Raw genomic sequence first — 56,114 nt, forward strand, 5'->3', positions numbered from 1 at the left:
GACCCACGCCGTCATGAGAACGTGCGGATTGCGCACGCGAAACACGGTGAGACCGAACCAGACGACGCCTCCCAGCACAAGGGAGCGCAGCGCCGCCTCCGCCAGAGTTGCGATCATTCTTTCTTCACTCCCCTCGCCTTCTTCGCTTTGGCCACCTGGTCGGCCAGCGTGCGCAATTGCTGCTGGTCGAGCATCGCATTGTCCACCATGCCGACAAGGACTTCTTCCATCGAGCCGTTGCAGAACCAGTCGACGATGCGCTGCACCGCCTTGGCCGCAACCCGTGAGCGCTCTTCGGCCGCATGGTAGACATAGGTGCGTCCGTCCACCGTGTGGTGAGCATAACCCTTTTCCTCGAGCCGGCGCAGCACCGTGCGGACGGTCGATTCCTTCAGACGACGCGACAGCCGCTCGCGCACGATTTCGGCCGTGACAGGACCATGAGCCCAAACCAATTGCATGACCTCGTGCTCGAGGTCGCCCAGTTCGGGCAAACGATCGTCCATGGCGGCTTACCTTGCAGATTGAGTTTCTTGTAACGCTACGGATCGTCGCATATAGGACCGCGCCGCGCAACGGCGATTCCAGCGGAAATGGCGGGTTGAGACTGACCTAATCGGGCTCGGGTTATCGCAAAAGGTCGTCATTCCCGGGCTTGTCCCGGGCATCCACGTTCTTCGTGCTGCTAGGCAAAACGTGGATGGCCGGGACAAGCCCGGCCATGACGGTGTGGGAGCAGTCAGTACTTCGGCTCGTACATCTGCGACTGGATCAGGCTCTTCACGTCGTTGGGCGCCGGGCCGTCGGCAAGCCCGCGCTGATAGGCGACGTCGGCCACCGCAACCGCGATGCGGGCCGAGACCTCGCGAATGCGAGGGAGCGCCGGATAGAGGCTGCCCTGCGCGAGGTCGTCCTTGCCGACGCAATCGGCCAGGGTGTGAGCTGCCGCCATGAACATCTCGTCCGTCACCAGCCGCGAACGGCTGGCGATGACGCCGAGGCCGACGCCGGGGAAGATGTAGGAGTTGTTGCCCTGGCGCGGCACGAAAGTGCGGCCGTTGAGTTTTACGGGATCATAGGGACTGCCGCAGGCGAACAGTGCGCGGCCCTCGGTGTAACGGTAGGCATCCTCGGCCGAACATTCGGCCTTCGAGGTCGGGTTCGACAGTGCGAACACGATCGGCTGCTCGTTGAGCTCGGCCATCGCCTTCAGCACCTCGGGCGTGAAGGCGCCGCCGACCGCGGCGACGCCGATGATCGCCGTCGGCTTCAGCGTCCTGATCGCGGTGAGGAAGTCCGAGATTGGCGCCTGATCCCTGTGCGCATAGCGCAGCTTGTGGCCGTGAAGGCCGTCGCGGCTGCCGACGACGAGGCCGCGGGAATCCACCAGCCAATTGCGGCGGAGTGCTTCGGCTTCCGACGCGCCCTCAGCCATCATGGCGGAGACCACGAGATCGGCGATGCCGGTCGCCGCCTCGCCTGCGCCGAGGAACAGGATTCTCTGATCTTTCAATTTGCCGCCGTTGACGCGGAGCGCCGAGAACAGGCCGGCGAGCGCCACCGCCGCGGTACCCTGGATATCGTCGTTGAAGACACAGGCCTCGTCGCGGTATTTATGCAGCAGCTTGAATGCCGAGTGATTGGCAAAGTCCTCGAACTGGATCAGTACGCCGGGAAAAGTCTTTCGCGCGGCAACCATGAACTCGTCGACGAAGCTGTCATAGGCCTCGCCCGTGAGACGCCGCTCGCGCAGGCCGAGATAATAGGGATCGTTCAAAAGCTCCTCGTTGTTGGTGCCGACGTCGAGCACAACAGGCAGGCAATGCTCGGGATGCACGCCGGCGCATGCCGAATAGAGCGAGAGCTTTCCGACCGGAATGCCCATGCCATTGGCGCCGAGATCGCCCAGGCCAAGAATGCGCTCGCCGTCGGTGACGACGATGAGCTTTGCGGGATTGGGCCAGTTCTTCAGGATGTCCGCGATCTGGCCGCGATCGCGCGAGGAGATGAACATGCCGCGCGGCCGCTGGTAGATCAGGCCGTATTTCTGGCAGGCGAGCCCGACGGTCGGCGTGTAGATGATCGGCTGGATCTCGTCGATATTGTCGACGACGACGCGGAAGAACAGCGCCTCGTTACGGTCATGCAGCGCGTTCAACGCGACGAATTTTTCCAGGTCGGTCGGTAGCGTGCGCAGATTGACGAGCACGCGCTCGACCTGCGTCTCCATCGTCAGCACGCAAGGCGGCAACAGGCCGCGCAGGCCGAGCGCGGTGCGCTCCGCTTCGGTGAAGGCGGTGCCCTTGTTGAGCAAGGGATCGCGCAGCAGCGTCATGCCATGCGAATGATCGGACGATGTCGGCTGGGCCACGACCCGGGCAGGTCTATTCACGAATTCCCCCAAGGAGTTTCTTATTGAACCACAGGCATTGTCGGCCACCACTCCCCCGAGATCAAGGACGTAGCACCCCGCGCATCGATTGTGATCTCGCACCGCAGCGAGGTTTTCGGTGCGCACGACAAAAGGTTAACGCTGCGAGGCTACTCGGGCTTGATATCGGCGGCCTTCACGATCGGCCACCACTTTTCAGTCTCCACCTTCTGGAAGGCGCCGAGCGCCGCGGGCGTCTGCTGATCGGGTGGTGGAATCTCCTGCCCCAATTCGGCAAAGCGCTGCTTCACCGACGGATCGGCAAGCGCGGCTGTGATCGCGGCATTCAGCTTTGTGACGATGTCCTTCGGCGTGTTCTTCGGTGCCCAGATGCCGTGCCAGTAGGAGATGTAGAGGCCGGGCAAGCCCGCTTCGTCGACGGTCGGAATGTCAGGCGCGGATGCAAGCCTTGTCGGCGAGGTCACGGCGAACGCCTTGATCGCACCGTTCTTGTAATGCGGCAGCGAGTTCGAGGCCTGGTCGAACATGATGTCGATCTGGCCGGCCACGAGATCGATCATGGCGGGCCCTGCGCCGCGATAGGGCACGAACTGGAAGTCGGTGCCGGTCTTCTCCTTGAAGAAGACGCCGGCGACATGGGCGCCGGTGCCGGCGCCAGCCGTCCCGGCTGTGGCCTTGCCCGGATTGGACTTCAGCCAGGCGATCATCTCTTTCAGATTGTTGGCCTCGAGCGACTTCCGGCCGACGATCAGTTGCGTCCCCATTGCGATGGTCGCGACCGGCTCGAAATCGGCGATCACGTCATAGGGCAGCTTGAAGATCGCGCCGTTGAGCACATGGGTGCCCCAATGGCCGATCGTGATCGTCGTGCCGTCAGGCGTCGCGCGTGCGACGCGGGCACCGGCAATGCTGCCGGAGGCGCCCGCCACGTTCTCGACCACGATTGTCGTGTGCAATTCGGCTGCGATCCGCTCGGACAGGATTCGCGCAAGCGTGTCAGTCGGGCCGCCCGCCGCGAACGGCACCACGAGAGTAATGGGGCGGGACGGAAACGGCTGGGCGCTTCCCGGCGCAGTCCAAGCCGCACATCCAATCAACGCGCATGCGACAATCAGATGACCGCGCAATCCGGCCCACAGCCCCCGCATCAGTCTCTCCCACCCTTTTTGCCGCCGCGTGTTGTCAGCGGGCTGGAACCGGAGTGAACGCTGCCGGGTGAGCAGAGGCAAGTCGGAATTTTTGCGGAGCGCCTATCCGGCCGCCCGCCTTGGCGTCAAATGGGCCGCGTTGTCCGCTGGCGGCGCAACGTGCATCAGAATGGTCTGGGTGGCGGATGCGACCTCGATGCCGTTCTGCTGGAAGCGCTGCTTCATGCGGCGGTTGAATTCGCGCTGGACGGGCCAGCGCCCTGCCTCGGTGCAGCGGATCTGGCCGACGATCGACACCATGGCGCCATCGACCTTGTCGATGCCCCACAGCTCGAGGTCGCCGCGGATTGCCGCGCGAAACTCCGGCTCGCGGCGCATCTCGTCGACGATGTCCTTGAGGATCTGGCCGGCGCGATCGGTATCCTCCTTGTAGGCGACATTGACGCTGACGGACGCATTGCCGGCGCCGCGGCTGGCATTGGTGATGGTCGTGACCGCGCTGAACGGCACGATATGCACGGCGCCGTCGCCGGCGCGCAGGCGGATGGTGCGGATCGAGACGTTCTCGACCACGCCCGACAGCCCGGACACGCTGACGGTGTCGCCGACCTGCACCGTGTTCTCCAGCAGCAAAAACAGGCCGGTGATGAGATCCTGCACCAGCTTCTGCGAACCGAAGCCGATCGCGATGCCGACGATGCCGGCGCCCGCGAGCAGCGGCGCGACATTGACGCCGATCTCGCTGAGCGTTGTGAGGCCGACGACGGTCGCGATCAGGCAGAGCAGCGCAGTGCGCAGCATCGGCTGGAAGGTGCGCAGCCGTGCAGCGCGGGCGTAGTGCCCATCGCGCGATAGCGTGTTGATCTGGCGGTCCAGCAACGCGTTGCTGGCTTCCCAGATCGCAGCAGCAATGCCTGCGGCGAGAGCGATCGTGACCACGGCCGAGATCAGCCGGCTGCCGATCTGGCCGCCATAGAACCAGACGATGGCGTCCACGCCCCAGACTTCGAGCATGGCCACGAAGCCGATGAAGGCGATCACGCCGGACACGACCTTGCGCAGCAGCGGCAGATAGCGGTTGGCCCGGACTTCGAGACCCGGAAAGCGCTGGAGGATCTCCGGCTTGATGCGGAAGCCGCGGTCGATCAGGCCCAGCGTCAGCATGATGGCGACGCGCGTGATCAGCGCCACCACGACGGTGCCGACGAAATATTGCAGCAGCAGCGAATAGCCGTTGCGGATGTTGAGCGCCCACACCGCCCACAGCGCAAGGTCCAGCGCGATGGCAAGATAATGCCAGCCACCGGCGATGCGGTTGCGCAGGCGCGCTGCGATGCCCTGGCGTTCGGCCGGCGCACGAATGGCCTCGGCGACCTGGCGACGGCATTGCAGGATGATGACGACGATGAAGAGATGCACGACCAGCATCACCATGCGGAGCAGCGCGGCGTAGCCGGCACGATGCAGGCCGAGCAGCAGCGCCACATTGGCAAAGGCGATGCCGGAGACGCCGACGCCGACGATGCGGCGCGCCCAGATCTCGATATAGGCCGCCGTCTCGGCGCGAACCGGAAACAGGCCGAACGGTCCCGCCAGCGCACGGACCACGCAGATGAGCCCACGTGAGAACGCATAGGCGTTGGCGACCGCGAGGATCACGAGGCGGACGGTGGTGGGCTCACCGATCTCCGTTCCGAGCAGCGCGGTGGCGACGCCCACGAAGACGAACACCGGAAGCAGCTCGAGCACGAAGCGCCCGAGCACGAAAGGCAGCCGCAGCATGACCTGCCAGATCCGCAGCAGATTGTGGTGGCGCCTGTGCAGTTCGGGCGCGGGGGTGACATCGGCCACCGAGGACGGCGGATCGGCGATCGGCAGCGCCTGGGCCGGCAGACGCGCGGTTTGCGGCACGCGCCCTTCCAGAAACGCGACCGGACGCCTGATCATGCGGAAGAGCACCCATTCCGCCGCGAGCGCGCAGCCGAGCACCAGCGCGAGCTTCCAGGCGATCTCGATCAGCAGATTGTAGGCCGCGGGATCGTTCGCGGTGCGCACGATCCAGTAATAGAAGGCCGGGAAATGCGTGAGCGTCCGCGCCATGTCGGCGACATCGCGCGAGATCTCGCCGATCTCCTCGGACACCGTGAGCAGAAGCTGCGCGCCGAGGCCGTCAGCCGACAGCGGGATTGGCGACTTCTGCTCGGGCGCGGGCTGTTGCGGGCCTGAAGCATTCGCGATTGCGCGCAACGTGTCGATCATCTGCGCGCGCTTCTTGTCGTCCTGAAGCGTTTCCAGTGCGCGTTTCGCCTCGTCCGGCGACAGCGCAGCAGCGTTGCTGGCAGCCGGCGCCTGCGGCTCGGCGCGGACACTGGAGAGAGAGGAGATGACGAGGAAGATGATGGCGAGGAGCGCCGGGGCAAGCTTATGCGACACGCGGATTCCTTGAAAAAATGAAAATGCGCCGGCGGCGGTCGAATCGTCACCGCACCAAGCGCATGCGTCATGTCGGATGCCGCTATTCGCCCCGATCGTGTGTCGGAAGTTTGCCTAAACCGCGATGAGATTGGGATGAATCGTCATCTCGCTTTAGGTTGTTGTTTTCGCATGATCTTTTCGGAAAACCGCTTCACACTTTTCCGGATCATGCTTGATGAGGCGACAATCTCTTGGCATTTCCTACGATGCAGTGAATGCGCCCAAAACGCACAGCGCCGGGCAGGTAGGGGCTTTGCCTCACTGATGCAGCCCTCTAAACCTGTACCCGGCGTGCCGTTCGCGGTTTCCGCCGCTATGCGATAGTCCGAACGAGCTCCATCGCACTTAACGCGGCTGGATTTGCGGAGGTGGTGTCATAGACCTCCCCTTGCTCATGAGGTGGACGTTACGCGTCGCGTATCCGCGCGACCATCGGCATGGTCCTCCCGTGACATAAAACTGTCAAGCGGGATCGAGGGCTGTCAAATCACATTTGAGGCCTGTTCCATGCCGTCGCCGCGACAGATTGGCCGCACGAAACAGCGGAATAAATCCCTCACAGCAGCGTTTGTGTCGAAGAGAACATCCGCCTCTCCCGCCCCATCCTATTTCTAGAAAGCCAGAGATGAAGACATCATTTTGCATCGCCGTTCTCGCTGCCCTCGTAACCGGATCAGCGTTCGCGCAAAGCCCGCCGCAGACCTCCACAAGGAAGGTCGACGGCACCGACAATGTCTACATCTTCCGCAATGGCGGCCATCAGTCGATGTTCGTGGTGACGCCGAAGGGCGTGATCGCGACCGATCCGATCTCCTATTTGCGGCCCGCGAAACCCTATATCGACGCGATCAAGGCCGTCACCGACCAGCCGATCAAATACGTCGTCTACAGCCATCATCACTACGACCACATCGCCGGCGGCCAACCTTTCAAGGATCTCGGCGCCACCTTCGTCGCGCACCGGCGCACCAAGGAACGCCTGCTCGAGCTGAAGAAGCAGAATTCACTGCTCGCAGACGTCGTGATGCCGGACCAGGTGGTTGACGACAAGAAGAGCATCACGCTCGGCGGCACCACGCTGGAGCTGGACTATGTCGGCCGCAACCATTCCGACAATTCGCTGGTGATGCGGCTGCCGAAGGAGAAGATCGTCTTCGTGGTCGATTTCGCGCCGATCGAGTCCGTCCAGTTCCGCAACATTCCTGACAACGCCTCGCCGCTTGAATATATCGCCTCCCTGAAGAAGCTGGCGTCGCTCGACTGGGAACGGATGATCCCCGGCCATCCCTATGCCGGCGGGCGCTTCGGCACCAAGAAGGACGTCGAGGACGACATCGCCTACATGGAAGATTTGTCCGCCGAGGTGAAGAAGGCGGCCGATGCCGGCAAATGCTTCGACACCGCGATGAAGGAAGTGAAGCTGCCGAAATACGAGAAATGGGCGAATTACGAGGCGAGCCTTCCCGCGAATGTCGAGCGCTTCTGCTACTGGTGGGGCCGGGGTTACTAACGGCCGGCTCAGAAGCCGTAGGGTGGGCAAAGGCGCCCTTGCGCCGTGCCCACCACCTCTCACGTCATGAAGATTGGTGGGCACGCTTGCGCTTTGCCCACCCTACGAGAGCGGAGATTGGGGCGACGGACAGGTCACTTTGTCCACCCCTGCCGGTCTTCGGCGATGATGGCATTATGCCCCTGTTTTGCCCGACGCGTCAACCGAAATTCATAAAATCCGAATGGCAGCACCAAGCCGTTGATTTCACCATCACCGGCTACTGTGCATGGGGTTGTTTTCGCATTTTTCATTTCGCACGCTTCTTCCCCTCCTGTTCGAGCGCCTTGCGCACCGCGTCGAACTCCGCCACCGAGGCCTTGTCGGCGCGGGGAAAGCGCAGGTCGAGCTTTTCGAGCGCGGCATTGATCACCGAGCCGATCACGACACGGGCGAACCATTTGTGGTCGGCGGGCACCACGTACCACGGCGCGTGAGAGGTTGCCGTGTGGCGGACGATGTCCTGATAGACTGCCTGGTAGCGCGGCCACAGCGCGCGTTCCTTGATGTCGTCCATCGAGAACTTCCACTGTTTTGACGGATCCTCCAGCCGGTCGAGGAAGCGTTCGCGCTGCTCGTCCTTCGACACGTTGAGAAAGAATTTCAGCACCACCGTGCCGTTGCGGCAGAGATAGCGCTCCCAGGCGGAGATATCCTCGAACCGCTCCGTCCAGATGTTCTTGGTCACGAGCTTTTGCGGCAGCTTCTCCTTGGCGAGGATCTCCGGGTGCACCCGCGTCACCAGGCACTCCTCGTAATGCGAGCGGTTGAAGATGCCGATATGGCCGCGCTCGGGCAGCGCCACCGCGTGGCGCCAGAGGAAGTCGTGGTTGAGCTCCTTGCTGCTCGGTGCCTTGAAGGCGGAAACCTCACAGCCCTGCGGATTGATGCCTTCGAAGATCGCCTTGATGGCGGAATCCTTGCCGCCGGCGTCCATGGCCTGGAACACGATCAGCAGCGACCAGCGATCCTGGGCGTAGAGCTTCTCCTGAAACTCGATCAGCCGCTTCTTGTTGGCGTCGAGAAGCTCCTGCGCCTTCTCCTTGTCGAGATCGCCCTTCTCGTCGGTCTTGTGGTCCTTGAGATGAAACTTGCCCGAACCATCGTGGCGGAACGGCGTGATGTAGCGGTCAAGTTCCTGGGCGAGCGATTTGGACGGCTTCTTGCTCATGAGCGCGGGGCACCTTGCGTTGCGGCTTCAGTCGGTCGAGCACGCTACCAAGGATACCCTTGGGAAGGAATATGATGAAAAGCACGAGCAGCACGCCGTAGACGAGGTTGTCCCAGCCGACCGCCTTGGTGCCGAAGCCGATGCGCAGGGTCTCGGCCAGCAGAATCGTGATGACGGCGCCGACGGTCGGGCCGAGCGAGACGAACAGGCCGCCGACGATGGCCGCGAACACCATCTGGAGCGACACCGCGATGCCGCTGACGGTGTCGGGGGTGATGAACATCTGGTACTGGCAGTAAACCGCGCCCGCGAGCGCCGTCATCACCGCGCTGAGCAGCGTGATCTTCAGCTTCTCCGCAGTGACGTCGACGCCGGCGGCCGCCGCAGCGTCCTCGTCCTCCGAGATCGCCTCCAGCGCATAGCGGGCCATGCTGCGGTCGACCCAGTGCCAGACCACGATGCCGAACAGCCAGACCCCGAGCGCGATCAGGTACCAAGTGATCTTGTCGTCGAATTGCAGCGCCAGCAGCTTGTTGGTCGAGGCGCGGTTCGGCGTATAGCCGAGCGAGCCGCCGGTGTAGTCGCGCGTCGCGGTGATGACCTGGAGCACGATGCCTGACAGCGCCAGCGTCACCAGCACGAAATAGTGCCCGGTGATGCGGAAGCGGAAGCAGGGATAGCCGACGATCAGCGCCAGCGCGCCGGCCGCGACCATGCCGATGGGGATGCCGATCCAGGGCGACCAGCCGAGGTGATTCCACAGCAGCGCGGTGACGTAGGCGCCGATCCCCATAAAGCCGCCATGACCGAGCGAGACCAGGCCGAACCGCCCCATCATCGACCACGACGTATAGGCGAACGACCAGATCAGGATCAGCACCAGGATGTGCAGATGATAGGGATCGCGATAGACGAAAGGCAGCGCAACGAGCACCGCCAATCCTATCCCCCATGCTGCAAGACGCCCCTGCCCCATCATCGGCGCCTCGCAAGCAGGCCCGCGGGCCGGATGAACATCATGACGATGAAGAACGCGAAAGCGAGCACGTAGCCCCATTCGAGATCGGAGAACAGTCCGCCGAGCGAGATGATCTCGGCGAACACGAAGGCGGCGATGAAGCCGCCGATAAAATTGCCTAAGCCCCCGAGCACGCAGATCAGGAAGGTGATTGGCCCGAAGGACAGGCCGACGAAGGGATGCACATCATATTGCAGCGCCAGCAGGCAGGCGGCGAGCCCGGCGAGCCCGCCGCCGATCGCGGAGGTGATGAGATAGATCCGCTGGGTATCGACTCCCATCAGCGCCATGATCTGCCGGTCCTGCGAGATCGCGCGGATCGCGGTACCGGTGAAGGTGCGCGTCATGAACAGGTAAACTGCGACCATGCCGACCAGCGCGGCCAGAAAGGACAGCAGCCGGGCATAGCTGAAATTCATATCGCCGAAGGCGAGCACCGGCAGGCGGATGCCGAGGTTGCGAAAGTCAATGCCGAAGGTGACGGTGGCAAAGCTCTGGAGCACGAACAGCACGCCGCCAGTCGCGAGCAGCTGGTTGATCGGTGGCGCGGTGAGCAGCGGCGCGATCACGAGGTAATGCAGCGCTGCGCCGAGCACCGCGACCAGCAGGATCGTGAGCGGCGCGGCGACGAAATAGCTGATGCCGTAGTACTGGACCATGAAATACATGGCGTACATGCCGATCATCACCAGCTCGGCGTAGCAGATCCAGGTGACGTCGATGACGCCGAAGATCAGATTGAGCCCGAGCGCGAGCAGCGCCAGCACGCCGCCGAGCAGGATGCCGTTGATCACGGCCTCCAGCAGATAGATGTCGAAAATATCCAGGAACGCCTGCATGAACATCACACCCCGAGATACGCTTCCTTGACCGTGTCGCTCGCGAGCATCTCGGCCGACGTGCCTGATGCCCTGATCGTGCCCGCCTCGATCAGATAGGCGCGATCGACCACTTTCAGCACCTGCTGCACGTTCTGCTCGACGATCAGCACCGTCAGACCGCTGGCGCGGATCCGCTTCACCAGCTCGAACACCTGCTGCACCACGACCGGCGCCAGCCCCGCCGAGGGCTCGTCGAGCAGCAACAGCTTTGGATTCGACATCAGCGCGCGGCCGATCGCGCACATCTGCTGCTCGCCGCCGGACATGGTACCGGCCATCTGGTGGCGGCGCTCCTTCAGCCGCGGAAACAGGTCGAACACGACCTCCAGCCGCTCGGCATAATGGCCGCGCGCCTCCTTCATGAAGGCGCCCATCTTGAGGTTGTCGTCGACCGAGAGCTGCGGAAACAGCCGCCGGTTCTCCGGCACATGCGCGATCCCGAGGCTGACGATCTTGTGCGGCGGCGTCGCCAGGACATCGACGCCCTCCGTGCTGATTAACCCGCGCGAGGGACGGATCAGGCCGGAGATGACGCGCATCAAGGTGGTCTTGCCGGCGCCGTTGGGGCCGATGACGCCGACGGCTTCGCCCGCCTTGACGTCGAGATTGACGTCGAACAGCGCCTGGAAGGTGCCGTAGCCGGCATTGACGCCGCGAAGCTCCAGCATCACTGCCCTCCCGCGCGGCGGCGCGCTTCGGCGGCCGCGGCCTGCGTGGTCTCGGCATCGGTGCCGAGATAGACCTCGATGACGCGCGGGTCGCCCGCAACTGCGCTCGGCAGGCCCTCCGAAATTTTTTCGCCGTGATCAAGCACCATGACGCGGTCGACGACGCGCATCAGCACGCCCATGATGTGCTCGACCCAGATGATGGTGATGCCGAGCTCGTCCCGGATGTTGCGCAGCATGTCGGCGGCCTGGTCCATCTCGGTCTCGTCGAGGCCACCGAGGCTCTCGTCGGCAAGCAGCAGCTTTGGCGCGGTGGCGAGCGCTTTCGCGAGTTCGAGCTTCTTCAGGCCGGCGGCGCCGAGACCATCGACGCTGGCATGGCGGTCGGTCGGCAGGCCGACCATCGCCAGTGCTCGCTCGGCCGCCTCCTCGGCCTTGATGCGACTGTGGCGGCCCTGCCCATAAAAGCCTGCGAGTGCGACGTTCTCGAAAATGGTCAGGCGGCGGAACGGCCGCGGAATCTGGAAGGTGCGGCCGATGCCGCGGTTGATGATCCGGTGTGGCGCAAGGCCCGCGATCTCGTGCCCGGCGAACAGGATCGAGCCTGATGTCGGCGCAAGCGTGCCCGAGAGCATGTTGAAGATCGTGCTCTTGCCCGAGCCGTTGGGGCCGATCAGGCCGAGGATCTCGCCCTGGTCAACCCTGAACGACACACTGTTGACGGCGGTAAAGCCACCGAAGCGTTTCACCAGTCCGCTGACTTCCAGCACCGCCCCGCTCCGCTACTGGTTGCTGTAGGTGGTGCCTTTCGGCAGCGGCAGCACGGCCTCGCGCTGCGCCTGGCTCTTCGGCCACACCACCGAGGACTTGTCGTCGATATACTGGATCACGACCGGGAATGACCGCTCGTTCTGGCCGGCCATCGGCGTGCCCTCGCCGTAGAACTTGACGCCGAAGCCGAGCATGGTGCCGCCCTCGGGGATATCAGTGTCGAGCGCCGCCTTGCGCAGCGCGTCGGGATCGACACCGCCATACTTCTTGATCGCGCGCGGCAATACATCGGACATGAAGACAAAGGTGTTGGAGGCACCGATGCCGACATGGGCCGAGCGGATCGCAACGCCGGGCCTGATCTTGTCGAATTCCTCGCCGACCATCTTGATGACGGGCGAAAGCTTCGGATCCATCGTCTTCTGGTTGGCGAGCCAGATCGAAATCGGATCGGTGTTGAAGATGTAGGCGGCATCCGCCCCCATGCCCTCCTTCAGCTTCTCATAGACGCCGTAGCCCGCACCATGCCCCATCAGCGCGCCGAACTTCAGCCCCTGCTCGCGCGCCTGCCGCAGCAGCAGCGTGATGTCAGGGTTGTAGCCGGTGTGGAAGATCACGTCAGGCTTGGCGCGCTTCAGCTTGGTCACCAGCGCGGAGAGATCAGGCGCGGTCGCCGAATAGCCTTCCTTCATCACGACGTTGAAGCCCGCCTTCTTCGCGCCGACCTCGTTGCCCCTGGAGACGTCGACGCCATAAGCGCCGTCCTCGTGGATGATGGCGACGCGGAGGTCCTTCGGCTCCTTGTCGAACTTCGCCTTGGTGTTCTGCGCGATGAAATCCATCGTCATCATGCCGAACTGGTCACCGCTCGCCTGCGGGCGGAACACGTATTTGTAGCCCTTCTCGTTGAACACGGCCGACGAGATGCAGGTCGTCATCCACATGAACTTCTTGAGCTGCTCGACGCGTGCGGCGACCGGCACGCATTGCGCCGAGGAGAAGAAGCCGAGCACCATGTCGACCTTCTCCTGCTCCAGCAGGCGGACGGATTCGTTGATGGCGATGTCGGGCTTGCTCTGCGCGTCGGCATAGACTGCCTCGATCTTGTAACCCTCGACGCCGGTCTTGGCGAAATGGTCGAGGATGATCTTGGCGCCGACATAGTTAAGCTCGGACCCGCCGCCTGCGAGCGGTCCGGTCAAATCGAAAACGACGCCGATCTTGATCTTCTTATCTTCAGCCCAGGCCGAAGCCATCAAGCCCGTCGCTGCTATCGTGACCAACAGCCCACGTACCAAGCGGACAGCCATGCGCAGGCGCATCTAAACCTCCCTGGACGATTGTGCATTGCATTCTTGTTGCTTTTGCTTTTTGGCCCATCACATGGGCTGCGCGTAGCGATGTCAAGCCTCGCGCGTCAGCGCGACGCGAACTGCTGCTCGACGAAGGCCGTGACAAATCGCGGCATGGACGCCGTGAGATCACTCATCCCGCGCACGAGATGAATGGCGGACAATTCCGGCTCGTCCTCACGCGCGAGATTGGCTTCGATCCGGGAGCGGGCCACGTCGCCCGGCACATTCAGGTTGAGCACCTGAATCATTGCAATCGAAGGACCGGTGACAACGCAGTGCCAGTCCGGCTCGGCCCGGTAGTCGGCTGTGGTCAGCCCGGTCTCTTCACCGAGCTCGCGGACGACGCTGCCGGGAATGTCGAGCACCCCGTCCCTGACGTCGTCGAGATCAGGCGTGCCGGACGGGAAATAGATGCGGCCCGCATTGGCGGTGTGATGCGCCATCTCGCCCATGACAAAGGCGCCGTCGGCGGCAAGCAGCGCGCCCATGCCAAAACCGTTGAACACCGCCTTGTCGGGATAGCCCCAGTCGCGCCAGGCGAGGAAGCTCGCGAAATCTGTCTCGAAATAGGTCGCGGAAAGATGGCCGTCGGTGAAAACGGCATCGCGCCCGAGCAGGACGCGGCCGTTCCATATCTTGGGCCGCTCGCGTTGCTTCTCGGCGAAATGCGCCGCGATCTCGGTGCGGCGCTCCTCGGCGAACGGCCAGACGATCGGCCGCACGGCAAGATCAAGCGTCGTGACGCGATGGATGATCAGCGAAGTCATGACGCCTGATTACACTGCCTTCGCGTCAGTTATTTGGCGCTCCCCGTGGTCTTCTTGGCCTGCTCGACATATTTGTTGGTGAAGGTCTTGCTGACGTCGATCTTGGCATTCGCGACCTCGGGCGAGCCGACGCTGAACACGGCGAGCACGGCGTCCGCGCCCTTCGGGTCCATCTTGCCGGTCTCGGAGAACATCGGGATCGTGTTCTTGAGCGCGGCGAGATAGAGGTCCTTGTTCTTGCCGACCATCTCCTCCGGCATCTTCGCCATGATTTCCTCGGGCGAATGCGAATGGATCCAGGCGATCGTGGCGAGCATGGCATTGGTGAGCGCCTGCGTTTCCTTCTCGTGGCCGTTGATCCAGGCCACGGTCGAGTACAGCGCGCCACCCGGATATTCGCCGCCGAACGTCTCGAGCGTGTCCTTTTGCGTGCGGGTGTCGCTGAGGATGCGCAGATCCTTGTGACTGCCCTGAAGCACGGTGACGGAGGGATCGAGCATCACGGCTGCATCGAGCTGGCCCTGCTCCATCGCGGCGACCGCGGTCGCGCCGAGGCCGACGCCGATCACCGCGGTGCCGGCGGGGTCGAGGCCGTTCTTCTTCAGCAGATATTTCAGGAAGAAGTCGGTGGAGGAGCCGGGTGCGCTGACGCCGACCTTCTTGCCGGCGAGATCCTTGACCGACTTGATGTCGTTGGTGCGCGAGGGCGCGACCACCAGAACGAGGCCGGGATAGCGGTCATAGACCACGAAAGCCTGAAGCTCCTGCTTCTTCGCGGCGAGGTTGACGCAATGGTCGAAATAGCCGGAGACCACATCGGCGCTGCCGCCGAGCACGGCTTTCAGCGCGTCCGAGCCGCCCTTGAGGTCGACCAGCTCGACATTGAGGCCAGCCTTCTCGTATTCGCCGAGCTGCTTGGCCAGCACCGTGGGCAGATAGCACAGGCAGGCTCCGCCGCCGATCGCGATCGTGACCTTGCTTTGCGCCGCGGCAAGGCCGGTGGTGAGCGTCAGCGCCAGCAGCGCTCCGGCAAGCCTGGCAATCGTGTTCTTCATTGGTTTCCTCCGTTCGGCTGGCGGCACCATAGAGCAGCGGGATGGGCTTGAGAAGCACCGCTTAAGTGGCACTGGCCATTGGCCTTTCGCCGCAATAGCATGGTCGCACAACAACAATCTTTGATGGGGAGGATCATCCATGAATCACCTTGCTGCCGGACTGTCGATCGCCGCCGCCTTTGTCGCCGGATGCGGCGCGAACCAGCTGCTCCGGCCGGCGCTCGCCGCCGAGAACGTCACTGCGCAGATCATCCACACCGGCGAGATGGAGGGCGATGCGCTCGGGCCCGCCAACAATGTCGGCTACCGCTCAAAAATGTTCGCGGGCGCCGACGGCGCCACCGTCTCGATCCAGGTCGGCAATGTGCCCAAGCACATGCATCCCAACACCAACGAGATCCAGTACATCCTGGACGGAACCGGGACGATCTGGCTCGGCGACAAGGAAGTGACGGTGAAGCCCGGCGACCTCGTCATCATTCCCAAGGGCACGCCGCATGGCGGCACCAAGCCGATCAGCGGACAGGTCAAGGCGATCGCGATCAAGACCCCGCCGCAGGCACCTGATGACACCAAGCTGCTGGATTGAGGCTTTACGCTATCGGGGCTCGCGCCGACGCGCGGGCCCCATTGCTTTCAGCCGCGCCCGTCCGACGCGGTCGGCCGCCAGACCAACAGCCTGCGTTCCACCAGCGTCACGCCAAAATCGATCAGGATGACGAAGGCCGAGAGCACGAACATGCCGGCGAATACGCCGGCGACGTCGAAGATGCCCTCGGCCTGCTGAATGAGATAACCGAGCCCTGCCGCCGATCCCAGATATTCGCCGACGACTGCACCGACCACGGCGAAGCCGACCGAGGTGTGCAGCGACGAGAACATCCACGACAGCGCCGACGGCCAATAGACGTGCCGCATCAATTGCCGCTCGCTCATGCCGAGCATGCGGCCGTTGTCGAGCACGGTGCGGCTGACTTCTTTCACGCCCTGATAGACGTTGAAGAAGACGATGAAGAACACCAGCGTCACGCCGAGCGCGACCTTGGACCAGATGCCGAGGCCGAGCCACAGCGCGAAGATCGGCGCGAGCACGACGCGCGGCAGCGCATTGACCATCTTCACGTAGGGATCAAACACGGCAGCGACCAACGGCTGGCGCGCGAACCAGAAGCCGATCAACACACCGCCGGCCGATCCGATCACGAAGGCGAGGATCGATTCCGTCAGCGTGATGCCGAGATGCTTCCAGATCACGCCCGACGAGAACCACTTCACGATCTGGGCGAACACGTCGACCGGATTGGAGAAGAAGAACGGCGGCAGCAGGATTTTTCCAAACACCGGGACGCTCGCAAAGAACTGCCAAAGCACAAGGCAGACAACGGCGACCAGGACTTGCAGCGCGAGCAGCGTCACGCGCGACATCAGACCGCCTCCGCCGCTTGCGTGGATTGCGCGTAACCCTTCATGACCTCGTCCTTGAGCACGCTCCAGATCTCGCGATGGAGCGCGTGGAACTCCTTGTCGAGCCGCACCTCAAAGATGTCGCGCGGACGCGGCAGCGTGACGCGCCAGTCGCCGATGATACGCGAGGACGGTCCGGCCGACATGATCACGACACGGTCGGCCAGCGCGATCGCTTCTTCGAGATCGTGGGTCACGAACAGCACGGCCTTGCGGTCGGCATTCCACAAGTCGAGCAGCAGATTGCCCATCACCTGGCGGGTCTGCGCATCGAGCGGCCCGAACGGCTCGTCCATCAGCAGGATTTTTGGATCGCGGATCAGCACCTGCGCCAGCGCCACGCGCTTGCGCTGGCCGCCGGAGAGCATATGCGGATAGCGACCCGCGAAGGCGCCCAGGCCCACCGACGTCAACCATTTCTGGGCTCGCGGCAGCGCCTCGGCACGTGGCGTGCCCTTGATCTCGAGCCCGATCGCGACATTGTCGAGCGCGGTCTTCCAGGGAAACAGCGCATCGGCCTGGAACAAATAGCCGGCGTCCGGGTTCAGCCCCGCGAGCGGCTGATCAAAAATCTTGACGCTGCCGGCGGCGGGCTTGAGCAGGCCGGCCGCGACGTTGAGTAGCGTCGATTTCCCGCAGCCGGTCGGCCCGACAATGGCGACGAACTCGCCCTGCGCCACCGAAAGATGCGCCTTCTCCACCGCCGTATAGACCCGGTCGTCCCCCAAACGGAACGCAACCTTGGCATCTTCCAGCGCCACTGCCGTGGGCGTTGTCATGTGTTCCCTCCGAACTTGGCCCGATCCCTTAGCCGCTCGCGCGGCCAAGTTCAATCAAGCCGCCAAGCGTGCTAGGCATGGGCCTCGTCACCCCCACCCTCCACGGGCGGGTCAACGAAGCGAGCCCCCGCCCGATGCCGCCCAGGCCGATGATTGGCTATGACCACGTCACTAAAAACTTCGGCCTGCTCAAGGCCGTGGACGATGTGTCGCTCGACATCGCCGAGGGCGAGTTTGTGGCCATCGTCGGCGGCTCGGGCTCGGGCAAGACCACGCTGCTGCGGCTGGCCAACCGGCTGATCGAGGCCGATGGCGGCAGCATCACGGTCGAAGGCGAGGACGTCCGAAGCGTCGACCCGGTCGCGCTGCGGCGGCGGATCGGCTACGTCTTCCAGAGCGGCGGGCTGTTTCCACATCTGAGCGTCGCCGACAATATCGGGATCACGCCAAAGCTGCTGGGCGAGCCGGCGGGAGCCATCACAACACGCGTCGACGAGTTGCTGGAGCTGGTGCAGCTCGACCGTGGCGCGCATCGCGATCGGTTGCCGGAAGCGCTCTCCGGCGGCCAGCGCCAACGCGTCGGCGTGGCGCGGGCGCTGGCGGCAAAACCCCGCATCGTGTTGATGGACGAGCCCTTTGGCGCGCTCGATCCGCTCACCCGCGATGCGCTTGGCGATGACTATCGTTCGCTGCACCGCAGCCTGGGTCTGACCACGGTCATGATCACGCATGACATGACGGAGGCGATCCTGCTCGCCGACCGCATCGCGGTGATGCGCGCTGGACAGCTGCTCGCGCAGGGCACGCCGGCGGAGCTTTCGAAGAGCAGCGACAGCTACGTACTCGAGCTGTTGCGCACGCCGCGGCGCCAGGTCGAGCGGCTGAACGCGCTGCTGCCGCAGAGCGGTGCGGCATGAGCTTTTTCGCCGATCCGCGCTGGGGCGAGGCGCTGTCGCATTTGCCCGATTATCTCGGCAACCATGTGCGGGTGAGTCTTGCCGCACTCGCGCTTGGCCTCGCCATCAGCCTGCCGCTCGCGATCCTGACACGCAACCGCCCGGCGCCGCGCGCAGTCCTGCTCGCACTCGCCAGCATCGTGCAGACTGTGCCTGGGCTGGCGCTGCTCGCGCTGTTCTATCCGCTGCTGCTCGCGGCGGCCTCGGTGACACTCGCCTGGTTCGGCGTGTCCTTCTCCGCCTTCGGCTTCCTGCCGGCGATGCTGGCGCTGGCGCTCTATTCGATGCTGCCGGTGCTGCGCAACGGCATCACCGGGCTCAACGGCATCGATCCCGCTCTGATCGAGGCCGCCAAGGGCGTCGGCATGACCGCGCTGCAGTCGCTGATGATGGTCGAGCTGCCACTGGCGCTGCCGGTGATGATGGCGGGCATCCGCACCGCCGCGGTGTGGGTGATCGGCACCGCCACGTTGTCGACCCCGATCGGGCAGACCAGCCTCGGCAATTACATTTTTGCGGGGCTTCAGACCCAGAACTGGGTGTTCGTGCTGTTCGGCTGCTTTGCCTCGGCCCTGCTGGCCCTCGCCGTCGATCAGCTGCTCGGCTTGATCGAGAGCGGGCTGCGTCACCGCAGCCGCACGCGCACCGCGCTCGGCGCGATCGGCATCGCGGCGCTGGTCGCGGCAACGCTGGTACCGACGATGGGCCGTTCGTCGCAGAGCTATGTCGTCGGCGCCAAGACGTTTGCCGAGCAATATGTGCTGTCGGCGCTGCTGAGGGACCGCCTCCAGGCAGCCGGTCTCTCCGCCACGGCCAGATCGGGCCTCGGCTCCAGCGTGATCTTCGAGGCGCTGAAGGCCGGCGATGTCGATCTCTATGTCGATTATTCCGGCACGCTCTGGGCCAACCAGCTGCACCGCAGCGACATCAAGCCGCGCGCCGAGCTGCTCACGGGTCTGAAGACGACGCTCGCCAGGGACAACATCACGATGCTCGGCGAGCTCGGCTTCGAGAACGCCTATGCGCTGGTGATGCCGAGGAAGCGCGCCGAGGCACTCGGCATCCGCAGCATCGCCGATCTCGCCGCACACACCTCAACGATGTCGATCGCCGGCGACTACGAGTTCTTCTCCCGGCCGGAATGGGCGGCGCTGCAAAAGGCCTATGGCCTGCAGTTCCGCGGCCAGCGCCAGATGCAGCCGGATTTCATGTATGCGGCGGTCGCCAGCGGCGAGGTCGACGTCATCGCCGGCTACACCAGCGACGGCCTGATCGCGAAATACGACCTCGTCGCGCTCGACGATCCCAGGCACGCAATCCCGCCCTATGACGCGATCCTGCTGCTTGCGCCGAAGCGCGGCGGCGACGAGCGATTGCAGGCCGCGCTCAAGCCGCTGCTCGGCAAGATCGACATCGCCACGATGCGCGAGGCAAACCTGCGCGCTGCAAGCAATGATGCGAATTCGTCACCGGATGCGGTGGCGAAGTGGCTGTGGGAGAAGGTGGGTAAGTAACGGGACCACTGCGCGACCCGTCATCCTGAGGTGCGAGGCGTGCGCTGCGAAGCAGCGCGTGCGGAGCCTCGAAGGATGAACGGCCTCGATGCAGCCGGGCCGTGCATCCTTCGAGGCCTCCGCTTCGCTCCGGCGCCTCAGGATGACGGTGATAGAAACTACAGCCCCCGGATCATCCCGGCATTGATCAGCAGCCGATTCAGCCGCCGCGCCTCCGCGCCGTCCTTGCAGCCGTAGAAGATGCCCTTGCAGCGAAGCATGATCTCCTTCTGCTCGGCGAAGGACGGGTCGAGCGGAATGCCGGCGGCTTCCTGGATCACCAGCGGCAGGTACGGACCGTCGACGGTGTCCATCACGGCATCGCTCTTCACCGGCTCGAAATTGACGGCGTCGATCGCATAATAGGTGGCGTAGAGACGCGGGTCGTAGGCGTCGAGCTTCTTGCCGATCGCGCCTTCGTCGAGCCCGGGCTCGAGGATAGCAGGCGCGAACTCGGGCTGATGGTCGCCGTAGCGCACGATCAGGAAGGGCTCGCCCGGAAAACTCTTCTTCAGGCCCGCAATGAACGCCTTGTACTGCTCGGCGCTCATTGCTTGCCGGCGCAGATATTCGTCGATGGACGCCACGTTGCCCGGTGCGCGCCAGTTCGGCATCAGGTCCGGGCGGAAGCGTGTCTCCCAAGGGAAATGATTGGCGCCGAGATAGATGAAGGTGAACAGCGGCTTGTTCGGCGGCTGCTGACCCATCAGCTGGAGCGCCTTGTCGTAGAAGAAAGAGTCCGGCTCGACATCCTTGGCGCCGAGGTCTTTCGAGTCGAGGAAGCGTTCGACGCCGGTCGTCAGCTGGAAGCTGCGCGCAGCCATAAAGCCGCCATAAGCGGGATAGAGCGACATCGTATCATAACCGCAGCGGCGTAGCGCCAGCGGCAGGCCGCGCTCGACGCGGCCCGTTGCGATGCGCGTCACGAAATAGGCGAAACGCCCGAACGACCGCGAGGAGAGGCCGGCGAGCACGTTGTATTCGGTGAACCAGCTCGGCCCGCCATTGCTCTCGGCGAGGAATGTGCGCTGCTTGCCGTCCCAGGATTTGAAGTGGCTGCCATAGCCCTGGGGCACCTTGATGCCCTGCGCGGCGCGGATATCAAAACTCGATTCATCATGGATCATGATGATGTTCGGCCGACGGCCCGCGGGATGGCAGGCATCGACCAGCGGCATGTTGAGCCGCTCGTTGGTTGCGGCCGCCGATTCCATGAAGCCGTATTGCGCGAAATCGGACACCGAGCTGACGCCGGAGCGGAAGAATTTTGAGAGATAGCCGTCGTCGTAATAGCCGCGCCAGGCCTCATCGGGATGATAGAGCGAATATCCGACGAGTGCGGCGACACAGGCGAGCATGGAGGCAAGCGCCGGCAGGCGGCGGATGCGAAACGGATCGAGCCACCATAGCGCATACATCAGCGGCAGCGTGACGAAGCCGGCTCCTATCACCGACCAGCGCAAATTCGGGAAGATCGTGAACAGGAACGCGACGGTGTCGCGGTCGATCATCATCAGGTCGATGAAGTTGACCGTCATCTGCACGACGTCGTGCTTGAGCCGCGACAGCAGCACCAGCACGACCACCAAGGTCAGCGACAGCGCGCCCGACAATGCCGGCCGCCGCAGCAGCGCGATCCAGAAGAAATTGACGATGCCCCAGGCGAGTACGAAGGCGAGGCGCGAGCCAAAGTCGGTCTCGGTCTCGTACATCAGCGCAAGCGCTGCCAGATGCGGTGCGGCAACCGCGAGCAGCCGCCAGATGCCGAGCGCAGCAACGCTCGCCAGAACGGCGGTGGTGGCAGAAGGACCTGGATTAGGCGCGGACGCCATCGACGACACGCAACAGCTGGTCCGGCGCGGAAAATGCCAAGCCGCGGCCGGCCTGCGGCGTTCGGCGCAGCCGGAAAGCCTGCACCGTGTCATAAAACTGTAATTGAATGGTCACGGACAAGCAACGCGTGTCCCGGTCCGACCTTCGCATAATGTTAGTACGCGGCGAACGGGTCGTACGGCCGGCGACACTAGCGTTTGGCGATCCCGGCGATGAACAGGTCGATCACCCCTTCGGCCATCCGCTCAATCTCCGCCTCCTCCACGCCCCAGCGCGGAAAGTGGCCGTCCAGATTCATCCGGGCAAAACCATAGACCAGGGCACGGCCGGCGATCTGGATGCGCTTGAGGTCGGTCGAGCGCAGCAGGCCCTGCTCGGCCGCGTCAGTGAGCATTTGCTCGGTCATCGCAGCCAGCTCTGCGTTGTCGCGCGTCAGCTCGGCGGAGCTGCCATGGGCGAAGTAGCGGCCCGTGGAGATGATCTCGAAATGGGCGGGGTTGCGCATCGCCCAGCGCAGGTAAGCAAGGCCAAACGCGCGGAAGCGAGCCAGAGCGTTGGTGGCGGGAGCATCGCCCAGCGTCGCATCAATCTCGGCACGAAAGCGCCGTTGCGCCTCCTCGGCCGCCGCCGCGATCAGGGCATCGCGGTTGGGAAAGTGCCGGAACGGTGCCCCCGGCGAAACCGCGGCCCGGCGTGCGGCCTCGCGCACCGAGATTTCGGCCCCCTCCGCCGCCAGTTGCAGCGCAGCATCGATCAACACGCGGCGGAGGTCGCCGTGGTGATAGGGCCGCGCTTCAGAGGTGTTGCGGCGAGCGCGCGGCTTGGCCGGCTGTCGGGCGGACATGGAGCTTCCTAACATCACCTGAACGTGAATGTAAGCAGCGATTACACCGTTGACCGGGCAGCCACGACCAAATGTAATCAGCGATTACATGTTGGAGGAAATTGCCATGTCACGACGTCAAAGCTGGTTCGAAGGCTGGCGGCTGCTCGCCACCCTCACCCTGAGCCTGATCGCACTCAGCCTGTGGATTGCCGCGATGCGGCAGTTCGAGACCGAGGGCGTGCGGATGGTGATCCGCTTCACGGCGCGCAGCTCGCTGCTGCTGTTCTGCCTTGCCTTCAGCGCCGCGGCGCTGGCCCGGCTGTGGCCCAACGCCTGGACGCGCTGGCAGCGCCGTAACCGCCGCTATTTGGGCTTGAGCTTTGCCGCCTCCCACGCCATCCACGCCGTTGCGATCATCACGTTCGCCAACATGGATCCGGCCGGCTTTGCGGAGGCGACCTCGGCTGCCTCCTTCATCTTCGGCGGCATCGGCTATGCGATTATCATCGCCATGAGCGCGACCTCATTCGACCGCACCGCCGCGCTGCTCGGACCGCACGCCTGGCGCGCGCTGCATCTCACAGGCGGCTATTACCTCTGGTTTCAGTTCATGGTGTCGTTCGGCAAGCGCGTGCCCGCGGTGCCGCTTTATGCCGCCTTCCTCGTTCCGCTGCTCGCCGTGATGGCGCTGCGGCTGATCGCGATGGCGGCACATCCCCGCGGACGGACGGCCGAGGCGGGCTGAACGTCGATCAGCCCTGCGGCAGCAGCCCGAGACGCTTGGCGATGATGCGGTCGACCACGCGCTTGGGATTTTTGCGCATGCGACGATCCGCAAGAAACCACGTCAGGCGTCAGCTCTTAAGACGATTCGCCGCACGAAGTTCACGTCGCTGGCATCAACGCGAGATGAGAGGGCAGATGAAGAGCCGAATCCTTGACTCTGAACACGCTGAGCTTTTGGGGTTCGGTGAGAGGCGCGAAAGCCTCAGAAACGAGGCGATACCAAGAATGTGCTTTAAGCGTCAGTTCTTCGGGTTCAGACTCTGCTGCGCTGGCCGAAGAATTTGAATGAAGTGCCAAAGCTTCGAAAGGAGCAGGCCGAACCGCCTCACGCAAAATCTACACGTGGAAGTTTAATTTTTGGTTTGCCATCCAAACCGACCCGTCCATCACCGCGCCGAAAGCGCGATGACGGCTCATCCTGATCTCATCGCGCTCTTAATGCGCAGGAGTCTGGCTCGCCCGCTCGCGAAGCCGGTAGAACTGGAGCGCCGCCTTCGCGGTGCTCGGCTTCAGCCGCAGGAAGCTTGCAAAGCACGTATCCGACCGCTCGCGCGTGACGTCATCGGGACCGCCCTGAAATCTCAGCATCGCCTTGGTGGTTTCCCAGGACAGCCCGATGGCCCGGGCGAGGATGAGGAGCTGTTCAGGCTCGCCGTTGACCAGCGCACGCTCGATCACCCCGATGGGCAGATCACACATCAGCGACAGCGCGACCGCGGTTCTGTCGAAGGACCGTTCCTCGACGAAGCCCAGCAAGCGCGCCTCGTCGAGCATTCCCCGTGAATGCATCGAGCGAACATCGGCCAACGCCTGGGCATGTTCGCCGGACCCCGCCCGCGCCGTCGTCTGAAGTTCGTCGGAGGCCTGCAAGACGGCGCCACGGATCTGCGCAGCCTGGCGAGGATCGGCCACCTCGAGCTTGCGCCTCACCAACTCGGACGCCTGGCCGAACAATTTCAGCAGGGTCTCGCGCGGGATATCGGGGCGAGACCAGATGCACATGGCAAGCGCGCCGTTGTCCCGTGCCCTCCTGACGAGCGTGGACATTCCCTGGGTCGAGAATCTTGCGCCGCGGTTGCCGGCGGTCCGCGCGGCAACCTCGTTGTTGCCACGTTCGAGCAGGACGTCGGTCACAGGCTCGCTCAACTGGCTGCGTCCGGCGATGGCCAGCAGGTGATCCTGGCTTTTGGTCCGCGCGTTCTCCGCCAAGGTCGCTTCGTCGAGACGCGATGAGTGCTCCAGAACAGGCGCGGCGACGTCGATGGCGTCGTCGAACGCCAGCAGGCGGATCGTCCTGCCGGGAGCATCAGGCAGCCTGGCCAGCCTGCTTCCGAAGGCGACGCGAGCGGAGAGCTCGATCGTCTCGACGAGCTTGCTCATGACCTGGTCGAACAATTCGATCTGCTCGCCCGTGAATTTGCCCGAACCGAACACGAAGAGGTCGGTGACGTGTCGCAGGACTTCGGCGCGCTTGGACAGCTCCTTGCTCGCCAGAGCTCCTTCGAGCTGCTCGATCAGACTGTCCTGCATGCCCATTGCCTTCATCCCGAATGCTTCAAGGCGGCCTGCTCAGGCGACATGCTGCGCCGCTGAAATCGTCATGTCGAAATCGACGTCGGAACAGGGCACGGGACGCCCGAACAGATAGCCCTGAGCGAAATCCACGCCCGTCGCGCGCAGACTTTCGAACTGCTCCCGGCTTTCGACCCCCTTCGCGACCGTTGCGATATCGAGACCATTGGCGAGGGCGATCGCCGACGCGACCGCCGCCGCGCAATCCCTTCGGGTCGTGCATCCCTGCACGATCGACCGATCGATCTTGATCTTGTCGAACGGGAACCCCTGAAGAAAGCTGGCCGCCGAATACCCCATGCCGCAATCGTCAAGCACGATCGAGACGCCGAGATTCTTCAGCTGCCGCATCGCGAGCAGCTGGGCCGCCGGATTCCCGTCGAGCACCGCGCCCGAGGGAACCTCCAGCTCAAGCCGCTCAGGCGACAGGCCGGTCTCGACCAAGGCGCACAGCACCACATCGAAAAAGTTACCCTTGTGCAACTGAGCGGCGCTGACGTTGACAGCGATCCTGACATGCGCGGGCCAGGCGGCAGCGTCCAGGCACGCCTGACGCAGAATCCATTCTCCAAGAGGCAGCAGCAGCCCCGCCGACTCGGCCGTTCCCATGAACTGTTCGGGCGCCAGCACGCCCTTTGACGGATGATGCCAACGCACGAAGGCTTCCACCCCGCTTATCGCGCGGGTCCGTGCATCGATCACCGGTTGATAGTGCAACTCGAATTCGTCGCGAGCCATCGCTTCCCGCAGCTCGACTTCCATCGACTTCTTCGTGTCAGCGGATTCGGTCATGTCGCTCTGGAAGATACGGTAGTCGTTCCGGCCGGCCGACTTTGTGGCGTAGAGCGCGATGTCGGCCTTCTTGAGCAAGGCTTCGGCATCTGAGCCATGCTCCGGCGCGAGGGCAATTCCGATGCTGGTCCCGACGCTGACCCGATTGCCACCGAGATCGAAGGGTTGCTCGATCAGGTCGATGATCCTCAGCGCCAGGCCAATCGCGCCTTCGCTTTGATTCTTCTCGTTCTCCTGGATGATCGCAAATTCGTCCCCGCCAAGGCGCGCCAGCACGTCGGTATCCCGAAGCGACGACTGCAATCGCCGCGCCACTTCGACCAGCAGCTGGTCGCCCGCGGCGTGACCGAGCGTATCGTTGACGGCCTTGAACCTGTCGAGGTCGAGCATCAGGACGGTGAATGTCGAGCCGTGCCGCTCGAGCCGCCTCGCCGCCTCGTCGAGCTTCTCGGAGAACACGGCGCGGTTCGCCAGACCCGTGAGCAGGTCGTGCTGCGCCAGGAACGCGATCCGCTTCTCGTTTCTCGCACGGTCCGTGATGTCCTCGTGGGTCGTGAGCCAGCCGCCGCCGGGCATCATGTGCCGCGCGATCGCGACCACCCGCCCGTCCGCAAGTTCACGGATTTCGCTCAGTTGCTTCACGTTCTGCTTGCGATAGACATCCGGTGCGACGTCGGCGAAATGGGTGCCCTGCTCGCGGCGATAGTCGAGGATCTGTGCCAGCGAGGTACCTGGTGTTATCTGATCGCTGCCGAGGTGATAGATCTCCCCGTAGCGTGCGTTCGAGACCACGATCCTTTGATCCGCGTCGAACAGGCAAAGCCCCTGGGACATGTTGTTGAGGGCGGCATCGAAGCGAAGGTTGATGGCCTCCAGTTCAGCGGCTTTCTCGGCGAGCATTTGCTCGCCGCGCCTCTGCTCGGTGACGTCTTCATGCGTCGCGACCCAGCCGCCGTCCGGCAGCGGCTTGCGCTGGATCAGGATCTGGCGGCTGTTTTTCAGTTGATAGTCCTGCTGGCGCTGGTTTGGCATCCTCTGGAGATGCTGATTGACCGTCAGGTTCTGGTCAGCTTCGCCGCGATCGGCATAGTGCTGCAATATCCGTTGCAGTGGCGTACCGGGCCTGACGAGTTCGTCCGGCAGATCATACATCTGCTGATATCGGCTGTTCGATATCACGAGATTCTTGTCCACATCGAACAGGCACAGGCCCTGCGACATGTTGCTGATGGCGACGTCGAAGCGCGTGTTGATGAGCTTCAGCTCGGCGGCATGTTCGGCCAGCAGCGTCTCGTCGCGCCGCTTCTCCGTGATATCCTGATGGGTCGCGACCCAGCCGCCGTTCTGCATCGGCGTGCGCAGGATCGCGATGATGCGACCATCGGCGAGCGTGACGATCCGCTGCGCCCGTCGCTTTGCACCCTCCAGGAATTCCTCGAGATCCAGATCGCCTTCCGCCGTGTTGTAGCCGCGGACGATGTCGCGGAGCGGGGTGCCCCGCTTCACCTGCGCCTCCGTGAGCTCATAGATCTCGCGGTAACGGCTGTTGGCAATCAGGAGCTTCTCGTCCGCATCGAACATGCTGAGCCCATGGGGCATGTTGCTCAACGCGGCGTCGAAACGCGCATTCGTCTCGGCAAGAGTGGAGGTCTGCCGCCGCAGCAGCCAAGTGCCAACCAGGATAATGACGACGATCGCGGCCGCCAGCGGGCCGAAGAGATAGAGATGCCGGTACCATGGCTGCAACACGTGGCTGCGGGTGTAGGTCACGACCATGACGAGCGGCAGACCACTGACCGCCTTGTAACCGGCGACGCGGGCGATGCCATCAATTGGACTCGTCAGCTCATAGGAGCCCGCTTCGGCCAGCGGCAGATACCGGGTGAACAGCGGGCCGCCGGCAACCGACTTGCCGAGGATGTCCTTCTCCTCCGGTACCCGCGCCAGAACTCGCCCATTGCGGTGGAGCAGAACGACGGAGCCGTCACCGCCGAGATCGAGCGTGCGATAGATTTTCAAAAGGTACGATTGGTCCAGCGGTGCGGTCACGATCCCCGCAAAGCTTCCGTCGGGATTGCTGAGCCGGCGCGAGGCCGCGCTGAACCATTTGCCGTTGACGGCAGAACGATAGGGAGGAGCAACAAACAGGCCGCTGGCAACGTTGTCGCGGTGAGCGATAAAGTGCGACATCTCGGAAATGTTGCTGCGCGCGGGCGTATGATCGTAGGAATGCGCGACGACCTCTCCCGAAGCGTCGGTCCAGCCAACCGCGACGAGAATGGAAGAGCGCCTGGCGAGTTGACGCAACGCGGCGTTGGCCGCGCCCGGACTGGCATATTTTCCGGATAGACTTTCCTTGCGGATCGCCTCGGCCTCCAGCAGCACGCGATCGATGTCTTCAAACGTCACCGCGGCGTGCTCGGCCAGAATGGCAGCGAGGTTGGCCGCGTCGGTTTGTGCCGATGCGAGGGCTTCCCGATAGCGGGTGACGAAATCAACGAGCGGCAACGCAACGATGACTGCCGAAAACAGCAGACCCAGGATCGTCACGGACGATCCCGGCGACCGAGCCAATTTTCGCCAAGCTTCGAGCATTGCACATTTTCGTTGGAGCGGACGGCTCACCGTCGCTCCGCAATGCTAAGATTCCGTTGATCGCCCGCTTCCGACCAATCACCGTAGATACGCGGGTTTTATGCAATAGAGCCGCGAATTGGCGGCATTTAAATACCGACCTGCAGGCCAGCAATATCCTTCGCACCAGGGGTCTAACGAACGAGGCGCACCGCAGCCGCGGTGCGCCTCAAAGTAGGACCGGTTCGCGGCGAGCGACCGGCACGGCCCCCGGATCCGCAACGCATCGTCAAAGACGCGCGTGGAGGCCGCCGGATGCTGCGCTGCGTTCGGGACGCAAAGCTTAGTTCTTCGACTTGTCGACCAGCGCGCCCTTCTTGATCCAGGGCATCATGTCGCGCAGCTTGGCGCCGACTTCCTCGATCGGGTGCTGGGCGAGCTTGGCGCGGGTCGCCTTGAACGAGGTCTGGTTGACCTTGTTCTCGAGCATCCAGTCGCGGGCGAACTTGCCGCCCTGGATGTCGGCGAGAACGCGCTTCATCTCGGCCTTGGTCTCGGCGGTGACGATGCGCGGGCCGGTGACGTACTCGCCGTATTCGGCGGTGTTGGAGATCGAGTAGTTCATGTTCGCGATGCCGCCTTCATAGATCAGGTCGACGATCAGCTTCACTTCGTGCAGGCACTCGAAATAGGCCATCTCCGGCGCGTAGCCGGCTTCGACCAGGGTCTCGTAGCCGCCCTTGATCAGCTCGACCAGACCGCCGCAGAGCACGACCTGCTCGCCGAACAGGTCGGTCTCGCACTCTTCCTTGAAGGTGGTCTCGATGATGCCGGCGCGGCCGCCGCCGACGGCCGAAGCGTAGGACAGGCCGAGGTCATGGGCGTTGCCCGAGACGTCCTTGGCGATCGCGATCAGGCAGGGCACGCCGCCGCCGCGCTGGTATTCGGAGCGCACCGTGTGGCCGGGGCCCTTCGGCGCGATCATGAGAACGTCGAGGTCGGCGCGCGGGTCGAGCAGGTTGAAGTGAACGTTGAGGCCGTGCGCGAACACCAGGGCGGCGCCCTTCTTCATGTTGTCGTGCAGGTGCTCGCGATAGATATCGCCCTGGAGTTCGTCCGGGGTCAGCATCATGACGAGGTCGGCCCATTTGGCGGCTTCGGCGACTTCCATCACCTTGAAGCCGGCAGCTTCCGCCTTCTTGACCGAGCCCGAGTCCTTGCGCAGCGCAATGGCCACGTCCTTGACGCCGGAGTCCTTGAGGTTGAGCGCATGGGCGTGGCCCTGGCTGCCATAGCCGACGATGGCGACCTTCTTGCCCTTGATCAGGTTCAGGTCGGCGTCGCGATCGTAATAAACACGCATGGTCATTTCCTCGTTGAGGGCCGAAAATCGGCCGATGGTCAGTGTCCGAAGGGTGAATTTTGCGGATTTCGGGGGCTGTCTAGAGCATTTTCAGCCCTTAGGGAAACCCGTTTCTGCATGGAAATCCGCGACATCATGCATCGATGAAAACGGGGTAGAGGGAGGCGAGCAGCAGCAGCGCCATCAGGATATTGAAGGCGCGGACCAGACGCTCGGAGGTCAGCACCGGCCGCAAGGCAGTGCCGAACAGGGCCCACACCACGGTGGAGACCGTGCCCACCAAAAGGGTGATCACGGTCTGGATCGCGATATTGACCGGGAATTGGGCAATGGCCGCATAGGCGGTGATGGTGCCGATCACGATCACCCAGCCCTTGGCATTGATCCACTGGAACATGGCCGCGCCCCAGAAGGTCATCGGGCCGCGGCCACTATCGCCGCCCGGCGTGGTCGGACCGGACGTGGCGATCACTGCGGCGAGGTAGATCAGGTAGGCGGCACCGGCATACTTCAAGATGGTCTGGAGGATCGGATAGGCCAGGAACACGGTCCCGAGCCCGAGGCCGACCGCGCCGACCATGAAGGCAAAGCCGATCACGATGCCGGCGATGTGGGGGATGGTGCGCCGGAAGCCATACGTCAGGCCGGAGGCCAGCAACATGATGTTGTTCGGCCCGGGGGTGAAGTACATCACCACCATGAAGGCGAGGAAGGCATAGAAGAGCGAATAGGCCATATTCACCTCACGCAGTCTTCGGCTGGATTTGCGGGCGCTTCGCCAGCACCATCACCGCGATGCCGCCGATTACGGTCAGCATGCCGGCAAGGCGCAGCGGCCCGAAGCGTTCGCCGAACACGATGCTGGACGCAGCCGAGCCGACGAACGGCACCAGCAGCGCGAACGGCACAACTTGCGCTGCGGGATAATCGCGCAGCAGCCGGCCCCATAGCCAATAGGCGATGCTGGTGGAGACGGCGCCAAGCGCCAGCATGCAGAAAGCTGACGTCAACGAAATGTGGCTCAACGACGTCCACGTCGGCGCGGGACCATTGGTGATCAGCGCCAGCACGAACAGCGGCACGGCCGAGGCGAGGCACAGCCACGCGAACAGATCGAACATCGGCACGCCGCGGGCGCCGCGCAGCAGCAGATTGCCGACGGCGAAGCTGACCGGCGAGACCATCAGCACCGCGAACGCAGCAAGGCTGAAATCATAGCCGACCGTGCCGCAGATCATCAGAAGGCCAATTGCGGCGATGGCAACGCCGAGCGTCTGTACCGGCGTCGGCCGCTCGCCGAATGCGAGCGCGGCGAAACCGATCGTGAACAGCGCCTGGCTTTGCACGACGACACTGGTGAGCCCGACCGGCACGCCATGGGCGATGCCATAGGCCTGGCTCAGGAACTGGCCGAGGAACAGCGTAAAACTGATCGCGACCAAGAGCGACCAGGCAACTTTGGGCTTGGGAATGAACAAGCACGGCACCGCGGCAATGGAAAAGCGCATCGCCGTCATCAACTCCGGCGAAAGCTCGTCGAGCGCGATCCGGCTCGCCACGAAGGCAAGCCCCCAGATGATCGCCACCACGAGGGCGATGAGGATGTCGGCCGGCTTCATTGTTGTTCTCGGCTCTGCCTTATCGTGCAGCCCTGTTGTTCTGGTCTAGCCTTGCTCGCCGGCTTTCGGTTTCCGCAGCAAATAAGTGCCGTGCATCGGGGCGTGGTAGTCGGCCGAGACCAGCGTGAAGCCGACGTCGGTCAGCATCCGCTCCATCACCCAGCCGAAGGTGGAATATTCATCGCGCATGTGCGTGACGACGCTCTCGCGCGAAAAATCGTGGTTCTTGATCTGGCAATCGGCCCATTGCTCGACGTCGCGCTCGATCGCGTCAGGCATCGAGGCGTAGACAATGTCGCGCAGATAGAAGGTCGCGCCCGGCTTGAGCGCGCGAAAAATCCGCGACATCGCAACCGCCTTCCAGAAATCCGGCAAATGATGCAGCGTGAACTCGCTGACGATGAGATCATAGGATTCCGCCTGGTAGGCGAAGCTGAGCAGGCCGGCCGACTGCGTCGCGACCTTGGCCTTGCGGTCCCGCGCGTAAATCTCGGCGAGCGCCAGCATGGCGGGCGAGATGTCGATGGCATCGACCTGCGCGCCCATCAGCGACGCTTCGGTCGCGAGCACACCGTTGCCGCAGCCGATATCGGCAATCCGCCAGCCCCGCTGTACGCCCAGCATTTTCAGCGCGGCGCGCGCGCGCAGATCGGCATCGTCGTGGGCGTCATAGATCGACGCCACCGTGGGGCCGATGCCCATCCGGTTCCGCTCGTTATAGTACCAGTCGCGCGCCAGCATGGTTCACATCCCTTCAGGCCCGCGGCCGATCGCGGCAACGCCGGTGCGCGACACCTCGACAAGGCCGAGCGGGCGCATCAGGTCGATAAACTGGTTGATCTTGTCGGTATTGCCTGTGATCTCGAACACGAAGCTCTCGGTGGTGGCGTCGATCACGCGCGCGCGGAACGCATCCGCCAGCCGCAGCGCCTCGACGCGGTGCTCGCCCTGCCCGCGCACCTTGACCATCGCCAGCTCGCGCTCGATCGAGCGCTTGGTCTGGGTCATGTCGACGACGCGGTAGACCGGGATCATGCGGTCGAGCTGGTGCTTGATCTGCTCGATCACCATCGGCGTGCCCGTGGTGACGATGGTGATGCGCGAGAGATGCTTCTGGCTCTCGGTCTCCGACACCGTGAGGCTCTCGATGTTGTAGCCGCGGCCCGAGAACAGGCCGATCACGCGCGCGAGCACGCCTGGCTCGTTCTGCACGAGCACCGAGAGCGTATGCGTCTCGTTGGGATCGTGACGCTCCTCGATGAAATAGGCGGATGCGGGCTGGTTCATTGTCGTCCCCTCTTGTCTCTTCTTCACGCCATCGCGAGCGCGTCCGTTCCGACCCAACGGCGGAACAGATCGAAATCGATATTGCCGCCGGACAGCACGAGACCGACGCGCTTGCCCGACAGTTTGGTCTTTTCCTGAAGCGCCGCGGCGAGCGCGGCGGCGCCGGCGCCTTCGGCGAGATTATGCGTATCGGTCCAGTACGCACGGATCGCGGCCGCAACCTCAGCATCGGTGACCTGCACAATGCGCGAGGCGCCCTTGCGGATCAGCGCGAGCGCATTCGCATCAGGAATGCGCGTCGCCATGCCGTCCGCGAGCGTATTGGCCGTCTCGGTCGTCACGATTTGGCCTGCCGCGAATGACAGCGCATAGGACGGTGCTTCCGTTGACTGCACGCCGACGATCTCGGTCTTCAGGCCGAGCAGGTCGCGCGCCATGATGCAGCCGCAGATGCCGGAGCCCTGCCCGATCGGCACGTAGAGAATGCCGAGATCGGGCGCAGAGCGAAACAGTTCGAGCGCGTAGGTTGCAACGCCCAGCACCAGGTCCGGGTGGAACGACGGCACCATATGAAGGCCCGCGAACTGCGCGCGGCGCTCGGCTTCCTCGCGCGCGGCCTGAAAGTCCTCGCCATGCTCGACGAGCTCGGCGCCAAACGCCTTCATCGCTCTGTTCTTCTCGACCGAGTTGCCTGATGGCACGTAGATCACCGCCGGCACGCCGTGGCGGCTCGCGGCAAACGCCAGGCTCTGGCCGTGATTGCCTCGCGTCGCCGAGATGATGCCCGGAATGTTCGGCCGCTCGCGCTTCAGCCGATCGAGATAGACCAGCCCGCCGCGCACCTTGAAGGCGCCGATCGGCGTGTGGTTCTCGTGCTTGACCACGACTTCGGTGCCGAGTCGCCCGGCGAGCAAAGGCCAGCCGCGTGCCGGCGTTGCCGGCACCGCCTGCCCCACGATCGCATGCGCGCGCTCGAGCTCCGTCAGGTCGAACATGGCGTCACACCAGCGCCTTGCCGCCGGCGAACGCCTTGGCCGTGGCCTCGTCGTTGGCCTGCTCAGGCAACAGCATCTCGTTGTGCGCCTTGCCGGAGGGGATCATCGGGAAGCAGTTTTCGAGCGCGGCGACGCGGCAGTCGAACAGCACCGGGCGCTTGACCGAGATCATCTCCTGGATGGCGCCGTCGAGATCACCGGGCTTGTGCACCTGGATGCCGACGCCGCCATAGGCTTCCGCGAGCTTGACGAAATCCGGCAGCGCCTCCGAGTAGGAATGCGACAGCCGGTTGCCGTGGAGCAACTGCTGCCATTGCCGCACCATGCCCATGTACTGGTTGTTCAGGATGAAGATCTTGATCGGCAGCTCATACTGAACCGCCGTCGACATCTCCTGCATCGTCATCTGCACCGAGGCGTCGCCCGCGATGTCGATGACGAGGCTGTCGGGATGCGCGACCTGCACGCCGACCGCAGCCGGCAGGCCGTAGCCCATGGTGCCGAGACCGCCCGACGTCATCCAGCGGTGCGGCTCTTCGAAGCCGAAGAACTGCGCCGCCCACATCTGGTGCTGGCCGACTTCGGTCGTGATGTATGTATCCCTGCCGCGCGTCGCCTCGAACAGGCTCTGGATCGCATGTTGCGGCAGGATGATGTCGTTGCTCTTCTTGTAGTAGAGCGAGTTGCGGGCGCGCCACTGCGCGATCTGCTGCCACCACGCCTTGATGTCGGGCTTCTTCGCCTCGGCCTTGAACACCTGGAGGATGTCACCGAGGATGTTGCCGCAATCGCCGATGATCGGCACGTCGACCCGGATGTTCTTGTTGATCGAGGACGGATCGATGTCGATGTGGATCTTCTTCGAATTCGGCGAGAACGCATCGACACGGCCTGTGATGCGGTCGTCGAAGCGCGCGCCGACGCACAGCATGACGTCGCAATCATGCATGGTCATGTTGGCTTCGTAAGTGCCGTGCATGCCGAGCATGCCGAGCCAGCTCTTGCCCGACGCCGGATAGGCACCGAGGCCCATCAGCGTCGAGGTGATCGGAAAGCCGGTGACCTCGACCAGCTCGCGCAACAGCTTGGTGGCTTCAGGGCCGGAATTGATCACGCCGCCGCCGCTGTAGATCACGGGACGCTTGGCGTTCGCCAGCAGCGACACGGCCTTGCGGATCTGCGTCGCATCGCCCTTCACGCGCGGCGCGTAGGAGCGGTGCACGTCGGACTTGCGCGGCGGATGATAGGTGCCGGTGGCGAACTGCACGTCCTTGGGCACGTCGACCAGCACCGGGCCCGGACGGCCCGTGGTGGCGACGTAGAAGGCTTCGTGCAGCACTTTTGCGAGATCATTGACGTCGCGCACCAGCCAGTTGTGCTTGGTGCAGGGACGCGTGATGCCGACCGTGTCGCATTCCTGGAACGCGTCGTTGCCGATCAGATGCGTCGGCACCTGGCCGGAAATACACACCAGCGGGATCGAATCCATCAGCGCGTCGGTCAGCGGCGTCACCATGTTGGTGGCACCGGGGCCGCTAGTCACCAGCGCAACGCCCGGCTTGCCGGTCGAGCGCGCATAGCCTTCTGCGGCATGGCCCGCACCCTGCTCGTGGCGGACCAGGATGTGCTGGACCTCGCTCTGCTGGAAGATCTCGTCATAGATCGGAAGCACCGCGCCGCCGGGATAGCCGAAAATGTCGGTCACGCCGTGATCGATGAGCGCGCGGACGATCATCGCGGCGCCGGTCATCTGGTTCGGATCGTGGCTCTTGTCGCTCATTGGCTTGCTCCGGATGCGCTGTTGCCAGCGGCTTCGTTCGTGTCGGGTTCGGGAAATAAAAAAGGCCCCGAAGAGGGACCCTGCACACCGCCTGTCATGTGGATGGCAGCTAGCCACCCCCGGCGGTGTGCCTGGGTACGACGGCGATAAGGAGTTTGGTAATAATGTTGCGCATGACGGACGCTCGGCTTCCCAAAGGTTGCGCGAAACATAGCGACCAAAGCCCCGATGTCAAGGCAAAGCGGTCGTTCCCGCGCGATTTCGGCAGTGTAGCGATGTTCCCGGAGTTCGGCGAGCGGTAAATGCGGGAGCGCCGGCACAAAAGCGCGTCATCCGGGGTCCTGGGCCGCGTTGACGATGGCAGCAAGCCAGCCCCTCGCCTCCTCCGGCTTCACCCATTCGAACTCCGGCAATTGGTGCCGGAACCAGGTGAATTGCCGCTTGGCGTAGTGACGGGTGTCGGCCCTGCCGATCGTTGCCGCCTCGTCCAGGCTGAGCTCGCCGCGCAAATGCCGGATCAGGGCCGGCACGCCATGGGCCTTCATGGCCGGCAAGAGCGGGTCGAGGTGTCTGGCGGCGAGACGCTCGACCTCCCTCAAGGCGCCGGAGCCGAGCATGGCGTCGAAGCGGGCGTCGATGCGGGCATAGAGCTCGTCGCGCTCGGGGGCGAGGAACACCGCGCGAAAACTGTCCTTTGGCAGCAAGGGCGGCTGGCCCTCGCGATGCCAGTCGAGCAGCGAGCGGCCGGTCGCCTCGACCACTTCGAGCGCGCGTGCGATCCGGGTGCGGTCCCGCAGGTTCAATCGCTCCGCCGCGCGGGAATCGCGCTGCGCGAGTTCCGCATGCAGCGCCTCCACGCCGTTCCGCTCCAGCCGCGCGCGCACGTCCTCGCGGACCTCGGCGGGGATCGGCGGCACCGCAGAGAGACCCGCCGTCAGCGCCTTGAAATAGAGCCCGGTCCCCCCGATGAAGATCGGGAGCCGGCCTTCGGCATGGGCCTCTTCGAGAGCCTTTACCGCGTCGCTCACCCAGGCGCCGGCCGAGAAGTTCACGGCCGCATCGACATGGCCGTAAAGGCGATGCGGAACGCGCGTCTCATCGCCATGCGTGGGACGAGCCGTGATGATGCGGAGGTCACGGTAGAGCTGCATGGAATCGGCATTGATGACGGTGCCGCCCGCGCTGAGGGCCAGCTCGAGCGCCAGCGCCGACTTGCCGCTGGCGGTCGGGCCTGCGATAAGCACGGCCTTGCCAACTTGGCTTCTGCTGACTTGCCCCTCGCTCACGAAAACCTCAAATGTCCCTCGTCGCCACGCTGATCTGCCATCCCGATAGTCCCGCGCTCGACTCGACCATCGTCGACGGCGCCCGCGCCGTGCTGCCTCAGGCCGCTCCCGCGCACTGGCTATTCGACGGGGTTGCGGTCGACATCCCCTTCGGCGCCGACAGTAACCTCGAAGGCGACCGTCACGCCATCGAACAGCGGTTGCGCGAGCTGCGCGGCGACCTGCCGATCGACATCGTGGTGCAGCCAACAGGCGTCCGGCGCAAGAAGCTTTTTCTCGCCGACATGGATTCCACCATGATCGGCCAGGAATGCATCGACGAGCTCGCCGATCTCGTCGGGATGAAGGCCCATGTCGCCGGCATCACCGAACGGGCGATGCGCGGCGAGATCGAGTTCGAGCCAGCGCTACGCGAACGCGTCGCGCTGCTGAAGGATCTTCCTGCCAGCGTGGTCGACGAAGTCCTGGCCAAGCGCATCACGCTGACCCCGGGTGGCCGCGCACTGGTCGCGACCATGCGCGCCCATGGCGCCTATACCTGCCTCGTCTCCGGCGGCTTCACGCTGTTCACCAGCGCGGTCGCCGCAAAAATCGGCTTTCAGGAGAACCGCGCGAACGAGCTCGTCGTGCGCGACGGCAAGTTCACCGGCGAGGTGAAGGAGCCGATTTTGGGCCGCGCGGCCAAGCTTGCCACGCTGGTGGATCTGATGGAGTCATTCGATCTCGACGACATCGACTCGGTCGTGGTCGGCGACGGCGCCAATGACCTTGCGATGATCCAGGCCGCGGGGCTGGGCGTGGCGTATCACGCCAAGCCGGCGGTTGCCGCTGCGGCGGCGGCGCGGATCGATCATGGCGATCTCACCGCGCTGCTTTATGCGCAGGGCTATCGGCGCGAGGAGTTTGTGGAGGGGTAGCCTCTTCTCCGCTGTCATGCCCCGCGAAGGCGGGGCATCCAGTACGCCGCGCCCTCTCCGTATCCTCGCACTGTCTCTGGAATACTGGATCACCCGCATTCGCGGGTGATGACAGCTGAGTATGGGGCTAAACGCAGCGCGCCTACTGCACGCTCAGCGCCACGAAGCGCAGCTCGCCGTCGGCATTCGACACCAGCAGCAGCACCGACTTCTTGCCGTCCTTCTTGAGCTGGTCGACGCGCTTCTGGATGTCGGCGCCGCTGGAGACAGCCTCCTGCGCCACCTCGACGATGACGTCGCCGGCGGAGAGGCGCTTCTCGGCAGCGTCCGAATTGGCGTCGACATTGGTGACGACCACGCCCTTGACGCTCTCCTTGATCTTGTAGCGCGAGCGCAGATCCTTGTTCAGCGCCGCCAGATCGAGGCCGAGCGCCTTCTGCGTCACCGGCTTCTCGGGCGCCGGCTCGTCGGTCTTCACCGCGGCCTGCACCTTGTCCGGATCCTGGAGGCGGCCGAGCGTGACCTTCTTGGTCTGCTCCTCGCCCTTGCGGATGATAATGACGTCGACTTCCTTGCCGACCGCGGTGTCGGCGACGACGCGGGAGAGATCCTTGGGGTCCTTGACGTCCTTGCCGTCGAACTTGACGACGACGTCGCCGGGCTCGATGCCGGCGGGCTTCGCCGGGCCCTTGTCGTCGACGCCGGCGACCAGCGCGCCGCGTGGCGGCTTGATGTTGAGGCTCTCGGCGATCTCGTCGGTGACGCTCTGGATGCGCACGCCGAGCCAGCCGCGGCGCAGTTCGCCGAACTGGCGGAGCTGGTCGACGACACCCGCGACCGTCTTCGACGGCACGGCGAAGCCGATGCCGATCGAGCCGCCCGAGGGCGAGATGATCAGCGTGTTGACGCCGATCACATCGCCATCGAGATTGAACAGCGGGCCGCCGGAATTGCCGCGATTGATCGATGCGTCGGTCTGGATATAGCTGTCATACGGCCCGGAAGAGATGTCACGGTTCTTGGCCGAGACGATGCCGGCCGTCACCGTGCCCCCCAGGCTGAACGGGTTGCCGATCGCGACGACCCAGTCGCCGAGGCGCAGCTTGTCGCTATCGCCGAACTTCACCGAAACAAGCGGCTTCGGCGGCTTGAACTTCAGCACGGCGAGGTCAGTCTTCTTGTCGACGCCGATCAGCTCGGCCTTGATCTTGGTGCCGTCGTTGAGGATGACGTTGATCTCGTCGGCGTCCGCGATGACGTGGTTGTTGGTGACGACGACGCCCGATGTGTCGATGATGAAGCCCGAGCCGAGCGAATTGGTCTTTTTCGGCGGACCGTTGTCGCCGCCCTTGCTGCCGCCGCCGGGACCCCGGCGGTTCTTGAAGAAGTCGTCGAAGAACTCCTCGAAGGGCGAGCCGGGTGGCAGTTGCGGCATGGCGTTGCTGCCGCCGCCCTTGGCTTCGACGGTCTGCGAGGTCGAGATGTTGACGACCGCGTCGATCACCTTCTCGGCGACATCGGCGATGCCCTCCGGTCCGCGCGCCTGAGCCGGCGTGCCGAACGCGCTGAAAGCACCGACGGCGAGCGCGGCCAGCCCTAAGCGCAAGCGGGACGGGGCAATGATGGCTGCGGTCATTGGTATCTCCAGAAAAAAGATTCGGCGCCAGACTGCGCTCGAACGGGGGGACGGCGCAAGCGCGGACCTTAACGGGCCTCATGACCCGCATAATATGGCCAAAAACCGGCCTCTCGCCTTCACTTTGGCGTTGGCGCGACGCTTAAATCGGACGGCGCATCACCCAGATCAGGATCAGGCCGGCTACCGCTGAACTGATCCCGACCACCCGCAGGACATTGTCCGGCGTGGCGATGGCGCTCTTCATGGCCTTGCGCATCCAGTTCGGACTTGCCGCGAACATCAGGCCTTCCAGCACGAACAGGATGCCCAAGCCGATGAGGAAGTCGGCGAACGCAATGGACCTCATCGGATTGGAACCTTCCCTTGTGCTGTTCTTGTCTGGACGAAGGGCGGCCAGACCGGCCGCCCCTGTCTAGCCTACGGCTTCGCCGGCGTCGCGGTCGACGTCTTGCCGGACGGGTTACCAAAGAACCGGAAGAAATCCGAGTCCGGCCGCAGCAGGAAGCGGGTGTCGCTCGACTTCATCCCAGTCTCATAGGCGGCCATCGACCGGTAGAAGGCGAAGAAGTCGGCATCCTTGCCGTAGGCTTCCGCAAACAGGCGGTTGCGTTCGGCATCGCCCACACCGCGGGTCTGCTCGGCCTGCGACCTCGCTTCCGCCTCGATCACGGTCGCCTCACGGTCGGCCTTGGAGCGGATTTCCTGGGCCTTCTGGCCGCCCTGCGCGCGGAACTCGGCGGCTTCGCGCTCGCGCTCCGTCTTCATACGCAGATAGACCGCCTGGCTGTTCTGCTCCGGCAGATCGGCGCGCCTGATACGGACGTCGACGACCTGGATGCCGTAGCCGTCGGCCTCGCGATCGAGCTGGTCGCGGATGCGCTGCATCAGCTTCTCGCGATCGTCCCGCACCACGTTGATGAAGGTGACCTCGCCGAGCACGCGGCGCAGCGCTGCGTTCAGGAGCGTGGTGAGCTGGATGTTGGCGGCCTGGATCGAGCCGACGCTCTGATAGAAGCGCAGCGCGTCCTTGATGCGGTAACGCGCGAAGGCGTCGACCACGAGCCGCTTCTGATCGGACGCGATCGCTTCCTGCGACGGGTTCTCCAGATCGAGGATCCGATTGTCGATGTTGATCACCGAATTCCACGGCGCCTTGAAGTGCAGGCCGGGATCGGTGACGACGTCGACGGGCTTGCCGAATTGCAGCACGATGGTCTGCTCGGTCTGTTGCACCGTGAACAGTGACATGTAGCCGACGATCACGACGAGCAGGAGGGCGAGCAGCGTGACGATACCTGTGACCGGAGACCTCATCGGTTGCCTCCGCTCGAGGGCTGACCGGTGGTAGGCGGCCGCTTGGTCGTCAATTCGCTCAGCGGCAGATAAGGCACGACACCCTGGCCCGAGGGGCCGCCGTCATAGACGAGCTTGTCGGCACCGCCGAGCACACGCTCCATCGTCTCCAGATAGATACGTTCACGCGTCACGTCGGGCGCCTTCTTGTATTCTTCGTACACCTTCAGAAAGCGCGCGCTCTGGCCCTTGGCCTCGGCAACCGTCTGCTCCCGGTAGCCTTCGGCGGCCTGCAGTATCTGCGCGGCACGTCCGCGGGCCTGCGGCACGACCTGGTTGGCGTAGGTCTGCGCCTCGTTTTGCAACTGCTCGAGATTGGCGCGCGCCGCCTGGACGTCACGGAACGCAGCGATCACGTCGCCGGGCGGGTCGACCTTCTGCATCTGCACCTGGGTAATGAGAATGCCGGAGCCGTAGGCGTCGAGCGTCTTCTGCATCAACTCCTGCACATTCTGCTCGGTCACGTTTCGCGCGCCGGTCAGGATCGGCTGAATTTGCGATCTGCCGATCACCTCGCGCATCGCGCTCTCGGCGACCGCCTTCACGGTGCCTTCGGGATTCTGGATGTTGAACAGGAAGTTGCCCACGCCGTTCGGCTTGATGCGCCACAACACGGTGAAGTCGACGTCGACGATGTTCTCGTCGCCGGTCAGCATCAGGCTCTCTTCCGGCACGTCACGAATGGAGCGGCCGCGCCGCGCCGGATCGTCGATCAGCGTCATGCCAATGGAGAGCGTGTTGACGCGTAGCGCCTTCGGCAACAGCACCGTCTCGATCGGATAGGGCAAATGATAGTTCAGGCCCGGGTCCACGGTGCGCACGTGCTTGCCGAAGCGCAGCACGACGCCCTGTTCTTCAGACTGCACCCTGAAGAAGCCCGACAGCAGCCAGAACGCGAGGATGAGCAGGATGATCAGCGTGATGCCGATACCGGAGAAATAGCCGCCCGGCATGATCTGCTGGAGCCGGTCCTGGCCGCGCCGCAGAAGGTCTTCCAGATCCGGCGGCCTTGGCCCGACTGGTTGCGGGCCGTTGCCCCATGGTCCCTTCGGACCCGAGCCCCATGGGCCACCGCCCTGATTCTTCCACGGCATTCGACGCTCTCCTCGGCAGACCAGGACTAGAACTAACCCGGCCCGTATTGTCCGGTCCGGCTTTATAGGGGACCGGCAAGTCCCTTACAACGCAGCCCTCGCCGTCCTCCGAGCTAAGCTCGGGGGCAGAAAAGTCAATGTTAACATTGGCGAAAGCGGTTAATGGCGGGACCGCCGACGATATGTCACATAGGAGTAGTCGGCGCTGTCGTCCGGTCCGGCGGGATGGCGGATACGCGCGACCTCATCCCATTCTGCCTTGTCGATGTCGAAATGCGTGTCGCCTTCCGGGCGCGCATGCACTTCGGTGATCTCGAGGCGATCGGCGCGATCGAGCCATTGCCGATAGATCTCGGCACCGCCAATCACGGCGATCTCGGTGACCGAACGCCGCAGGGCATCGCCGCGCGCCACCGCGCCTGCGGCGGCGGACGATGTCGTGACGATGGCACCCGCGGCGCGATAGGCCGCATCGCGCGTGATGACGATATTGGTGCGGTTGGGCAGCGGCCGAGGCAGCGACTCGAAGGTCTTGCGGCCCATGATCACGGGCTTGCCGATCGTGAGCGCCTTGAAGCGCGCCATGTCGGATTTCATTCGCCATGGCATCGCATTGCCGGCGCCGATAACACCGTTCTCCGCAATCGCCACGACGAAGACGATCTCCATCAGGCCGCGCTCCCGGCCAGCCGGTTCAGCGCAGGACCGGTGACGCGGCACAGCGTCCAGTCGTCCATCATCACGGCGCCGAGCGATTTGTAGAACGCGATCGACGGCGCGTTCCAGTCGAGCACCGCCCATTGCAGGCGCGACCAGCCGTTGTCGACGCATTCCCTGGCGAGATAGACCAGCAGCGCCTTGCCGAGGCCCCTGCCCCGATGCGACGGCCGCACATACAAATCTTCGAGATAGATGCCGTGGCGGCCGCTGAAGGTGGAGAAATTCGCGAACCAGACCGCAAAGCCGACCGCCTCGCCGTCCCATTCGGCGATCGCACAATAGAGCTGCGGCCTCTCACCGAACAGCGCGTCTGCGATGTCAGCCTCGGTTGCCTCGACCTCGTGCGATAGCTTCTCGTACTCGGCAAGCTCTCGGACGAAGGAGAGAACGAGCCCGGCTTCGCCCGAGCGCACACGGCGGATGGTGAGCGACATCGGCGTCAGACCGCGACCGCCGCCTTGATGTGCGGATGCGGATCATAGCCAGCGAGCTCAAAGTCCTCGTAGCGGAAGGAGAAGATATCCTTCACCTCAGGATTGATCCGCATCACCGGCAACGCGCGCGGGGCGCGCGTCAATTGGAGCCGTGCCTGCTCCAGATGGTTGGAGTAGAGATGGGTGTCGCCGAGCGAGTGCACGAAATCGCCGGGCTTCAGGCCCGTGACCTGCGCGACCATCAGGGTAAGCAGCGCGTAGGAGGCGATGTTGAAGGGCACGCCGAGGAACACGTCGGCCGAGCGCTGATAGAGCTGGCACGATAATTTGCCGTTCGCGACATAGAACTGGAACAGCAGGTGGCAGGGCGGCAACGCCATCTTCTCGACGTCGGCCGGATTCCAGGCGGTAACGATCAGCCGGCGCGAATCCGGCGTGCGCTTGATCATGTCGACGACATTGGCGATCTGGTCGATGCTGCGCCCGTCAGCCGTAGGCCAGGAGCGCCATTGATGGCCGTAGACCGGGCCGAGATCGCCATTGGCGTCGGCCCACTCGTCCCAGATGGTGACGCCGTTGTCCTTGAGGTACTTGATGTTGGTGTCGCCCTTCAGGAACCAGAGCAGCTCATGCACGATCGCCTTCAGCGGCAGCCGCTTGGTGGTCAGCATCGGGAAGCCGGCGGACAGATTGAAGCGCATCTGATGGCCGAACACCGACAGCGTGCCGGTGCCGGTCCGGTCGGTCTTCTCGGCGCCGTCTGAAAGAATCCGCTCGAGCAGGTCCTGATACTGGTGCATGTGCCAATGAGCCTTTGGGGAGGCGGCGAACTTAACGGCCGCCCCGGCGCTGCGACAGCGGCGATTCGCTGGGCGCACCGATTATACCCGGAAAAAGTGGGCGTCCCCGGCGCAAACGACAAGGAGCGGAACCTGCGTCCCGCCCCTCGCCTATCAGCTTGAAAATGCTAGTTAACTCGCCGGCTTGAGCACGGGGGACCACTTGGCGATTTCGCTCTTCACGAGGGCGGCGAGCGCCTCCGGCGTCCGGTCCTTGGGCGCAGGGATGACGCTGCCGAGCTCGAGCAGGCGCTTCTTCACGGTCTCGTCGTCGAGCGCCTTGATGGCAGCGGCGTTCAGGCTCGCAATGATCGCGGGCGAGGTTCCCTTCGGCGCGAACATCGCGTTCCAGGCCTGGGCCTGGAATGCCGGCAGGCCCGCTTCCGCCGTCGTCGGCACGTTCGGCAGCGACGGGTTGCGCTCCGGCGTTGCGATCGCATAGGCCTTGATGGTGCCGGCATTGATCTGCGGCACGGCGTTGACGATCTGGTCGCACATGTAATCGACCTGGCCCGCCACCAGCGCGTTCATCGCAGGGCCGGTGCCGTTGAAGGGCACGCCGACCGGCTTGATGTCGAGGATGGAGTGCAGCAGTTCGCAGGAGACGTGCGAGACCGAGCCGATTCCGGCATGCGCCGCGTTCAGCTTCTCGGAATTCGCCTTCACATAAGCGACGAACTCCTTGAGGTCCTTCGGCGGAAAGTCCTTCCGCGCGAGGATCAGGATCGGCGTGCCCGCGAGCAGCGCGATCGGCTCGAAATCTTTCTCCGGATGATAGGCGAGCTTCGGATAGAGCGGCACCGACGCAGCGTGTGTGCCCATATGCCCGGTGATGAGCGTATAGCCGTCATTGGTTGCGCGCGCGGCGCGCGTGGTCGCGGTGGTTCCGCCGGCGCCGACCACGTTCTCGATGATGATGCTTTGCCCGAGCGTCTGCGCCATGTGCGAGGTGACGATGCGCGAGATCACGTCGGTCGGTCCGCCAGCCGCGAACGGCACGATCATGGTGATGCCGCGCGTCGGATAGGTCTGCGCCTCAGCCGGTGCGACAAAGGCGCACAGCGATGCAAGACATGCGCCCGCAAGCGCGCGAATGAAGGTCATCTCGATCTCCCGGACACAAACAAAAATGCCGGCCACAAGGGCCGGCATTTTCATTTCACGAAGGCGTCACACAAGTCGATTCGACTTCCGAATGCGGCGCGCGGACGCAGGGCGCCGCGACGACGCAGGCGCGCCGCCCTCAGTTCTCCGACTCGGTGAACACCTCGTCGCGCTTGGCGCGCAACATGGGCAGCAGCGTGAGCGTCAGCAGGAAGGCCGCGATCGCGAGCAGCACCGCCGACAGCGGACGCGTCAGGAACACACTCCAGTCGCCGCGCGAGATCAGCAGCGCACGGCGCAGGTTCTCTTCCATCAACGGTCCGAGCACCATGCCGAGCAACAGCGGCGCCGGCTCGAAATCGTGCTTGATCAACCAGTAACCGACCAGACCGAACACGCCTGCGAGGATGACGTCGACCGGCGCGTTGTTCACCGAGTAGATGCCGATCGCGCAGAAGATCACGATCGAGGGGAACATCAGCCGATACGGCACGCGCAGCAGGCGGACCCAGATTCCGACCAGCGGCAGATTGATGATGATCAACATCAGATTGCCGATCCACATCGAGGCGATCATGCCCCAGACGAGGTCGGGCTGCTTCTGCATCACCTGCGGACCCGGCACGATGCCGTGAATGGTCATCGCACCCACCATCAGCGCCATCACCGCGTTCGGCGGGATGCCGAGCGTCAGCAACGGGATGAAGGAGGTCTGTGCCGCGGCGTTGTTGGCGCTTTCCGGCGCCGCCACGCCCTCAATCGCACCGCGGCCGAACCGCGACGGGTTCTTGGCGAGCTTCTTCTCGAGCGTATAGGCCGCGAACGACGCGATCACCGCGCCGCCGCCGGGCAGAATGCCGAGGATCGAGCCGAGCACGGTGCCGCGCAGGATCGCGGGCGTCGAGTCGATCAGATCCTTTTTGGTCGGCATCAGACCGGTGATCTTCTGTTGCACGAGGTCGCGGTTCATCTCGGCGCCGGCATCGAGATTGCGGATGATCTCGGCAAACCCGAACACGCCCATCGCCACCGTCGCAAAGCCGAGGCCGTCGGCGAGCTCCGGAATGTTGAAGGCCATGCGCGAGGCGCCGGTCTCGATATCAGAGCCGACCATCGACAACAGCAAGCCGAACACGATCATCGCGATCGCCTTCAGCACCGAGCCCTTGGCCAGCACGACCGCGAAGATCAGGCCGAGCACCATCAGCGAGAAATACTCGGCCGGACCGAACGCCAGAGCCAGCTTGGTCAGCGGAGCACCGAGCACGGCGATGAGCACGGTCGCAACGCAGCCGGCGAAGAACGAGCCGATCGCGGCGATTGCCAGCGCCGGACCGGCGCGGCCCTGCTTGGCCATCTGGTGACCGTCGATGGCGGTGACGACCGATGTTGCCTCACCTGGAATATTGACCAGGATCGACGTCGTCGAGCCGCCATACTGGGCGCCGTAATAGATGCCGGCGAGCATGATCAGCGCGCCGACCGGCGGCAGGCCGAAGGTGATCGGCAGCAGCATCGCGACGGTCGCGATGGTGCCGATGCCCGGGAGAACGCCGACCAGCGTGCCGACCAGGGCGCCGATCAGGCACATCAGAAGGTTGATCGGAGAAAGCGCGACGGCAAAACCGTGAGCGAGGTTGGCAAAGATATCCATTACAGCCTCACTGGACCAGGAAGCGCGGGAACATCGGCATCGGCAGCCCGAGCACGTAGGGGAATAAAAGTGCGCAGCCGGCGGTCAGACAGGCGCCGACGATGATCGTTTCGACCCAGCGCGTCTCATGCGTGCCCAGCGCCGCAATCAGGAAGCTCGCGAACGCTGAAACCACGACCCCGAGCGGACGGATCGCCAGGGCGAAGAAGACGATCGAGGCCATCACGAACATCGGCCCGCGCCAGGAATAATGCGCCATCGCCGGTCCGTCGGCCAACAGTCCCGTCAATGCGATGCCAGCACCAAGCGCGACGAGGAGCCCACCGAACATCCGCGGCGCGGTGCCCGCGCCAAAGGAGAAGCCGCGCATCCCCTGCAAATCGCTGGAGGCCCACAGCGCGAACAGGGCGAGCGCCATCAGAACGATCCCGCCGACATAGTCCTGTGCCGATCTGATCGTCATGAAGAACGTGAGGATCGCCACCGCAAAGATCGGGTAGGAATAGATCAGCGCCAGCAACACATCGGATGACGCCTTCTTGGTGTCACCGCTGGCCGCGCCGATCAACACCGCGGGCGCGCCGCCGAACAGCGCGGTGGCATGGCTGATCAGGACCGTGGCCGGGCCGCGGCCGGCGCCCCAGCCAAAAATCGTCCCGATTGACCAGATGAATTCGAAAATCTGCGGCGCAATCGCCAGCAGGCAAAAGCCGATCGCCACCGATGTGTTTCGGGTAGCTGTCGCTGAGTGGCCCATCGTTTCGGCCATGCATGTCTCCTCCGCGACCCGTAAGTCACGAGCACTGTTGTTCTATCGGCTGGAAAACGATCCCCCGCCCGGACCACTGCCTAGCGATTTTCATCACACAATGCCAGCAAAACCAAACAGGCCTCCTGCGAGCAGAAGCCATAGCGGATTGATGCGCGAGACGGAGGCGACCACTGCAACCACCGCGGTCAGAAGCAGTGCAGCAATGGTGCGGTCGGTGGACTGGGCCAGGATCAGGGCGCTGGCTGCCATCAATCCAATCGAGAGCGGAACCAGTGCAGCCTGAATCAGGGCGGGCCAGCGCGATTGGCTGGGCCGGCTCAGGAGACGGCTGACATAATAGGCAAGCAGCGCCGTCGGCAGGCACATCGCCAGCGTTGCCGCCAGCGCGCCGGGGATGCCGGCGACGGCATAGCCGATTAACGTGACGATAAGCACGTTCGGACCTGGCGAGAGCTGCGCGATCGCATAGGCGTCGGCGAACTGCTTCTCGGTCATCCAGTGATGCACATCGACCGCGATACGATGCATCTCCGGCACCGCCGCCGCGGCGCCGCCGACGGCGAACAGCGACATTAGACCAAAGGTGGAGACTAGCGCCCAGATCGGGTTTTCGCTGTTCATGCTGCTACCTTCCGCCGCATCAAATAGGTGACGCCGATGCTGACGGGGATCGCGACCAGCAGTACCTCCTGGAGCGGCAGGCGGACGACACCGATGGCCACGAAGACGCCGAGCATCAGGACGATCACGACGACGTCCATGCGCTTGAGCAGCGGCGTCATCATCCGGAAAACGACCGCGATCAAGAGGCCGACCGCGGCGCAGGAGATGCCTGCGAGAATACGACGCAGCACCTCCACGTCGCCGTAGCGGGCGTAGATGATCGCGAGCACCGTCATGATCAGCGTCGGCGGCAGCAACAGCCCGGTGAAGGCGGCAACCCCGCCCGCGATCCCCCGCAGCCGCGAGCCGAACACCATCGACAGGTTGAGGATGTTGGGTCCGGGCAGGAAATGGCAGAGCGCGAAGGTCTCGTTGAACTCGTCCGCCGTCATCCAGCGGTGCTGATCGACGATGGCGTGCCGGGCAAATACCAGAACCCCGCCGAAGCCGGCCAGCGACATCCGGGCGAAAGCCAGGAACAGCGCGAGCAGGCCGGGCGGTGGGGCGCGGGCGGCGAGGATATCCGGCTCTTGAGCGGCCGGTGCTGAATCCGGGGACATGTCAGGAGCTTAGAACGCTGGTCCCGCCGCGGCCAAGATCGGACCTGTGGCCATCCGGAACCTATCCAAAGGGAACCGCAGGCCTCCGCTCGAAACCTCTGTTTTTTGAAACCTTTGCCCCCTATATTGGGGGTGCCGGTTCGCTGGCTATGGAAATAAACGGTCGTCGCAATAAACCATTCGGACCCGGGGGCGGTACCCGGCGCCTCCACCAAAGCCCACTTGCGGGCTAGCCCAAGAAGCGGGTTTTGGCGGGGGCGAAATAGGATCGACGAGGGCGTAAAGGGCGAACTTTTTCCCGGTATTGTTCCGCCGTTATCGGGCTATGCAATAGTTGCCAACGACAACTTTGCTCCGGTTGCTCAGGCTGCGTAACGCAGTTTGAAAGACCATTCTGAAGTCCTAACGGGTTAAGCTCCGTTAGGCGGGGTTCGGAGGCACCTGGCAACAGAAGCCTCCACTTACCTTTGATTTCCTTCCCGGCGGGGACTCCTGCTGACCCGTCAGGCGCGGTACTATTGCGGCTTGGCGAGTCGGGCCGGCAGGGCCCAACTCCTGGAATCCGACAGGACCACGATAGTGACCGATCATATCCGATACGATGTGCTGGCCCGCGACGCGCTGCGCGGCGTGCTGCGGAAGGTGCTGACCGATGCCGCGTCCCATGGACTGCCGGGCGAGCATCATTTCTTCATCACCTTCGTGTCGAAGGCCGACGGCGTGAAGATCTCGTCGCGGCTGCTGGCGCAATACCCGGAAGAGATGACGATCATCCTCCAGCACCAGTTCTGGGACCTGACCGTGCTCGAGGATCGTTTCGAGGTCGGCCTGTCCTTCGGCGGCATTCCGGAGCGGCTGATCGTGCCGTTCAGCGCCATCAAGAGCTTCCTCGATCCGTCCGTGAAATTCGGCCTCCAGTTTGACACCTCCGATGTCGCCGAGGTCGCGCCGGAGACGCTGCCGGCCGCTCCCGCGCCGTCGGCCATCGCGGTGCCCGCACCCGTCACTGAAGCGGCTGAAAGCGCCGACGAGCCGACCGCACCGAACCAGGGCGGCGCCGAAGTCGTGCGGCTCGATCGTTTCCGCAAGAAATGATCTAGGTTGGGCGCGAAGCGGTCGCGCCCGGCCAAACTCCCTATATAGAAGAGCACATGACAGGGCCGCGCGGCATTTCGTGCGGCAGAATGGATGTGCTCATGGCCAAAGCTGCCCGCTCGACGACCACCCACCCCGCTACCCGCATCGAGACCGACAGTTTCGGTCCGATCGAGGTCCCCGCCGATCGCTATTGGGGCGCGCAGACCGAACGCTCGCGCCAGAATTTCCGCATCGGCATCGACCGCATGCCGATCTCGCTCGTACATGCGCTGGGGATCGTCAAGCTCGCGGCCGCGCAGTCCAACCTCGAGCTCGGCCTGCTCGACCAGCGCCGCGCCAATGCGATCATCCGCGCCGCGCGCGAGGTGATCGAGGGCAAGCTCGACGACCATTTCCCGCTGGTGGTGTGGCAGACCGGTTCGGGCACACAGAGCAACATGAACCTCAACGAGGTCATCGCCAACCGCGCCAATGAGCTGCTCGGCGGCGAGCTCGGCGCCAAGAAGCCGGTGCATCCGAACGACCACGTCAACATGAGCCAGTCGTCGAACGACTCGTTCCCCACCGCAATGCATATCGCGGCCGCAAGCCGCATCAATGCCGATCTCGTCCCTGCGCTTGGCGAGATGCTCCGCGCGCTGCGCAAGAAGGAGAAGGAGTTCGCCAAGATCGTGAAGATCGGCCGCACCCACACGCAGGACGCAACGCCGCTGACACTCGGCCAGGAATTTTCCGGCTATGCCGCGCAGGTCGAAAGCGGCATCGCCCGGCTGAAGGTCGCAGTGAAGGATCTCTATCCGCTGGCGCAGGGCGGCACCGCTGTCGGCACCGGCCTCAACTCCAAGCCGCGCTTTGCAAAACTGTTCGCAAAGCACGCTGCCGGGATCACGAAACTCCCCTTCACCAGCGCCGCCAACAAATTCGAGGCGCTGGCCTCGAACGACGCCTATGTGCTGGTGCACGGCGCCATCAATTCGGTCGCGACAGGCCTGTTCAAGATCGCCAACGACATCCGCCTGCTCGGATCGGGCCCGCGCTCGGGCCTTGGCGAGCTGGTCCTGCCGGAGAACGAGCCGGGCTCGTCGATCATGCCGGGCAAGGTCAATCCGACCCAGTGCGAGGCGATGACGATGGTGTGCTGCCAGGTGTTCGGCAATCACACCGCCATCACGGTCGCCGGCAGCCAGGGCCATTTCGAGCTCAACGTCTACAAGCCCGTGCTGGCCTACAACATGCTGCACTCGATCCGCCTGATGGCGGACGCCGCGCGCTCCTTCACCGAACATTGCGTCAGCGGCATCCATGCCGACGAGAAGCGCATCAAGGAGCTGATGCAGCGCTCACTGATGCTGGTAACGGCGCTGGCACCGAAGATCGGCTACGACAACGCCGCCAAGGTGGCCAAGACGGCGCATGCTAACGGCACCACGCTGAAGGAGGAGGCGCTGCGGCTCGGCTTCGTCTCGGCGGACGAGTTCGACCGCCTGGTCCGCCCCGAGAAGATGACAAAGCCGGGGTAATTCCGAATTCCGATAGCCATCCGTAATGATACGGCTCAGAAAAATGAGGCTTTGAGAGCAGGATTTGATTACCGTCAATGTTGCGGCGAGGCGGCGTGCTACGCAAGGCCTCTCCGCCCTTGACAGGGCTAATTCATCGTTTGATGGCCCAAGCGGCCGATTGACGAGGACGAGCGAATGGCAATCAAGTCTTGTCGGGCGCAGCGTGGCGCCCGGTTTCTGAATGTTTCATCCTGCCTGAGGAGGATCGGATGATGGAGACGCGGCATGGGGAACGTCATCAACCTGAATCGTTTCAGGAAGCGCGCCGAGCGGCAAGCCTCGGCGAAGCAGGCGGACGCCAACCGAACGAAGTTCGGCCGCACGAAGGCGGAACGGTCGGCGGAGGAGACGCGCGCGGACAAGGCGAAGGCGCACCTGGACCAGCACCAGATCGATCACGAGGATCAGTCATGAAGTCGCCCGTCGTGAAACGATCAATCGTGGTCGCCGGCCACAAGACCAGCGTCAGCCTCGAAGAGGCGTTCTGGAACGGCATGAAGGAAATCTCGGGCCTGCGTAACATGACGCTGTCCGAGCTGGTCGGCGAGATCGATGGCGCCCGTCAGCAGGGCAATTTGTCCTCGGCGATCCGCCTCTTCGTGCTCGACTACTTCAAGAGCCGCGCCATGGCTGCCATCCAGGCGGACAAGGTCTCGGCCTAGTAGCGCCGGGGCGCTTTGCCCACGGCTTCGTGATCTGCACTTTAAAATCACTCTAAGGTGCAGCTTCGGCGAGCCGGCGCGCTTGACCTCAATGCCCTGCGTTGAAAATACAGGGCATGACCGAAACCAATGATACGCGTCCGCATATGCCGCTGGGTCTGGCCCTGCGCGGCTACACCGGAATCATTCAGCACCTCTCCGCCAAGGACGCGGGCTCGGCGCTCTCGGAGATCGAGCTCGAGAGCCGGCTGATCGAGCTCGGCTTCGTCGAGGGGGCCCGGGTCGAGGTCCTGCACGAGGGACTGGTCGGGCGCGACCCCATTGCCGTCCGGGTCGACAACATCACGATCGCAGTCCGCCGTCGTGAAGCCATGGCCATTATCGTCGCGTAGACAGCGACCGGACCCCGATCCAAGGCCTGATCCCATGGAATTACCCCTGCTGCATCTCGCCCTGGTCGGCACGCCCAATAGCGGCAAGACCTCCCTGTTCAATGCCCTGACCGGCAGCCGGCAGAAGGTCGCGAACTATCCGGGCGTCACTGTCGAGCGCAAGGAAGGCTTTTTCGTCACGCCGCTGGGACGCCAGGTCTCGGTGGTCGACCTGCCCGGTACCTATTCGCTGCGCGGCCGCAGCCCGGACGAGGAGATCACCCGCGACTTCGTGCTCGGCAAGGCCACCGGCGAGACCGTGCCCGATCTCGTGCTGTGCGTGGCCGATAGCACCAATCTGCGCCTGACTATCCGCCTGCTGCTGGAGCTGAAGCGCACCGGCCGGCCCATGATCCTCGTCCTCAACATGTTCGACATCGCCAGCCGCCGCGGCATCAGCGTCGATGTCGAACGGCTCGCCAAGGAGCTCGGTGTGCCCGTGGTCACCTCGATCGCGGTGCGCAAGGGCGGCACGGCCGACCTGCTGGCGCTGACCGACGAGATCTCGGCCAAGCTCGCCGCCGAGCCCCAGGAGAACAGCTGGCGCGCGCTTGGTGTCGCCGAGCTGCGCGCCACGCAGCGCGAGGCCGACCGCATCATCGCCGACTGCGTCAGCCTGCCTGCCAGGCCGGACACCTGGACCGCGCGGATCGATGCCGTGGTGCTGCATCCCGTCGGCGGCCTGATCGTGCTCGCGCTCATCCTGTTCGTGATGTTCCAGGCGGTGTTCGCCTGGGCGCAGCCGCTGATGGACCTGCTCAACAACGGCTTCGATGCGCTCGGCGAGTTCGTGCACGCCACCCTGCCCGCCGGCCTCTTCCAGAGCTTTCTTCAGAACGGCGTGATCTCGGGCGTCGGCAGCGTCATCGTGTTCCTGCCGCAGATCATCATCATCTTCCTGTTCATCCTGCTGCTGGAAGATTTCGGCTACATGGCGCGCGCCGCGTTCCTGATGGACCGCATCATGGGCGGCGCGGGGCTGCACGGCCGCGCCTTCATCCCGCTGCTGTCGAGCTTTGCTTGCGCCATTCCCGGCATCATGGCGACGCGCGTGATCGACAACAAGCGCGACCGGCTGACCACGATCCTGATCGCGCCGCTGATGACCTGCTCGGCGCGCATTCCCGTCTACACGCTGATCATCTCCGCCTTCATTCCGGCAAAGGACGTCTGGGGCTTCATCAACCTCCAGGGCCTCGTGATGTTCGGCCTCTACGCCACCGGCATCGCCAGCGCGCTTGCCGTCTCGTTCCTCATAAAATTCTTCATGCTGCGCGACTATGCGCCGGCGCCGTTCATGCTGGAGCTGCCGGACTACAAGATGCCCCGGCTGAAATCGATCGCGATCGGCGTCTATACGCGGGCCAAGATGTTCCTGCACCGCGCCGGCACCACGATCTTCTCGATGATGGTGCTGATCTGGTTCCTCGCCTCGTTCCCGCAACCGCCCGCGGGCGCAACCGAACCGGCGATCGACTTCAGCCTCGCCGCCATCATCGGGAAGGCACTCGAGCCGCTGCTCGCGCCGGTCGGCTTCAACTGGCAGATCGCGGTCGCGCTGATCCCGGGCATGGCGGCACGCGAGGTCGCGGTCGCGGCGCTCGGCACCGTCTATGCGATCGAAGGCGGCAAGGAAGCGGCCGAGCAGATCGGTCAGGTGCTTTCGACGAAATGGTCGCTGGCAACCGCGCTGTCGATGCTGGCCTGGTACATCTTCGCCCCGCAATGCGCCTCGACGCTGGCCGTGATCCGGCGCGAGACCGGAAGCTGGACCTGGATGGCCACGACCTTCGCCTACATGCTGGTGCTGGCCTATGCGGCGAGCCTCGTGACGTACAATGTCGCGGTGGCGCTTGGGGCGGGATAGCCCTCTCAAAACCAAAATTGCGAAACAACCCCATGCACAGTAGACGGGGGCTGTGAAATCAATGAGTTACGCACAGCAAAAGATGCACGACCGCAACCACGACAAAGCGTAGCGAAATCCAGGGAAGCGCCTCCTATGCAGGGAGTCTCGGATTGCAATTCGATTTGCGCGCCTGTTGACCCGTCGGGCAAAACAGGAGCACGATGGCACCATCCCAAAAATCATTGATGTGCAGGCACCTCATCCGGATATTGCAGACGGGCTCTCGCGCGCGACCTCGCCGGGCGGCGCAACTGCCTGCGCGAGCTTGATCTACATCAACGCGATGGATCCTTCGAAGCACAGGTTTGAGCGGCGTGGATAAGGCGGCTCTCGCCGCTTTTCATGGCGCGAACGCGAAGAGGAGGAACATTATGACGTCGAGAAAGCGTTCTTCGATCAAGTCCATGACAGTTTCGGGTATCGCTGCCAGCGCCCTCCTGGGAATTGCCGGCGTCACGGTCAATCCGGCACCGGCCGCCGCAATATATTGCCAGTACGTTGACTATCCCGTTGGTTGCGTTGCGCGGGCCGGCGTCGTGCTGAGGCCCAGGCCAGTCGCACGTGCTGCGGTCCGTCACAACGCCGGCGGCAATGCAAATGGCGGCGTCAATCGCGTCGGCGCAAGGCGCTGAGCTTTGATTGCAGGCCACTGGCTTTGTCGAACACCCAAGGAGACCGGTGATTGTCGCGTTGCGTTTTGACCGGAGGCTGCGCGGGAACGGTAGGCCTGCACGCAGCTTCAGGTATACATGACTCGCCGCACCGGCTCCACCATCGAGCAAACGCCGGCACAATGGCGCAGGCGATATGGGGAGCGGCACGGAGCGAGCGAAATGCCACTATTGGCATATTTCTGGAAAGTCGGCGCAGCCTTGCTAGCGCTTATCTTCGTTGCGGACTTTTGTCTGCCGAAGGCGACCGTCACTGAGAGGATGACAGTGGAGCAGCGGGCCATACTCATTCACTCGGACCGAAAATGGCCTGAGCGCGTAGTCCTCGACACGACCTTGCCGGCGATGGTGGCGGTTGCATCTGCGCCGTTGACCACCGAACATGCCCCTCTCGTCACGCGAACAACGCCGGTCATACGGGCAGAGACACCCGCGCTCGCCGATGCATTTGCGATGGTACGGTCCGAATCACCGCCGCGCGAAGCCGTCGAGCACAAACGGCTGCAAAAGCGACGACACGTCGCGACGCGGTCGAAACGGCACGGCGCATCGCAGATGGTTCTGGCGGTCCGGCAACCGCAATTCGGCTGGTTTGGCCACCGGTACTGGTGATCGCAAGGGCGCTCGCACCGTATTCGATCACGTTCGGCGCTGCCGGCGTCGGGGCGATGTCCGGACGCCGTTTCCTGGAGCAGTTATTCGTACGAGGCGCAGACGCCTCCCTGCCAGCGAAGGCAGCGACGCACGGCCCGACGCGTCTGGCGGACGGTCGTCCTCGCGACGCATACGCCGTTGATTCTTGTTCTTCCCGGTCCGCATGCAGCAGCGACCGGGGTCATCATGCTGTTCGCCTGAACGAGCGGCGCCGGTGTCATGGCCTGCGCCGAAGTTCCAACAAATATAGCGACAGTCAAAAAAGCGAGCCATCTGATCATCGTTCTCCTCCTGTGTCGAAAGATTGACGCTTGTCGGTAAACGCTGCCGCATGCGCGCTGTGGCATTCTTTCCGTAACGAGCCAGAGCAAGGAGGCGGCGCGCGGCCGCCTCCAGTTCTGCCTCCCTATTGGCAAACGTACATGATGCCATCGCCGCCCTTGACGAGCGTGCCCGGAGTACAAGCGATACCGTTACGCGCGGCGTAATCGGACCAGTCGCTGTAGCCATAGGTCCAAGGGCCTCCCGAATAGTAAGCGCGCACCGCGTACCAGGGCAGACTGGTTTGATCTGCAATGTAACCGGCGCGATAGAGCGGCCCGACATAGATCCGGGAGCGTGCCTCTGCGCTGCTGACGGACAGCGACGGCTTGCCGTACTCGG

General features: G+C 63.9%; 56 protein-coding genes and 1 other RNA gene (2 of these 57 cut by a window edge). 15 read left to right on the top strand and 42 right to left on the bottom strand.

Translation table 11 applies throughout. The features are described 5' to 3' along the window. The 5 genes from B5V03_RS21885 to B5V03_RS21905 all read right to left on the bottom strand — a co-directional run. Positions 1-117, bottom strand: partial view of a M56 family metallopeptidase gene (locus B5V03_RS21885; protein WP_129272465.1) — the 5' end (the start) only. It extends 2,403 nt beyond the left edge of the window; the window shows 117 of its 2,520 coding nt (coding positions 1-117); it begins with the start codon at positions 115-117; the stop codon falls past the left edge of the window. Then, the gene (locus B5V03_RS21890) at positions 114-506 is read right to left on the bottom strand and encodes a BlaI/MecI/CopY family transcriptional regulator (protein WP_129272466.1); all 393 of its coding nucleotides are present in this window, start codon (positions 504-506) and stop codon (positions 114-116) included. The genes B5V03_RS21885 and B5V03_RS21890 overlap by 4 nt, the downstream gene beginning before the upstream one ends. A gap of 233 nt (positions 507-739) precedes the next feature. Continuing rightward, the gene (locus B5V03_RS21895) at positions 740-2,371 is read right to left on the bottom strand and encodes an NAD-dependent malic enzyme (RefSeq protein WP_129272618.1); all 1,632 of its coding nucleotides are present in this window, start codon (positions 2,369-2,371) and stop codon (positions 740-742) included. Between the two features lie 170 nt (positions 2,372-2,541). Next, positions 2,542-3,540: a Bug family tripartite tricarboxylate transporter substrate binding protein gene (locus tag B5V03_RS21900; protein ID WP_129272467.1), complete on the bottom strand. Its 999-nt coding sequence runs from the start codon at positions 3,538-3,540 to the stop codon at positions 2,542-2,544. A 102-nt stretch (positions 3,541-3,642) separates the two neighbouring features. After that, positions 3,643-5,973, bottom strand: a complete 2,331-nt coding sequence (locus B5V03_RS21905; protein ID WP_129272468.1) for a mechanosensitive ion channel domain-containing protein — start codon at positions 5,971-5,973, stop codon at positions 3,643-3,645. 667 nt (positions 5,974-6,640) lie between these two features. Here B5V03_RS21905 and B5V03_RS21910 point away from each other — a divergent pair. Further along, a complete protein-coding gene (locus B5V03_RS21910) occupies positions 6,641-7,525 on the top strand; it encodes an MBL fold metallo-hydrolase (RefSeq protein ID WP_129272469.1) in 885 nt (294 codons plus the stop codon). Positions 7,526-7,659: 134 nt separating this feature from the next. Here the strand turns inward: B5V03_RS21910 and B5V03_RS41580 are convergent, their stop codons facing one another. The 9 genes from B5V03_RS41580 to B5V03_RS21950 form a co-directional block, all read right to left on the bottom strand. Next, positions 7,660-7,818, bottom strand: coding sequence for a hypothetical protein (locus B5V03_RS41580; protein ID WP_164988193.1), 159 nt, complete (start codon positions 7,816-7,818; stop codon positions 7,660-7,662). Further along, the gene (locus B5V03_RS21915; RefSeq protein WP_129272470.1) at positions 7,815-8,735 is read right to left on the bottom strand and encodes a polyphosphate kinase 2 family protein; all 921 of its coding nucleotides are present in this window, start codon (positions 8,733-8,735) and stop codon (positions 7,815-7,817) included. The genes B5V03_RS41580 and B5V03_RS21915 overlap by 4 nt, the downstream gene beginning before the upstream one ends. Further along, on the bottom strand, positions 8,695-9,714 hold the full coding sequence (locus B5V03_RS21920) for a branched-chain amino acid ABC transporter permease (protein WP_129272471.1): 1,020 nt from the start codon (positions 9,712-9,714) through the stop codon (positions 8,695-8,697). The genes B5V03_RS21915 and B5V03_RS21920 overlap by 41 nt, the downstream gene beginning before the upstream one ends. Further along, positions 9,711-10,592, bottom strand: a complete 882-nt coding sequence (locus B5V03_RS21925) for a branched-chain amino acid ABC transporter permease (RefSeq protein WP_129272472.1) — start codon at positions 10,590-10,592, stop codon at positions 9,711-9,713. Before B5V03_RS21925 ends, B5V03_RS21920 begins: the two co-directional genes overlap by 4 nt. 5 nt (positions 10,593-10,597) lie before the next feature. Beyond that, complete coding sequence (locus B5V03_RS21930) at positions 10,598-11,302, bottom strand: ABC transporter ATP-binding protein (RefSeq protein ID WP_129272473.1); 705 nt, start codon at positions 11,300-11,302, stop codon at positions 10,598-10,600. Further along, entirely contained in the window at positions 11,302-12,072 is a 771-nt protein-coding gene (locus B5V03_RS21935; RefSeq protein WP_129272474.1) for an ABC transporter ATP-binding protein, read from the bottom strand. Before B5V03_RS21935 ends, B5V03_RS21930 begins: the two co-directional genes overlap by 1 nt. 12 nt (positions 12,073-12,084) lie before the next feature. After that, entirely contained in the window at positions 12,085-13,395 is a 1,311-nt protein-coding gene (locus B5V03_RS21940; RefSeq protein ID WP_129272475.1) for an ABC transporter substrate-binding protein, read from the bottom strand. A 95-nt stretch (positions 13,396-13,490) separates the two neighbouring features. Then, positions 13,491-14,195, bottom strand: coding sequence for an NUDIX hydrolase (locus B5V03_RS21945; RefSeq protein ID WP_129272476.1), 705 nt, complete (start codon positions 14,193-14,195; stop codon positions 13,491-13,493). Positions 14,196-14,224: 29 nt separating this feature from the next. Continuing rightward, complete coding sequence (locus B5V03_RS21950) at positions 14,225-15,250, bottom strand: ABC transporter substrate-binding protein (RefSeq protein WP_164988194.1); 1,026 nt, start codon at positions 15,248-15,250, stop codon at positions 14,225-14,227. Between the two features lie 139 nt (positions 15,251-15,389). On the opposite strand from B5V03_RS21950, the gene B5V03_RS21955 reads away from it, so the two are divergent. Next, positions 15,390-15,839, top strand: a complete 450-nt coding sequence (locus tag B5V03_RS21955) for a cupin domain-containing protein (RefSeq protein WP_129272478.1) — start codon at positions 15,390-15,392, stop codon at positions 15,837-15,839. Between the two features lie 47 nt (positions 15,840-15,886). On the opposite strand, the gene B5V03_RS21960 is transcribed toward B5V03_RS21955, so the two are convergent. After that, positions 15,887-16,675 (bottom strand): ABC transporter permease, encoded by a 789-nt coding sequence (locus tag B5V03_RS21960; RefSeq protein WP_129272479.1) that lies wholly within the window; start codon positions 16,673-16,675, stop codon positions 15,887-15,889. Then, positions 16,675-17,493 carry an ABC transporter ATP-binding protein gene (locus tag B5V03_RS21965; protein ID WP_129272480.1) on the bottom strand — a complete coding sequence of 273 codons (819 nt, stop codon included), beginning with the start codon at positions 17,491-17,493 and terminating at the stop codon, positions 16,675-16,677. The genes B5V03_RS21960 and B5V03_RS21965 overlap by 1 nt, the downstream gene beginning before the upstream one ends. Before the next feature lie 134 nt (positions 17,494-17,627). Here B5V03_RS21965 and B5V03_RS21970 point away from each other — a divergent pair, with 134 nt between their 5' ends. Next, positions 17,628-18,410, top strand: coding sequence for an ATP-binding cassette domain-containing protein (locus B5V03_RS21970; RefSeq protein ID WP_129272619.1), 783 nt, complete (start codon positions 17,628-17,630; stop codon positions 18,408-18,410). Further along, positions 18,407-19,963, top strand: coding sequence for a glycine betaine ABC transporter substrate-binding protein (locus B5V03_RS21975; RefSeq protein WP_129272481.1), 1,557 nt, complete (start codon positions 18,407-18,409; stop codon positions 19,961-19,963). Before B5V03_RS21970 ends, B5V03_RS21975 begins: the two co-directional genes overlap by 4 nt. A gap of 158 nt (positions 19,964-20,121) precedes the next feature. On the opposite strand, the gene B5V03_RS21980 is transcribed toward B5V03_RS21975, so the two are convergent. The 3 genes from B5V03_RS21980 to B5V03_RS21985 all read right to left on the bottom strand — a co-directional run bounded on the left by B5V03_RS21980 (position 20,122) and on the right by B5V03_RS21985 (position 22,679). Then, a complete protein-coding gene (locus tag B5V03_RS21980) occupies positions 20,122-21,834 on the bottom strand; it encodes a sulfatase-like hydrolase/transferase (RefSeq protein ID WP_129272482.1) in 1,713 nt (570 codons plus the stop codon). Continuing rightward, the gene (locus B5V03_RS41585; RefSeq protein ID WP_164988195.1) at positions 21,818-21,955 is read right to left on the bottom strand and encodes a hypothetical protein; all 138 of its coding nucleotides are present in this window, start codon (positions 21,953-21,955) and stop codon (positions 21,818-21,820) included. Before B5V03_RS41585 ends, B5V03_RS21980 begins: the two co-directional genes overlap by 17 nt. Positions 21,956-22,025: 70 nt before the next feature. Then, positions 22,026-22,679, bottom strand: coding sequence for a TetR/AcrR family transcriptional regulator (locus B5V03_RS21985; protein ID WP_245502291.1), 654 nt, complete (start codon positions 22,677-22,679; stop codon positions 22,026-22,028). A gap of 106 nt (positions 22,680-22,785) precedes the next feature. Between B5V03_RS21985 and B5V03_RS21990 the strand changes: the two genes are divergently transcribed. Further along, positions 22,786-23,406: a hypothetical protein gene (locus tag B5V03_RS21990; RefSeq protein WP_164988196.1), complete on the top strand. Its 621-nt coding sequence runs from the start codon at positions 22,786-22,788 to the stop codon at positions 23,404-23,406. A 476-nt stretch (positions 23,407-23,882) separates the two neighbouring features. Here the strand turns inward: B5V03_RS21990 and B5V03_RS21995 are convergent, their stop codons facing one another. The 10 genes from B5V03_RS21995 to miaA form a co-directional block, all read right to left on the bottom strand. Further along, on the bottom strand, positions 23,883-24,977 hold the full coding sequence (locus B5V03_RS21995; protein WP_245502292.1) for a DUF2336 domain-containing protein: 1,095 nt from the start codon (positions 24,975-24,977) through the stop codon (positions 23,883-23,885). A 39-nt stretch (positions 24,978-25,016) separates the two neighbouring features. Continuing rightward, complete coding sequence (locus tag B5V03_RS22000; protein ID WP_245502293.1) at positions 25,017-28,361, bottom strand: bifunctional diguanylate cyclase/phosphodiesterase; 3,345 nt, start codon at positions 28,359-28,361, stop codon at positions 25,017-25,019. 367 nt (positions 28,362-28,728) lie between these two features. Next, on the bottom strand, positions 28,729-29,748 hold the full coding sequence (gene ilvC / locus B5V03_RS22005; RefSeq protein WP_028145443.1) for a ketol-acid reductoisomerase: 1,020 nt from the start codon (positions 29,746-29,748) through the stop codon (positions 28,729-28,731). A gap of 133 nt (positions 29,749-29,881) precedes the next feature. Continuing rightward, entirely contained in the window at positions 29,882-30,484 is a 603-nt protein-coding gene (locus B5V03_RS22010) for a LysE family translocator (protein WP_164988197.1), read from the bottom strand. 7 nt (positions 30,485-30,491) lie between these two features. Further along, a complete protein-coding gene (locus B5V03_RS22015) occupies positions 30,492-31,367 on the bottom strand; it encodes an EamA family transporter (RefSeq protein WP_129272488.1) in 876 nt (291 codons plus the stop codon). A 45-nt stretch (positions 31,368-31,412) separates the two neighbouring features. Further along, positions 31,413-32,108, bottom strand: a complete 696-nt coding sequence (locus tag B5V03_RS22020; RefSeq protein WP_129272489.1) for a class I SAM-dependent methyltransferase — start codon at positions 32,106-32,108, stop codon at positions 31,413-31,415. A gap of 3 nt (positions 32,109-32,111) precedes the next feature. Then, on the bottom strand, positions 32,112-32,654 hold the full coding sequence (ilvN, locus tag B5V03_RS22025; RefSeq protein WP_129272490.1) for an acetolactate synthase small subunit: 543 nt from the start codon (positions 32,652-32,654) through the stop codon (positions 32,112-32,114). 23 nt (positions 32,655-32,677) lie between these two features. Beyond that, on the bottom strand, positions 32,678-33,649 hold the full coding sequence (locus B5V03_RS22030; RefSeq protein ID WP_129272491.1) for a threonine dehydratase: 972 nt from the start codon (positions 33,647-33,649) through the stop codon (positions 32,678-32,680). Positions 33,650-33,653: 4 nt separating this feature from the next. Continuing rightward, positions 33,654-35,429 carry an acetolactate synthase 3 large subunit gene (locus B5V03_RS22035; protein ID WP_129272492.1) on the bottom strand — a complete coding sequence of 592 codons (1,776 nt, stop codon included), beginning with the start codon at positions 35,427-35,429 and terminating at the stop codon, positions 33,654-33,656. A gap of 329 nt (positions 35,430-35,758) precedes the next feature. Then, the gene (gene miaA / locus B5V03_RS22040; protein WP_129272493.1) at positions 35,759-36,715 is read right to left on the bottom strand and encodes a tRNA (adenosine(37)-N6)-dimethylallyltransferase MiaA; all 957 of its coding nucleotides are present in this window, start codon (positions 36,713-36,715) and stop codon (positions 35,759-35,761) included. An 11-nt stretch (positions 36,716-36,726) separates the two neighbouring features. Between miaA and serB the strand changes: the two genes are divergently transcribed. After that, positions 36,727-37,632 carry a phosphoserine phosphatase SerB gene (serB, locus tag B5V03_RS22045; RefSeq protein ID WP_129272494.1) on the top strand — a complete coding sequence of 302 codons (906 nt, stop codon included), beginning with the start codon at positions 36,727-36,729 and terminating at the stop codon, positions 37,630-37,632. 142 nt (positions 37,633-37,774) lie between these two features. Here serB and B5V03_RS22055 read toward each other — a convergent pair whose 3' ends face one another. The 12 genes from B5V03_RS22055 to B5V03_RS22110 form a co-directional block, all read right to left on the bottom strand. Continuing rightward, positions 37,775-39,268, bottom strand: a complete 1,494-nt coding sequence (locus tag B5V03_RS22055) for a Do family serine endopeptidase (RefSeq protein WP_129272495.1) — start codon at positions 39,266-39,268, stop codon at positions 37,775-37,777. A gap of 142 nt (positions 39,269-39,410) precedes the next feature. Then, positions 39,411-39,617 carry a DUF2065 domain-containing protein gene (locus B5V03_RS22060; RefSeq protein WP_129272496.1) on the bottom strand — a complete coding sequence of 69 codons (207 nt, stop codon included), beginning with the start codon at positions 39,615-39,617 and terminating at the stop codon, positions 39,411-39,413. 71 nt (positions 39,618-39,688) lie between these two features. Then, positions 39,689-40,585 (bottom strand): protease modulator HflC, encoded by an 897-nt coding sequence (gene hflC / locus B5V03_RS22065; protein ID WP_129272497.1) that lies wholly within the window; start codon positions 40,583-40,585, stop codon positions 39,689-39,691. Beyond that, positions 40,582-41,718 carry an FtsH protease activity modulator HflK gene (gene hflK, locus B5V03_RS22070; RefSeq protein WP_129272498.1) on the bottom strand — a complete coding sequence of 379 codons (1,137 nt, stop codon included), beginning with the start codon at positions 41,716-41,718 and terminating at the stop codon, positions 40,582-40,584. The genes hflC and hflK overlap by 4 nt, the downstream gene beginning before the upstream one ends. 159 nt (positions 41,719-41,877) lie before the next feature. Then, entirely contained in the window at positions 41,878-42,387 is a 510-nt protein-coding gene (locus tag B5V03_RS22075) for a dihydrofolate reductase (RefSeq protein ID WP_129272499.1), read from the bottom strand. Next, on the bottom strand, positions 42,387-42,872 hold the full coding sequence (locus B5V03_RS22080) for a GNAT family N-acetyltransferase (RefSeq protein ID WP_129272500.1): 486 nt from the start codon (positions 42,870-42,872) through the stop codon (positions 42,387-42,389). The genes B5V03_RS22075 and B5V03_RS22080 overlap by 1 nt, the downstream gene beginning before the upstream one ends. A gap of 5 nt (positions 42,873-42,877) precedes the next feature. Then, on the bottom strand, positions 42,878-43,672 hold the full coding sequence (locus tag B5V03_RS22085) for a thymidylate synthase (RefSeq protein WP_129272501.1): 795 nt from the start codon (positions 43,670-43,672) through the stop codon (positions 42,878-42,880). Positions 43,673-43,843: 171 nt separating this feature from the next. Continuing rightward, positions 43,844-44,815, bottom strand: a complete 972-nt coding sequence (locus tag B5V03_RS22090) for a tripartite tricarboxylate transporter substrate binding protein BugD (protein WP_129272502.1) — start codon at positions 44,813-44,815, stop codon at positions 43,844-43,846. Between the two features lie 139 nt (positions 44,816-44,954). Next, complete coding sequence (locus B5V03_RS22095) at positions 44,955-46,469, bottom strand: tripartite tricarboxylate transporter permease (RefSeq protein WP_129272503.1); 1,515 nt, start codon at positions 46,467-46,469, stop codon at positions 44,955-44,957. 7 nt (positions 46,470-46,476) lie between these two features. Then, positions 46,477-47,238 carry a tripartite tricarboxylate transporter TctB family protein gene (locus B5V03_RS22100; protein ID WP_129272504.1) on the bottom strand — a complete coding sequence of 254 codons (762 nt, stop codon included), beginning with the start codon at positions 47,236-47,238 and terminating at the stop codon, positions 46,477-46,479. A 93-nt stretch (positions 47,239-47,331) separates the two neighbouring features. Next, a complete protein-coding gene (locus B5V03_RS22105) occupies positions 47,332-47,862 on the bottom strand; it encodes a chromate transporter (protein ID WP_129272505.1) in 531 nt (176 codons plus the stop codon). Further along, a complete protein-coding gene (locus B5V03_RS22110; RefSeq protein WP_129272506.1) occupies positions 47,859-48,464 on the bottom strand; it encodes a chromate transporter in 606 nt (201 codons plus the stop codon). The genes B5V03_RS22105 and B5V03_RS22110 overlap by 4 nt, the downstream gene beginning before the upstream one ends. A gap of 95 nt (positions 48,465-48,559) precedes the next feature. On the opposite strand from B5V03_RS22110, the gene ssrA reads away from it, so the two are divergent. The 9 genes from ssrA (at position 48,560) to B5V03_RS22155 (ending at position 55,409) form a co-directional block, all read left to right on the top strand. Beyond that, positions 48,560-48,926: a transfer-messenger RNA gene (ssrA, locus tag B5V03_RS22115) on the top strand. A 114-nt stretch (positions 48,927-49,040) separates the two neighbouring features. After that, positions 49,041-49,559, top strand: a complete 519-nt coding sequence (locus B5V03_RS22120; protein WP_129272620.1) for an SspB family protein — start codon at positions 49,041-49,043, stop codon at positions 49,557-49,559. Between the two features lie 89 nt (positions 49,560-49,648). Further along, positions 49,649-51,082, top strand: coding sequence for a class II fumarate hydratase (gene fumC / locus B5V03_RS22125; RefSeq protein ID WP_129272507.1), 1,434 nt, complete (start codon positions 49,649-49,651; stop codon positions 51,080-51,082). Positions 51,083-51,349: 267 nt separating this feature from the next. After that, on the top strand, positions 51,350-51,538 hold the full coding sequence (locus B5V03_RS22130) for a DUF4169 family protein (protein WP_129272508.1): 189 nt from the start codon (positions 51,350-51,352) through the stop codon (positions 51,536-51,538). After that, positions 51,535-51,786: a ribbon-helix-helix domain-containing protein gene (locus B5V03_RS22135; RefSeq protein ID WP_129272509.1), complete on the top strand. Its 252-nt coding sequence runs from the start codon at positions 51,535-51,537 to the stop codon at positions 51,784-51,786. Before B5V03_RS22130 ends, B5V03_RS22135 begins: the two co-directional genes overlap by 4 nt. 116 nt (positions 51,787-51,902) lie before the next feature. Further along, entirely contained in the window at positions 51,903-52,178 is a 276-nt protein-coding gene (locus tag B5V03_RS22140; RefSeq protein ID WP_129272510.1) for a FeoA family protein, read from the top strand. Between the two features lie 34 nt (positions 52,179-52,212). Beyond that, positions 52,213-54,084 carry a ferrous iron transporter B gene (gene feoB, locus B5V03_RS22145; protein WP_129272511.1) on the top strand — a complete coding sequence of 624 codons (1,872 nt, stop codon included), beginning with the start codon at positions 52,213-52,215 and terminating at the stop codon, positions 54,082-54,084. Positions 54,085-54,497: 413 nt separating this feature from the next. After that, positions 54,498-54,758, top strand: coding sequence for a hypothetical protein (locus B5V03_RS22150; protein WP_129272512.1), 261 nt, complete (start codon positions 54,498-54,500; stop codon positions 54,756-54,758). A gap of 117 nt (positions 54,759-54,875) precedes the next feature. Then, entirely contained in the window at positions 54,876-55,409 is a 534-nt protein-coding gene (locus tag B5V03_RS22155; protein ID WP_129272513.1) for a hypothetical protein, read from the top strand. A gap of 448 nt (positions 55,410-55,857) precedes the next feature. Here the strand turns inward: B5V03_RS22155 and B5V03_RS22165 are convergent, their stop codons facing one another. Further along, positions 55,858-56,114: the 3' portion of a hypothetical protein gene (locus B5V03_RS22165; protein WP_129272515.1), read on the bottom strand. 70 nt of this gene lie beyond the right edge of the window; only the last 257 of its 327 coding nucleotides appear in the window; its start codon lies off the right edge, out of view; its stop codon occupies positions 55,858-55,860.

The organism is Bradyrhizobium betae (genome assembly GCF_004123905.1).
In the GTDB taxonomy this organism is placed as follows: domain Bacteria; phylum Pseudomonadota; class Alphaproteobacteria; order Rhizobiales; family Xanthobacteraceae; genus Bradyrhizobium; species Bradyrhizobium betae_A.

What these genes read in the sequence shown, in the direction of transcription:
- B5V03_RS22155 (WP_129272513.1), top strand. Translation starts at nt 54,876, where the DNA reads ATGACTCGCCGCACCGGCTCCACCATCGAGCAAACGCCGGCACAATGG.
- fumC (WP_129272507.1), top strand. Translation starts at nt 49,649, where the DNA reads ATGGATGTGCTCATGGCCAAAGCTGCCCGCTCGACGACCACCCACCCC.
- B5V03_RS21900 (WP_129272467.1), bottom strand. Translation starts at nt 3,540, where the DNA reads ATGCGGGGGCTGTGGGCCGGATTGCGCGGTCATCTGATTGTCGCATGC.
- B5V03_RS22035 (WP_129272492.1), bottom strand. Translation starts at nt 35,429, where the DNA reads ATGAGCGACAAGAGCCACGATCCGAACCAGATGACCGGCGCCGCGATG.
- B5V03_RS22140 (WP_129272510.1), top strand. Translation starts at nt 51,903, where the DNA reads ATGACCGAAACCAATGATACGCGTCCGCATATGCCGCTGGGTCTGGCC.
- B5V03_RS21930 (WP_129272473.1), bottom strand. Translation starts at nt 11,302, where the DNA reads ATGCTGGAGCTTCGCGGCGTCAATGCCGGCTACGGCACCTTCCAGGCG.
- B5V03_RS21985 (WP_245502291.1), bottom strand. Translation starts at nt 22,679, where the DNA reads ATGTCCGCCCGACAGCCGGCCAAGCCGCGCGCTCGCCGCAACACCTCT.
- B5V03_RS21945 (WP_129272476.1), bottom strand. Translation starts at nt 14,195, where the DNA reads ATGACTTCGCTGATCATCCATCGCGTCACGACGCTTGATCTTGCCGTG.
- B5V03_RS21915 (WP_129272470.1), bottom strand. Translation starts at nt 8,735, where the DNA reads ATGAGCAAGAAGCCGTCCAAATCGCTCGCCCAGGAACTTGACCGCTAC.
- B5V03_RS21965 (WP_129272480.1), bottom strand. Translation starts at nt 17,493, where the DNA reads ATGACAACGCCCACGGCAGTGGCGCTGGAAGATGCCAAGGTTGCGTTC.
- B5V03_RS22135 (WP_129272509.1), top strand. Translation starts at nt 51,535, where the DNA reads ATGAAGTCGCCCGTCGTGAAACGATCAATCGTGGTCGCCGGCCACAAG.
- B5V03_RS22150 (WP_129272512.1), top strand. Translation starts at nt 54,498, where the DNA reads ATGACGTCGAGAAAGCGTTCTTCGATCAAGTCCATGACAGTTTCGGGT.
- B5V03_RS22020 (WP_129272489.1), bottom strand. Translation starts at nt 32,108, where the DNA reads ATGCTGGCGCGCGACTGGTACTATAACGAGCGGAACCGGATGGGCATC.
- B5V03_RS22130 (WP_129272508.1), top strand. Translation starts at nt 51,350, where the DNA reads ATGGGGAACGTCATCAACCTGAATCGTTTCAGGAAGCGCGCCGAGCGG.
- B5V03_RS22085 (WP_129272501.1), bottom strand. Translation starts at nt 43,672, where the DNA reads ATGCACCAGTATCAGGACCTGCTCGAGCGGATTCTTTCAGACGGCGCC.
- B5V03_RS22080 (WP_129272500.1), bottom strand. Translation starts at nt 42,872, where the DNA reads ATGTCGCTCACCATCCGCCGTGTGCGCTCGGGCGAAGCCGGGCTCGTT.
- serB (WP_129272494.1), top strand. Translation starts at nt 36,727, where the DNA reads ATGTCCCTCGTCGCCACGCTGATCTGCCATCCCGATAGTCCCGCGCTC.
- B5V03_RS21960 (WP_129272479.1), bottom strand. Translation starts at nt 16,675, where the DNA reads ATGTCGCGCGTGACGCTGCTCGCGCTGCAAGTCCTGGTCGCCGTTGTC.
- B5V03_RS22075 (WP_129272499.1), bottom strand. Translation starts at nt 42,387, where the DNA reads ATGGAGATCGTCTTCGTCGTGGCGATTGCGGAGAACGGTGTTATCGGC.
- B5V03_RS22090 (WP_129272502.1), bottom strand. Translation starts at nt 44,815, where the DNA reads ATGACCTTCATTCGCGCGCTTGCGGGCGCATGTCTTGCATCGCTGTGC.
- B5V03_RS21910 (WP_129272469.1), top strand. Translation starts at nt 6,641, where the DNA reads ATGAAGACATCATTTTGCATCGCCGTTCTCGCTGCCCTCGTAACCGGA.
- B5V03_RS21940 (WP_129272475.1), bottom strand. Translation starts at nt 13,395, where the DNA reads ATGCGCCTGCGCATGGCTGTCCGCTTGGTACGTGGGCTGTTGGTCACG.
- B5V03_RS22015 (WP_129272488.1), bottom strand. Translation starts at nt 31,367, where the DNA reads ATGAAGCCGGCCGACATCCTCATCGCCCTCGTGGTGGCGATCATCTGG.
- B5V03_RS22010 (WP_164988197.1), bottom strand. Translation starts at nt 30,484, where the DNA reads ATGGCCTATTCGCTCTTCTATGCCTTCCTCGCCTTCATGGTGGTGATG.
- B5V03_RS21970 (WP_129272619.1), top strand. Translation starts at nt 17,628, where the DNA reads ATGCCGCCCAGGCCGATGATTGGCTATGACCACGTCACTAAAAACTTC.
- B5V03_RS21920 (WP_129272471.1), bottom strand. Translation starts at nt 9,714, where the DNA reads ATGATGGGGCAGGGGCGTCTTGCAGCATGGGGGATAGGATTGGCGGTG.
- B5V03_RS21955 (WP_129272478.1), top strand. Translation starts at nt 15,390, where the DNA reads ATGAATCACCTTGCTGCCGGACTGTCGATCGCCGCCGCCTTTGTCGCC.
- B5V03_RS21980 (WP_129272482.1), bottom strand. Translation starts at nt 21,834, where the DNA reads ATGGCGTCCGCGCCTAATCCAGGTCCTTCTGCCACCACCGCCGTTCTG.
- B5V03_RS21925 (WP_129272472.1), bottom strand. Translation starts at nt 10,592, where the DNA reads ATGCAGGCGTTCCTGGATATTTTCGACATCTATCTGCTGGAGGCCGTG.
- B5V03_RS21950 (WP_164988194.1), bottom strand. Translation starts at nt 15,250, where the DNA reads ATGAAGAACACGATTGCCAGGCTTGCCGGAGCGCTGCTGGCGCTGACG.
- B5V03_RS22100 (WP_129272504.1), bottom strand. Translation starts at nt 47,238, where the DNA reads ATGGCCGAAACGATGGGCCACTCAGCGACAGCTACCCGAAACACATCG.
- B5V03_RS21975 (WP_129272481.1), top strand. Translation starts at nt 18,407, where the DNA reads ATGAGCTTTTTCGCCGATCCGCGCTGGGGCGAGGCGCTGTCGCATTTG.
- B5V03_RS41580 (WP_164988193.1), bottom strand. Translation starts at nt 7,818, where the DNA reads ATGAAAAATGCGAAAACAACCCCATGCACAGTAGCCGGTGATGGTGAA.
- B5V03_RS21995 (WP_245502292.1), bottom strand. Translation starts at nt 24,977, where the DNA reads ATGCAGGACAGTCTGATCGAGCAGCTCGAAGGAGCTCTGGCGAGCAAG.
- B5V03_RS21990 (WP_164988196.1), top strand. Translation starts at nt 22,786, where the DNA reads ATGTCACGACGTCAAAGCTGGTTCGAAGGCTGGCGGCTGCTCGCCACC.
- B5V03_RS22060 (WP_129272496.1), bottom strand. Translation starts at nt 39,617, where the DNA reads ATGAGGTCCATTGCGTTCGCCGACTTCCTCATCGGCTTGGGCATCCTG.
- hflC (WP_129272497.1), bottom strand. Translation starts at nt 40,585, where the DNA reads ATGAGGTCTCCGGTCACAGGTATCGTCACGCTGCTCGCCCTCCTGCTC.
- B5V03_RS22105 (WP_129272505.1), bottom strand. Translation starts at nt 47,862, where the DNA reads ATGAACAGCGAAAACCCGATCTGGGCGCTAGTCTCCACCTTTGGTCTA.
- B5V03_RS22055 (WP_129272495.1), bottom strand. Translation starts at nt 39,268, where the DNA reads ATGACCGCAGCCATCATTGCCCCGTCCCGCTTGCGCTTAGGGCTGGCC.
- B5V03_RS21890 (WP_129272466.1), bottom strand. Translation starts at nt 506, where the DNA reads ATGGACGATCGTTTGCCCGAACTGGGCGACCTCGAGCACGAGGTCATG.
- ilvC (WP_028145443.1), bottom strand. Translation starts at nt 29,748, where the DNA reads ATGCGTGTTTATTACGATCGCGACGCCGACCTGAACCTGATCAAGGGC.
- B5V03_RS22030 (WP_129272491.1), bottom strand. Translation starts at nt 33,649, where the DNA reads ATGTTCGACCTGACGGAGCTCGAGCGCGCGCATGCGATCGTGGGGCAG.
- ilvN (WP_129272490.1), bottom strand. Translation starts at nt 32,654, where the DNA reads ATGAACCAGCCCGCATCCGCCTATTTCATCGAGGAGCGTCACGATCCC.
- feoB (WP_129272511.1), top strand. Translation starts at nt 52,213, where the DNA reads ATGGAATTACCCCTGCTGCATCTCGCCCTGGTCGGCACGCCCAATAGC.
- hflK (WP_129272498.1), bottom strand. Translation starts at nt 41,718, where the DNA reads ATGCCGTGGAAGAATCAGGGCGGTGGCCCATGGGGCTCGGGTCCGAAG.
- B5V03_RS22110 (WP_129272506.1), bottom strand. Translation starts at nt 48,464, where the DNA reads ATGTCCCCGGATTCAGCACCGGCCGCTCAAGAGCCGGATATCCTCGCC.
- B5V03_RS22095 (WP_129272503.1), bottom strand. Translation starts at nt 46,469, where the DNA reads ATGGATATCTTTGCCAACCTCGCTCACGGTTTTGCCGTCGCGCTTTCT.